This window comes from Amycolatopsis ponsaeliensis (assembly GCF_030182635.1).
Lineage (GTDB): Bacteria > Actinomycetota > Actinomycetes > Mycobacteriales > Pseudonocardiaceae > Amycolatopsis > Amycolatopsis ponsaeliensis.
Map to the genome: position 1 here is coordinate 55,251 of NZ_JAPZLD010000043.1, position 41,112 is coordinate 96,362.

Below are 41,112 nucleotides of genomic sequence, written 5' to 3' on the forward strand. Positions count from 1 at the left end.
GGGGATGAGACCGATCGCGGCGGTCGCGGCGGAGATGAGCACCAGCAACGCGGCCAGCAGTGACTTCCGGCCCAGCCGGTCGCCGAGGTACCCGCAGATGATGCTGCCGAACGGGCGGGCGATGAAGCTGACGAGGAAGCCGACGTTGGTGAGGAAGAGGCCGCCGGCGCCGGCCTCTCCCATGATGTTGATCGCCAGGTAGGTCCCCAGCAGGCCGTAGATCCCGTAGTCGTACCACTCGACGAAGGAGCCGATCGAGCCGGCGATCGTGGCTTTCCGGACGACCGGGCCGCTCGGGGTGGCGACGTCGACCGCGGGCGGGTCGAGCTGATCTGACGTGGTCATGAGTTCACTTTCGGTGTCGCGGACCCCGGGGAACGGTGTCCTGCCATGGTGCGCTGAACCGCGGTGACTGCCAGTCGGCGTCCCGGTGAGGACTGCGACCCGCATCGCAGATGAGAGTAGATTCTCATTTTGGGACGGTCAAGGCTCAGTGTTCAACGCCAGGTCAAGTTCGGTTAGGGTCTTGTTTCCGGCGGATGACGGAGGCACAATCGCCACACGAAATGAGAATGTGTTCGCACTTCTAGATTGGACGGGATGGACCCAGTGACCCAGGACAACGTGCGCGTGGGCAGGACGTGGGAGCGCGTCGACGGAGCCGTGCTCGAGCGGTTCCGCGAGCACTCCGTGGCCAACCTCGGGGACGCCCTCGACCGCCTCAACATCGTCGACGGCGGCATCGCGCCGATCTGGAACGGGGCGAAGGCCGTCGGCACCGCGCTGCCCGTGCTCACCGTCGCCGGCGACAACAAGGCCGTGATCGCCGCACTCGACCACATCCGCCCCGGTGACCTCGTCGTGATCAACGCCTTCGGCTACGAAGGCCGCGCGATCATCGGCGACAACCTCGCCCAGCGGTTCGCCGTGTTCGGGGCCACCGGCGCCGTCGTCGACGGCTACGTGCGTGACGGCGCGATCATCGGGACCCTCGGCGTGCCGGTCTTCGCCCGCGGGCTCACGCCGGCCGGTCCGTTCAAGAACGGCCCCGGCACGATCGGCGAACCGGTCGCGATCGGGGGCGTGGTCGTCAACCCCGGCGACATCGTCGTGGCCGACGGCGACGGCGTGATCGTCATCCCGCCGCGCCGCGCGGAGGAAGCGCTCGCAGCGGTCGAGGAGATCGTCGCCCGGGAGGCTCGGCTCGACGCCGAGGTGGACGCGCTGCGGAAGCAGCCGGTCTGATGGAAGCTCACCTCAGGGTCGCGGTCGCCGCCCCGCTGTCCGAAGCGGACTGTGCCCGCATCGTGGAGCTGGAGCCTCGGATCGATCTCGTGGTCGACCACGAGCTCCTCCCGCCGATGCGCTGGCCCGCCGACTTCGCCGGCGACCCGTCCTGGCGGCGGACACCAGAGCGGCAACGCGCCTACGAGGCGGCCATCGACTCGGCCGACGCGCTCTACGGCATCCCCGACGTCGACCCCGCGGCGCTGGCCCGGGCGGTCCGCGCCAACGACCGGCTGCGCTGGGTGCACGCGATGGCCGCCGGCGGCGGCGGGCAGGTCAAGGCCGCCGGGCTCACCGCCGGCGAGCTGGACCGCGTCGTCTTCACCACCTCCGCCGGCGTGCACGGGGGCCCGCTCGCCGAGTTCGCCGTCTTCGGCGTGCTCGCCGGAGCGAAGAACCTGCCCCGGTTGAGCCGTCAGCAGCGCGACCGCCACTGGAGCGGCCGCTGGACGATGCGGCAGGTCAGCTCCCAGACGGTGCTCGTGCTCGGCCTCGGCGGGATCGGCCGGATTGTCGCCCGGAAGCTCCACGCGCTCGGCGCGACGGTGGTCGGCACGAGCCGTCGCGACGTCGTCGTCGAAGGGGTGGCCCGGGTTGTGCATCCCGACCACCTGGCCGAGGTGGCGCCGGAGGTCGATGCGGTGGTGAACACGCTGCCCGGCACGTCGGCGACCGAACACCTCCTCGGCAGCCGGTTCTTCGGTGCTCTCCGGCCGGGCGCCACCCTGGTGAACGTCGGCCGCGGCACCGTCGTCGACGAAGCCGCCTTGATCGACGCGCTCGAATCCGGCCAGGTCGGCTTCGCCGCGTTGGACGTCTTCGAAGCCGAGCCGCTGCCCGCTGACAGTCCACTCTGGACACACGAGAACGTCTTGGTGAGTCCGCACACCGCCGCGCTCGACGCCGCAGAGGACCGCCGCATCGCCGAGCTGTTCGCCGCCAACGCCACGCGCCTGCTCGACGGCGAAAACTTGCTCAACCGCGTGAACACCGTCGAGTTCTACTGATCGGGAAGAACCAGATGACTTCAGCCTTCGACCTCACCGGCCGCGTCGCCCTGATCACCGGTTCGAGCCGCGGGATCGGGCTCGCCATCGCCGAAGGACTCGCCGACGCCGGGGCCACGATCGTGCTCAACGGCCTCGACCCGGACCGTCTGGAAGACACCCGGGCGAAGCTCGCCGCGCGGTTCGGCGACGACCGGGTCGCGGCCCGCGCGTTCGACATCGTCGACGAAACCGCCGTGGCCTCGGCCGTCGAGTCCATCGAGACCGACGTCGGCGCCGTCGACGTCCTCGTCAACAACGCCGGCATCCAGCACCGCGAACCCTTGCTCGACGTCAGCCTCGCGGACTGGCGGCGCGTGCTCGACATCGACCTCACCGGCGCCTTCGTCGTCGGCCGCACCGTCGCCGGCCGGATGGTGCCGCGCCGGGCCGGGAAGATCGTCAACATCTGCTCGGTCCAGACCGATCTCGCCCGCCCGACCATCGGTCCCTACACGGCGGCGAAGGGCGCGCTGCGCAACTTGACGCGGGCCATGACGGCGGAATGGGCCGCCGACGGGCTGCAGATCAACGCGATCGCCCCCGGGTACATCCACACCGAGATGACGCAGAACCTCGTGGACGACGAGGCGTTCAACGGCTGGATCCTCGGCCGGACCCCGGCCCGCCGTTGGGGGACGGTGGCGGACTTGGCCGGCCCGGTCGTCTGGCTGTCCTCCCCCGCGTCGGATTACGTCAACGGTCAGGTCATCTTCGTCGACGGCGGCATGACCGTCGTCGTCTGAGAACGGAGCACGTGCATGACAACCACCACAGCTGTGGTCGCCCACGCCGCCGGCGACGTGCGCGTCGAGCGGATCGCCGTCCGCGAGCCCGGATCGGGGGAGGCCGTGGTCGCCGTGGCCTACGGCGGCATCTGCGGGTCGGACCTCCACTACTGGCGCCACGGCGCCGTCGGCGAATCGGTCCTGCGGGCCCCGATGGTGCTCGGCCACGAAGTGGTCGGCACCGTCACGAGCGCCGCGGCCGACGGGACCGGACCGGCCGCCGGCACGGCGGTCGCCGTCCACCCGGCCACCCGGGAGCCGACCGACGTCCGGTTTCCTGCCGGCAGCCCCAACCTCTCGCCAGGAGTGCGCTACCTCGGCTCGGCCGCACGGTTTCCCCATACCGAGGGAGCCTTCGCCGCCGATGTCGTGCTTCCGGCGACGATGCTGCGTGTCCTGCCCGCCGGGCTCGACCTCCGTGTCGCGGCGCTCGCCGAACCTGCCGGTGTTGCCTGGCACGCGGTTTCGCAGGCTGGAGACGTGCGCGGCAAGCGCGTGCTCGTGGTCGGGAGCGGCCCCATCGGTGCCCTGGCCGTTGCGGTCGCCCATCGCGGCGGCGCTGGGGAAATCGTGGCGGTGGACGTGCACGACAAGCCGCTCGAGATCGCGGCCGCGGTGGGAGCGACGCAGACGCTCAAGGCCACCGACGCCGCGGCGATCGCCGCGGTCGACGCGGACGTGGTGATCGAGTCCTCCGGCAACCACCGTGGACTGGCTTCCGCCATCGCCGGTGCGACGCGCGGTGGCACGGTGGTCATGGTCGGCCTGCTGCCGCTGGGCGACCAGCCGGTCCCGGTGGCTTCGGCCATCACGCGGGAACTGCGGCTCGTCGGCTCGTTCCGGTTCAACGACGAGGTCGACGAGGTCATCGCCGCACTCGCCGACGGATCCCTGAAGATCGAGCCGATCGTCACGCACGTATTCCCGGCCGGAGACGCACTGGCAGCGTTCGCGACCGCGCTTGACGCTTCGGTTTCGGGCAAGGTGCTCCTCGCGTTCTGACCAGGCGCCGGGAGCACACACCGCTTCGTCACCCGGCCAGAAGGTGCTCGACGATCGTGTCCGCAGCCGCGGACACGTCTCTGCGTTGGGTGACATGGCGGAACGCGGGGCTGGTGGTCCGAAGGATTTCCTTCGGCAACTGGTTGCCGAACTGGCCCTGCGCGAATCCAGCCCGATCAGCAGCAGATTCACGTTCTCACCCGGCGGCCGCGGTGAGCCCGCATTCAGCGAGCCTGACGTGCTCAACCCGTCCACCAGTTTGTGCGGCCTCGTCGAGGCAACTCCCAGTCCGACCGGCACCAGCGGCGACACGGCCCCCACCGCCACCCGGCCCGACGATCAGCCCCGGACGTCGTTGACGCGCAGACGTCGTCACCAGAACGGTCGGAACGGTCCGCGCCTGCAAAGCCGACGATGACCGGCCCGGGCGGGGACGCCCGCCGCAGGCGGCGTCGGACGGTGGCCCGGGCAGTTCCGATCCTGCTCGCGATCCACGTCGACCGGCATTTCCCGATGTCTACCGCCCCACAGGTTTCGCGCAGCAGCGTTCACCGCCTGACGTATCACCCGCTTTGCCATTGCCGGAAGGAGGTTGTGAGGTCGATCGGCATTGCCGGCCGACCGACGGGTCCCTCGAGGACTGTCCCGTATGGACTGTGTGAGGACAGCGTCGCGCTCTCAGCGTTTGCCAGCCGCCGATGGCTACCTTCATGGCGTGGTGGAGCAGAGAAGCGCGCCCGCCGTGCCTACCAGGGCCCGAGGCGAGGTCACCGCCGGACCTGCTACCGCTGGTGGAAGCTGCCCCACTGTCGGTCCCGTGAGGTGACGTTCTCACGGATCCGTTCACCGTGCGCGGTCACGTTGCGTACCAATCCGTCGGTCTGGCGCTCCACGGCGACGCATGGGGGACATCCCAGTTACGAACGGGGTTGCGGGCGGCGCCGATGCCGCTGATGACCCTGTCGTCGATGCGCACCGCCAGCTCGCCACCGGCCCGGATGTCAAACGCGGGGCTCACGGGTCGCGCCGGTATCCGCCCGTTTCCAGTAGCCAGCGAACAAACGGGCCACTCGGTCGGCACCGACGTCGGGTTGCGCGACCAGCGCCAGAACCGGTTGTAGACAGTCTTCCACGGCCCATACCGCTCCGGCAGATCCCGCTACGCCACCCCAGTCTTGGTCTTGAACAGCATTCCGTTGATCACCCGCCGGTCATCCACCCGCGGACGTTCTTTCGTGGCCGATGCCGGCAGCAACGGCTCGATCACCTGCCACTGCTCATCGGTCAGCGCATGCCTGCGCGCGACGGTCCAAGATCAAAGCAGGTCACGGCAACTACTTTGAGGACAGGCCCTGGCCGGGCGAGTGCCTGCTTCCTTCCGCACTGGGAGAAGCGTCCGGCTCGAGCCGCGCCAGACGTTCGCCAGAGTTGGCACCCGCGAGCGAGTCGAGGTAGTCGACGTGTGCCTCGAGCGCTGCCACGGCATCGACGGGACGCTGGTCGCGAATGGCTTCGAAGATCGCCGAGTGTTGCGACCACACCGTGTCCCGGTCGAGCGCGACGCGCAGGGGCAGGTTGGTCCGCGGCCGGACGGCGTGGACCGCCGTCATCGCCAGCTCGAGGATGCGGTTCTTCGCTGCGGCGGCGATGGCGGTGTGGAAGGCGACGTCGGCGGCCAGCCACTCATCGGTGTCGATGTCCGGATCCGCGCGCACCCGCTCAACGGGCGCAGCGATGGCGGCGAGGTCGTCGTCGGTGCGGTGTTGCGCGGCGAGGCGGACGCATTCACGCTCGAGGATCCGGCGTGCGTGGTACACCTCGGCGGGCGTCAGCTCGCCCGCGCGCAGGTGCAGCACGATGTAGTCGCCGATCTGGTCGGCGATCTCCTCCGCGCGAGGTGCGATGACGAAGGTTCCTCCACTCGCCCCGCGGGTCGAGCGGATCAGGCTGCGTGAGGTGAGGATGCGCAGCGCTTCGCGCACGGTTCCCCTGCTCACCCCGTAGCCCTCGGCCAGCTGCCACTCGGCGGGGAGCCGGTCGCCAGGATGCCACCGACCGGCGGCGATCTCCTCGCGCAGCTCGCCGGCGATCTGCTCGGCGGCGCCCCGCGTGTCGATCCGGCGTGGCACGAAGGGGAACGGCGCTGACTCACTCATCGACGCCAGGATCCTGCATAAGACCACCGAAGCGCAAATCACCAAACTTCAAAGGCTTGACCTTTGAAGTTTGGTGAGGTTACCGTCACCCGGACCAAGCACCACGAGGAGTTCATCAATGGAGATCAACGGGCTGGCGCTCGAACACAGCACCATCGGCGACTTGGTGGCCGCGCAGGTGGCCGGGCAGACGACCGCCCGGCAGCTCGTCCAGGCCTACCTCGACCGCATCGCAGGTCTCGACCAGACCGGGCCCGCCCTCAACGCTGTCGTCACCATCGCTGACGGTGCGCTGCGGCGGGCTGGTGAGCTCGACCGGGCACTGGCCGTGTCCGGGCCGGTCGGCCCGCTGCACGGAGTTCCGGTGGTCGTGAAGGACAATCTCGAGACCGCGGACATGCCGACGTCGTTCGGGTCCGAGCTGTTCGCCGATTACCAGGCGGACCGCGACGCCAGTGCGGTGGCTGCGCTGCGCTCCGCCGGCGCGATCGTCATCGCGAAGACCAGCTTGCCGGACTGGGCGACCTCGTGGTTCGGTCACTCCTCGCGGACGGGGGTGACACGCAACCCGTTCGACCTGGAGCGCGACCCGGGAGGCTCCAGCGCGGGAACCGCGGCCGCCGTCGCCGCTGCCTACGCCGCCGCGGGCCTGGGAACGGATTGCGGTGGCTCGGTCAGGTTGCCGTCCTCCCTGTGCAACCTCGTCGGCGTCCGCCCCACCCCCGGCCTCACCAGCCGCGCCGGCAGCAGCCCGTTGGTCGGCGCACAGGACACGGTCGGCCCTATGACGCGGACGGTCGAAGATGCCGCCCGGCTCCTCGACGTCATCGCCGGCTTCGACGCGGCGGACCCGCTCACCGCCACCTACTCGACCACTCACCACCTGAGGCCTGGGAGCTTCCGCGGTTGCCTCGTCCCGGACGCACTCGTCGGACGGCGACTCGGCGTGCTGCGCTCGGCCTTTGGCAGCGACAGCGACATCGAGGCCGCGCCGGTCAACGAAGTCATGCGCGGAGCGCTGCGACAGCTCGTCGCGGGCGGGGCCGAGCTCATCGACGTGACGATCGACGACCTGCGCGGCTGGATCGAGCGCACCTCCATGTACACGCTCGCGTCGAAGCGCGACCTGAACGCTTGGCTGGCGCAGCGGCCCAAAGGCCCGGCCGGCTCCGTCGCCGAGATCATCGGATCCGGGCGCTACGACTCCCGGCTGGATCTGCTGGAAGCAATCGCCGCCGGCCCGGAGGACCCCCTTTCGGAGCGGGTCTACATCGAGGCGTACCTCGCGCGCGAAGCGTTCTCACGCCTGCTCGTCGGCATGATGGAAGTCCAGGGTCTCAGCGGGCTGGTGTATCCGACCTGCCAGGTGCTCGCTCCGCGGCGTTCCGACATCGAGGCCGGGAAGTGGACCACGTTGAACTTCCCGACGAACACGGTGATCGGGTCGCAGAGCTGGCTGCCCTCGATCACCGTGCCGGCCGGCCTGGCCGCGGGACAAGTGCCGGTCGGCCTGGAGATCCTGACGCGCCCGCACGCGGAGCACACCATGTTCGGCCTCGCCTACGCGTTCGAGCGGGTGCGCGTCCACCGGACGCTGCCCTCCGTCGCAGCATGACGGGCGCCGGAGCGCCGCGGATCGATGTCAACTGTGACATCGGCGAGGGTTACGGGCGCTGGCAGATGCCCCACGACGCCGCACTCATCCGCACCGTCACCTCGGTCAGTGTCGCGGCAGGATTCCACGCCGGCGATCCCGGCACGATCCGCGCCACGGTCCGCGACGCGGTCGAGAACGGGCTCGACGTGGGCGTGCACGTGGCTCTCCCGGACATGCTGGGCTTCGGCCGACGGGAGATGGCTGTCAGCGCGTGCGAGGTCCGTGATTACTGCACCTACCAGATCGGGGCGGTCCAGGCTTTCGTGGCCGCGTGCGGGAGCCGGCTGACCCACGTCAAGCCGCACGGAGCGCTGTATGCAATGACGTCGCGCGATGTGCACCTGGCCGGTGCGATCGCGACAGCGGCCGCAGACGCAGGCGTGCCCCGCCTGTTCCTGCTCGACGACCGGTTCGCCGGTGTCGCCGATGAGCACGGTGTCGAGGTCGTCACGGAGGGATTCCCCGAACTCGGTTACGCCGACGACGGCACCCTGGTCCTCGAGCGAGACAAGAAACCGTGGGAGCCGGCCGAAGTCGGAGCGCGAGCGGTGCGCATGGTGACCGGGCAGCGGGTGCGGTCGCGGTCGGGCCGGGAGCTGAAGGTGAGCCCTCGCACGTTGTGCGTGCACAGCGACGCCGACAATGCCGATCGGGTTGCCCGCCGCGTACTTGCCGACCTGCGAAGCGCCGACGTAAGGGTCTGCTCGCTCTCGGCACCCTGAGGAGCGAAGTCTTGGAAGTTGTGGCATCGGCGCGCTGAACAGTCGGAGAGCAAGGGGACGGGGTGCGCCGGTTTCTCGGCGTCGAAAAGAAGAGGTGAGTGCATCCTGAGAAACCTGCGAAGTTCGTTGGGGCGGCGGTTTCGCGTTCGGGTTGCTGCTGGCTGAGGCCAGCTCGGCTTCCGCTGCGACTACGCTCGCAGTCGATCGGGCAACCGGCTTGATCGATGGGCAAGCGGCGTCCGCTACGGCTGTCGGATTCACGGCCAACGAGGCCGGTCACCATCCTGGAGCGTGTCAACAGCTAGACCGAGGTGGCCTGTGACGTGGTGAACCAGGCGGCCGCCACAACCGACACCGGCACCGCGGCTACCGAGAGTACCGACGGGCGTAACCGCCGGGCCGCACATTCGCGGGCGGCGTTGTACGCGGCGGCCGTGCGGCTCGTATCCGTCCGCGGAAGCCCGAGTGTCCCTCCTGGGCAAACGACGGTTACCGTCCGCGGCACGAGGGGACCCGCCGTGCTGCTGGGTGTATTCCCTCGGCCTGGACCGGCGGATGTGGGACCCGGTCCTCGACCGGCTCGCCGAGGGGCGCCGGGTGTTCGCCTACGACGTGCGCGGCTACGGGACGGCTGCAGATGCACCGAAGCCGTTCACCATGACCGCCACCGCCGCCGATCTCGTGGCCGTGCTGGACGCGCTCGAGCTGAAATCCGCGCACGTCGCCGGGTTGTCGCTGGGCGGGGCGATCGCGCGGGCCGCCGCCGTCGCCGCACCCGAGCGGTTCGCGTCCCTGACGCTGACGGCCGCGCCCGACCGGCCCGTACCGGAGGCATTCGAGCAGCGGGCCCGGCTCGCCGAGACCGAGGGCATGGCCGCGGTGGTCGAGCCGACCTTGGAACGCTGGTTCACCGCGTCCGCGCTCGCCGTCGGGACCGACGGCCTGCGGTACGACCGTGACCGCGTCCCTTCGTTCGATCCGGCCGCCTGGGCCTCGATCTGGCGCGGCTACCGCGGCCTCGACGTCTACGACCGGCTTCGCGCCTTTTCCGGCGCCTGCGCTGGCCCTCGCCGGGGTGCGGACGCGTCGATCCCGATCGCGGGCATGGCTGCCATCGCCGCCCGGATCGGGAGTGGGGCGCGGTTCGAGGTGCTGCCCGGCGCGCCGCACATCCAGCCGCTCGAATGTCCCGAAGCGTTGGCCGACGCCCTGGGCGGGTTCCTGCCCGAGGAGATCGACATCCCGCAACTTCGGCGTGCGGCGGATGTCGCTATCGCCGCGCGTCCGACGCGTGCGGCTTCGTGAGCGCGTCGATGACTTCGTCGTGTAGTAGTGCATGGCGGGGCGCCGGTGAGGTGCAGCAGGGTGATGCCGGGGGAGTGTGCGACGACGTCATGTACTTCGCGTGAGATGCGCTGGCGTTCGGTGAGGATTGCCTGTTCTCGTTCGGATGCCCAGCGCGCGGTTGTTCCAGTGGAGCATGTAGCCGCCGGAGCGTCCGAGCGGTACTGCGGCCAGGTATACGGCTGATCCGGTCAGGCCGGGTCCTGTCGCGGCCCAGGCATGTACGGCGAGGTTGAGTCCCAGGACGGGGAGTGCGAGTGCTAGCCGGGCGATCGCGGCGGTTTCAGCGGCCAGGACGATCCGTGCGAAGCTGGGTAGGCGTGGTTCGCTCAGCAGGATTGGTACCACGACGGCTACGGGGCGCTTTGATCATCACTGGGACGATTCGGCCAGCGAGCAGGCAGATCATGCTGGTCGTAGCGGAGGCAGCCCGAGCAGAAGTTGCGGCATGTGCCCGGCTCGCTGGCCGATGGCGCAGACCGCGACCCATCATGGCAGCGCGATCGGAAACCGGGTGAGGCTGGTCTCCAGTTGTTCCCGCATCTGCACTGCTTCACATTAGGGGATCTGCGGGTGTGTCCGCATCTTCCGAGGGCTGGTTTCGGATCCCGTTTCGGCCACGCATCAGCAGGTCCAGGCTTTCAACGCGATGTCATCGGCCGTACGTGGGTCGATCAGCGCAGTGTGGTTGCTACGGACAGGGGGGCGTGGCGAGGAGTTACTAGCCGGATTCTCGGACGATCACGCGCGCCGGTTCGACGGCACTGTCGATCGATGGTAGGCCGAGTGCTTTGCGTGCGGCGATTCGGCCGATGGCCTCCGCGTCGATACGCACAGTGGTCAGCGCGGGTGAGAACAGAGCGCCGTGGAGCGTGTCGTCGAAGCCGACGACGGCGAGGTCAGCCGGAGCCTGCAATCCGAGGCGCCGCATCGCGGCGAGCAGCAGGAGCGCCAGGTCGTCGTTGTAGGCGGCGATGGCAGTCACTTCCGGATGTTCAGTGCGGAAGGACCTGAGCCGCTCCTCAGCGACGTCGAGGCTGACAGGAAGGGTGAACGTCGCGCACCTGGCCAAGCCTGCGGCATGACTGGCATGTTGCATGAGTCGTCCGCGCAGACCGGCGAGAGCCTGGAGTTCCGCTACCTCCGGCAGCGCCGCGGCTATATGCCGGTGATCTTTGCCGACAAGGTACTGGACTGGTACATCGGCTTGTGCGAAGAACGAATCGAGGGAGGTTCTGGTGTCGGCGGTGGCGTCTGCGTTGCCGGCGTCTGCCAGGTCGATCACGGCGCGGGGGGAGACGGTCTGGGCCACGTCGGATAGCGTCTGCGAGGACAGGTGGCCGTGAACCACCAGAAGTACGTGGTCGTGGACTGTGAGCTCGGCGTCGAGGCCGCGGATATAGCTGCCGAGGCTGTTGCTGGCCGGGATTCCTTCGACGTTGAGCAGGACGATGCGGGAAGAACCCTTGCGTAACGCTTGCGCTGAGCCGTTGGGAACGTAGCCGAGCGCACGTGCGGCCTGCCTTACCCGCTCCCTCGTCTCTAGCGAGACGTGTCCGGACGCACCGTTGAGAACGAAGCTCACCGTGGTTGGCGACACGCCACTGGCTTGGGCGACGTCCTTGACGGTGGGGCGCGCGGACTTGCTCACTCACACTCCTCGGGCAGCGGGCCAGGGGACAAGTTTCCAGTCGCGGGCTTGTGCGGCTGCGGTGCGCTGGCTACCGTACCGCACGTACTGGTAAATCGTTGTACCTAGGAGCGGTCGACGGCCGATCCGCCTCCGCTTGCCTGCGGGCGGGTGCCGGCAAGATCTCCGTCGGCGAGCGCGGGGCCAGCTACGACTGCAGGATTCGAGGAGATGGCGATGAAACTCAACAGGGTCGATCCGGAGCTGCGTTCCACCGTCGCGCGGATCCCCTCGCTGCCGATCGGGCGAAAGTGGGGGAGGCGCGTTGTGCGCGCGCTCGTCCGCCGACGCGGGCCAGGCAAGCCAATCGATGGCGTCGACGTCCGCACGCTCAACCAGGGGCAGGGCCTGCGCCTGTACACACCAGCCGGTGGTGGTTCGGGCGCGGCGCTGCTGTGGATGCACGGCGGTGGATACATCATCGGTGACATCTGCCAGGACGACACTTTTTGCTCCGCGACGGCGCACGAACTGGGAATTGTCGTCGTCTCCGCAGAGTACCGCCTTGCCCCGGAACACCCCTTTCCCGCTGCGCTCGATGACGCTTTCGCGGCTTGGCAATGGTTACAGCAGTCGGCGGGCTCACTCGGGGTCTCAGCAGACCGAATCGCCGTAGGAGGATCCAGTGCCGGCGCTGGCCTGGCCGCCTGTCTGGCGCAGCGCATCCACGATGCCGGTGGTACCCAGCCGGCAGGGCAATGGTTGTTTTCTCCGATGCTCGACGACCGTACTGCCGCACGTCACGAACTTGACCAGCTACGACACCGGGTATGGTCCAACTCCGCAAACCGTATCGGATGGGGCGCGTATCTCGGGGTCGATGTAAGTGGACCGCGTCGCCCCGACTATTCGGTCGCGGCGCGTCGCGCTGACCTTCGCGGTTTACCGCCGACGTGGATCAGCGTGGGCGACATCGACCTGTTCGCCGACGAGTGCCGTGAGTATGCCGAGCGCATGAGAACGGCAGGCGTGGACTGCTCCCTGGATCTTGTACCCGGCGCGCCGCACGGATTCGAGGCATGGGCGCCGGAGACGAGCATTGCCCTGGGCCTGCTGGCACGCAGCCGTTCATGGCTAGGTGCGCGGTTGACCGGATCGATCTCATCGCTCCGCGGCGAAGGTTAGACGCTCACGCGGTGCAAGCCGCCGACGTTCTCGGTCTGCGCTGCTGATCAATATGCTGAATCGCCATTTCGCCGGTGCCGGCTGGCCCGTCAACACCGAAGCCCTCATGAGCCGACCAGATCCAGCGAGTTTCACGCTGAATGTCACTTCGCCGGGACGCATTCGGCCCCGCGACCGACCGAGGAGAATGACATGACTCCCTCAGGCGACTCTGCTTTCCCCCGTATCGACGAGGCGAGTGCCAGTGACGGCTTCGGCCTTACGGCGTTCTCCGACGCGACGGCAAGGATTGGCAACGGATCGTCCCTGGATCATGAGACGGACGTCCTCTTGGGTGCGATGAGCGCTGATGAGATATTGGGTCTGCTCGACGGGGATGCCGAGTTCTGGCCCGGGATGGCCGAGATGAGCCGCCGCTACAACGAAACGCCTGTAGTCATGGGGCAAGTGGCGAGGCTCGGCCTGCCTGGCATACGGTTCAGTGACGGCCCCCGCGGAGTGGTCATCGGCCAGTCGACTGCCTTCCCCGTCTCGATGGCGCGTGGTGCAACATGGGACGTCGACCTTGAGGAGCGGGTCGGCCGAGCTATTGGCGCTGAAATGCGAGCACAGGGTGGCAATACGTTCGGCGGTGTCTGCATCAACCTGCCGCGTCACCCAGCGTGGGGCCGCGCGCAGGAGACCTACGGTGAGGATCCTTACCTTCTCGGCGAATTTGGTGCGGCTTTGGTGCGCGGCGTGAGACGACACGGAATGGCCGTCGCGAAGCATTATGCACTCAATTCAATGGAGAACGCCCGCTTCAAGGTAGACGTCGAAGCCGACGACGCCACTCTTCACGAGGTGTATCTTCCCCATTTTCGTCGCGTGGTGGAAGAAGGCGTAGACGGCATCATGACGTCGTACAACAGTGTGAACGGCGAGTGGGTAGGACAGAATGCGGAACTCTTGGAAGGCATCCTCCGCGGCCGATGGGGGTTCGACGGTGTCACGATCTCGGACTTCATTTTTGGTCTCCGTGATGCTGGTGCGTCGGTGCGGGCCGGGCTCGACATCGAGGCCCCGTTTCGTCAGCAGCGAGCACAGCATTTGCAGCAGGAACTTGCAGATGGGCGTGTGACGTGGGGCGATGTGCGCCGAGCGGCGCGCCGTGTCATCAGAGCACAACTTCGGTATGCGACGTCGCCTCTGGAGCCCGAACCCGACGTCTCTGTCGTCTTCTGTGACGAGCACCGTCGGCTCGCGCGTGACGTCGCCACGACCTCCATGGTGCTGCTCAAGAACGAGTCAATCGCCGGGACTGCGTTGCTTCCCCTGGATTCCAGTGCGATTACGTCTCTCGCCGTGATCGGGCGCCTCGCGGATATCCCCAACACGGGCGACAACGGCTCATCCAAGGTCCATTGTCCCGAAGTGGTGACACCGCTCGAGGGCCTCAGAAGCGCCCTTGCTGCTGTCGACGTCGTCCACGTCGATGGTGACGACCAGATGACGGCCGCCGCGGTCGCGGCACAGGTCGACGTGGCCGTTGTCGTAGTCGGCTACACAGCCGAGGATGAAGGCGAGTTTCTCGGCGACACGATGCTGACCACTCCCGGACTGATGGATGTGTTCCCGCCGCTTCCCGCTGGGATCAACATGCCGTCTTCAGAAGACCGCAACTCCCATTTGATGGGCACTGCTGCAGGTGGAGATCGTGTTTTCCTGCGCCTCCGTCCGGCCGACGCTGAACTGATCCACGCTGTGGCTGCCGCCAATCGTCGCACTGTGGTCACCGTGGTCACCGCCGGGGCTGTGATCATCGAGGAATGGAAGGACGTCGTTCCGGCCATTCTGGTGAGCTGGTACGCAGGGAGCGAGGGGGGACATGCTCTCGCCGACGTGCTCTTGGGCAAGTCCGGGGCGAGCGGGCGCCTGCCGTATTCGGTCCCGGCCGACGAATCACACCTGCCTTTTTTCGATATGGAAGCGGAGGCAATCGTCTACGACCGCTGGCACGGGCAACGGTTGCTCGATCGCGACAGTCGGCAGGCTGCGTATCCGTTCGGGTTCGGTCTTTCCTATACTGAGTTCACGATCCACGCCCTCAATGTCCATGCCGCAAAGGAAGAGCAGGTGTTTACGTCAGTTAACGTCAAGAATCGAGGACGGCGCGGTGGGCGGCATGTCGTTCAACTGTACGGACGTCTTGAGGTTGACGACTTCCCGAAACGGGTGTTGATCGGCTTTGCTCCCGTCTACCTGGAACCAGGACAGGAGGCGCAGGTAGCCATCACGGGGTCAACTCGCCCTCTTCAGCGTTGGGTCAACGGCTCGTTCGTTTTCGCATCGTCGACGGTCCATCTCGAAGCTTCGTCGTTTTCGGGGGACCCGGCCGCGGCAGTCGCAATCTGGAACGTAAGGTAAACGAATATTCTCTGTTCAAAGTTGTGAGTAGGTGCGTGTATTTAGATGGGTTCTTATTTTCCGGGATTATATAGTCAACTTCTGGGTTGCGCGCCGGCGTACCGGTGTGCAGTGGGGACGATAAATTCGTTTTCGCTCCGGAAACTGTAACCGTCAGGAGGGCTAGTGAAACGTATTTCTTTCAATGAAGACTGGCAGGTGCGTTCGAAGGTAAACCCATTCGCCGAATTGTCCGGCAATGCGGTTCCGTATAAGCCGGTCACGTTGCCGCATGACGCCATGATCGGGCAGAATAGAATAGACTCACGCGTTGAGGAAGGTGCTGCGGGCGCGTACTTCCGAGGCGGGGTCTTTGAGTATCGCAAGATCTTCTTCGTGCCGGAATCGTATCGAGGCAAGCGGATATTCTTCGAATTCGAAGGTGTTTACCGTGACGCGACCGTGCATCTAAACGGTGACTACGCAGGGCAACGCCCCTATGGGTATTCAAATTTCTTCATTGACGCCGACCGATACCTGCGCTTTGGACAGGACAATGAGATCCGGGTCGATGCACGAGCGCACCAAGACTCGCGCTGGTATACCGGGGCAGGCATCTACCGCGACTGCTGGCTGCTCATCGGCGGACTGATCCGGATCGGGGCACAAGGCGTCCGTGTCACTACCCCGGACATCGACACCGAGCAGGCAGTGGTGGAGGTGGCGACGACCGTGGTCAACGACTCGCTCGCGATCCGAACTCCTCAGTTGGTTACTGAGATTCGCGATGCCGCCAAATCCGTGGTCGCAGCCGACACCACGACAATCACAGTGTTGCCCGGAGAATCTGCTACCGCTCGCCAACGCTTCTACATCCACAGCCCGTCGCTGTGGAGCCCATATTCACCGTCGCTCTACACGGCCGAGGTGGCGTTGACCGACGCCGACGCCAAGACCGACAGTGAGAGCGTCCCGTTCGGCGTCCGTTCATTGCGGCTGGACCCCGGGCATGGGCTGCGGATCAACGGAGAGACGGTCAAGCTGCGCGGCGCTTGTCTCCATCACGACAACGGGCCCTTGGGGGCAGCCACATTCGCTCGTGCGGAGGAGCGCCGTGTCCGGCTTCTCAAGGACGCCGGATTCAACGCGATTCGCATGTCCCATCACCCGATGAGCAAAGCCATGCTGGACGCGTGTGATCGTCTGGGCGTCCTGGTGATCGACGAGATGTTCGACATGTGGACCTCGAGTAAGAGTGGGTTTGACTACAGTCTGAGCTTCCCGGAGTGGTGGGAACGCGACATCGAAGCAATGGTTGCCAAGGACGTCAATCATCCCAGTGTTGTCCTCTATTCGATCGGAAACGAGATTCCCGAGGTTGGCTCGGCCGTGGGTGCCGTGTGGGGACGCAAACTAGCGGAAAAGGTCCGATCATTGGACGATACTCGCTACGTCACCAATGCGGTAAACAATATGCTGGCCGTTTTTTCCGAACTGAATGCCATGCGACAGCAAGTGGCCGAAGGTGCCGGCATCAACACGGCCATGGCCGACGTGGGAGCCATGATGAATTCGATCGCCGCGTCCTCTGTGGTGACTGGGCGGACGGCCGAGTCTTATGCGTTGCTCGATGTCGCTGGCATGAACTACTCTGAGGGCCGCTACGCCATGGACTCAGATCTGTTTCCGAATCGAATCATCGCTGGCACTGAGAGCTTTTCGGTTCACATCGACGAGATCTGGCGCCTGGTTAACCAGTACAGTCACGTCATCGGGGACTTTGCGTGGACGGGCTGGGACTATCTCGGCGAAGTTGGTCTGGGCCGCCCACAATACTCCACGCCGGACAGTTCGCAACCTTCCCACGTCGCACCGTTCCCGTATCTTCTGGCCGGCTGTGGTGACATCGACATCACAGGCTATCGGCGCCCAGCCTCCTACTACCGCGAGATTGTCTTCGGTCTGAGCGCTCAGCCCTACATTGCCGTCCAACGGCCACAGCACCACGGCAAGATTTTCGTTGGGAGCCCCTGGGCGTGGAGCAATACCATCTCTAGTTGGACCTGGCCCGGTTTTGAAGGCGCACCCATCATCGTCGAGGTCTATAGTGACGCCGACGAAGTCGAGCTGCTTGTGAATGGGTGCTCTGTCGGACGTAAGCCTGTGGGAGCCGACCACCGCTTCCGCGCTCAATTCGAAACTGTCTACGAGCCCGGCGAGCTGCTCACGATCAGTTATCGTGGCGGCGTTGAAGCCGGCCGTGAGGTCGTGCGATCCGCCGCTGGGCCGGTACAGCTCCGCGTCGAAGCAGACCGGCAGGTCATCACGGCCCGCCACGGTGATCTCGCCTATATCACTCTCGTCCTGGCGGACGCTGACGGAACCATCTACACCTCGGCTGACCGGCCCGTCCGTGTGAAGGCCTCCGGCGATGGCACCTTGCTCGGCTTCGGCAGTGCTGACCCGTCGACAACAGAGGGATTCGGTGCGACCGAGCGGCGCACCTACGACGGCCGAGCCCTCGCGGTGCTCCGGCCTTCCCGTCCCGGCCACATTCGACTTCACGCGTCAGCTCCGGACTGTGAGCCGGTCGAGGTAGTGATCACCGTGGAGTCATGAAGACCACCGCACTGTCACGTAGGGGTTCGCGAACGTGAGAACCGCGTGAGGTGCTTTTGTTATGAGGATGGACCCATCTTGATCATGGTCTGGTCCCTGATATGGGACCACTGCCCGGATGTGTCTGTGTGCCGTTCCAGCTTCCGGCCTTCTGCTGTATTTGCTGGTCGAGCACGAGCGATTGCTCGGGTTCGACCGTGGCCCCTGTAGCCCGTCGACACGGATCTACTCGAGGCCGCTTGGGTGCAGCCTCACCAGCGCTCGGGCGTGACGACCATGTCGTCTACGCCCGCGCTTCGTCGTCCTGCGCGAATACCGGCGGGCACGCGGCAGCACTGGTCCGGCTATCCGACGAGAACGGGCCTGGCCCGACTCGATGAGCTTGAACGTCATCGCGAACCCTGTCGCCTGAGGCCCGGCCGTTGGTGGCCTTCATGCGGCGGTGTACCAGGGCGAGGATCAACTCGATCGGGGTTGGTCGTGCGCAGGTGGATCCAGTGCTCGGCCGGGTAGTCGTAGAACACCAACGGTTGCCCGCCGATCTGGAACTCGTTCGCATCGCCGGGCTCGCGCAGGATCTGTGGCCGCCGGGGTTTGCCTCCGGGCCGACGGACGCAACAAGGGACCGAGGCTGCTCGGGCGGGTCAGGCACCTGGCTTGAGGGCGGCAGGGCTGTCCAGGTCGACGAACGCGGCGGCGTAGCGCTCGGCGAGCGCCAGTGAGACCTCTTCACGCTGCCAGGCGCCACCGGTGAGGGTGGCAAGCCACAGGATGAGCCCGTACATGACCGAGGCCCGGTAGCCGTTCCAGATCTGCTCGGAGGTGGGGCGTTCGGCGTCTGGGACGTCGAGCGATGTCCGGTAGATCCTCCGTGAAAAACCCGGATGCCTCTGTCCCAGTCGGCCGCGGAGCGCTTGTCCGCCCCGACTTCTGCTGCCGCCTCAGCCCGGCTCATGCCGCCCTGACGCAACCGCAAGAACCGTTCGCGCCGCGGGTTGACCTGCCTCGCCTCGCTGGTGAAGATCGCCGCCTCGTGTGCCCACTTGTAGCACGTCACCCGGGTGAACCCAAGCTCGCGGGCGACCGCTGACACGTTGTTCCGCTGAGCCAGCAACCGGAAGAACGCCGCCTTCTCCTCCTCCGAATACACCCTCGGGCTGGCGCGCCGCATCGACATTCCTGCCTGCCGCAGCCACGTGTACGCAGCCTCAGGATGCACGCCCGCGGCCGTGGCCGCCGCCCTGACCGTGCCCCCACGATCCAGCAAGTCAAAGAACTTTTCTTTCTGCTCCTTGCCGTACTTCCGCCCTGTCATCAACCCCACCACTACGTCGGTGTTGCGACGACCAGTGGAATCCAAGCAATTCCGGTCGCGGAAGTTCGTGAACACGCTACACCGCAACGGTTTACGTGGATCGATGGGACGGGTCGGGGCGTGTGATGACAACGCCGCGATGGAGTCTTTCTTCGCGCTGCTGCAGAAGAACGTCCTGGACCGGCGACGCTGGCAGACCCGGGAAGAGCTGCGCTTGGCGATGGTGACCTGGATCGAACGCACCTACCACCGTCGGCGTCGGCAGGCCCGTCTGGGCAAGCTCACGCCGATCGAGTTTGAGACAATCAACAGGCACGCAACCGCGGCCTGATCCACTCAACCCGCGAGTCAACCAAAATTGGGGCAGTCCCTTTGGTCAGGGTGTCGATGTATCGCTCCCGCATGGCGATCAGGTCCTGCACGGTGTGGGCGCGGACCTCGGGATCGATGCGGTCACCGCCCATCTCGAACGCATGAGGGATGACCGTTTCCATGATCTCGCCTATCCCCGGCCACTGGGTGTACGGCACGACGAAGTCGAGCGTAGGTTCCCCAATCAGGCGCTCGCCCCAGAACTGGCTGTGCAACCGGGCCAACGCCTGGAGGCCCGCTGCGGCCTGGGCTGGGCTGAGCGGATGTGTCGAGTCGCGCGGCTCGGCTCGGTCGAGCAGATCCTCCATCACATGATGAAGTTCTGCCCATTGACGTCGATCACGATGTGGAACACCTTCGGATGGTCGACGGGCAGGTGAACGCCGCTGTTGAACAGCCGGGGTTCGTCGAAAAGGCCGCTGGTGGCTGCGATCAGTTCGACGTGGGCGGGTCGACGGCCTTGACGAATACCATGGACGGACCCTGACCGGCCGAGTAGGTCAGCCCGAGTCGGTTTGTGCCGTCGTCACGGACCAGGAGTTCGACGCAGGGACCACGGCCCCCGGATGGTCGGCGGCTAGAGCAGCCGTCATCCATTTCGGGATTACCAGGTTCAGATCTGCCGGAATTGCCAGAGCGTGCTCGTCCATGTGTCCTCCTCGACAACGACTGACCCGCCGCTGAAACAGACGCACGAGTCCGAATAATAGGCGAACCGGAAGTGAGCGTCCAAATAGATCGAGGGAGGATTGAGAGTCTGGACTCCGTGCCATCATCGAGCCCCCGCGCCAGTCGCAGCGACGAGTTGCGGAACCGTCAGGCGCTCATCGCTGCAGCTGCTCGATCCGGGGCACGACCTGGGCAGGAGTGGCGGTGGGCTGGTGGTGCGGGACTCTGGGCTGGTCGAGCAGGCCGTTCTCGCCGTGGCGGCGGTAGCGGTTGACCCACTTGGATGCGCATTGGCGGGAAATGCCCATCTCGGCGGCGACGTGGGCGATCGGTCGGGTCTGGCATCGCGCGACGAGCCGGCGGCGGCCCTCGACAGACAGCGGGGCATTACGGTCGGACACGGACGGGTCTTTTCTCTTCGGTGGGATGAGTGGGTCGTACTTCTCATCCTGCCGCTGAAAGACCCGTCCTCTCGTCTCAGGCGCCGTCAACCGTCACCAACGTCATGACCCGCAACAGCTAGCGGTGGTCTGCGGGGTTGGCGGCGACCATTGGCCCTCCGGGCACTACGGCGCTTAACCTGCGGCGGTAGGTTGCTCGTGTACGCTCGGCATTTGCAGACGCGCCCGATTCTCCCGACTCTCGTCCCGCCCGGCGCCAGCTGACGATCAAGGTCAGCTGTGCCCTAGTTTAAGCGGCTTTGCACGCGGGCCGTTGGGCCCCGCCATCGGGGAACGCCGTGGGCTCCTACCAGCCGAATTTCTGAGCGCTCCTCGGCGGACAGAACTCTCGTCGTATGAAGCTGGCGGCTCTTACCACCTCATCGCAGCTCGGTTCGCTAGGCGGAGCAGATCGGCGGTGATGTCAAGTGCCGTTTCGTCGCCTTCGACCTGCTGCATTTGGCTTGCGACTCCGCTCTAGGACGAGCGCCGTGTCCAGTTGGTCGTGCGCCTATGCCTGACTCGTACCGGCCGTCGATGATGCGCGCGTTCACCTCTGCCGAGCTGTGGGCTGATCGCCGCGTTCTGGCGATCAGCATGGGACATGCTGCCTCTTTCGGGCTTGGGGGCTTGAGGACGGCATCTACTGGTGCTGTGCTACGGGTAGGACGATGGCCGAGGGATGGTTGGGATCGTGGTGTACTTCCTGCTCGGCGGCACGGAGTCGTGTAGCGGATGCGTGCGGTTCCCCGGTGCCGGGATTGCGTGCGTAACGGGGGAATGCCCCGGAGGAAACCTGTACCCTGATGCGGTGGCCGCGCCGGAACTGGTAAGCGGTCGGCCACAATCGTACCGTTGCGCGGGCTAGTTCGTCGGCGTTGGTGAGAGTAGTCAGGCCGTCGCAGACGTTCACGGAGCGTCCAGAGCCGTCCACATCGCAGAGCCGCACGAACACGTCGGCAAACGGCAGGCTGGACCGGAACCAAATTTCGGCGCTTACCTCGCCGACGACCTCAACGTCCTGATCAAGGACGGTGGTGGTGTAGGTGAGCACGTCCGAGCGAGCCTCAAGTTTGGTGTTGTCTTTGCGGCCGCCGCCGTTTGCGCGCACCCCACCCACGGCCGGGGTGGGATTGTTCGGGTCGTAGCGGTAGCGATCGGGCTCCGACTCGTCTGGCAGATCGACGGACAGGGCACCACCTGGTCGGAGGTGGAAGCGCTGCGGCGCATAGCCGGAGGGGGGCCAGGTTTCGAATTCGCGCCAGGCTTCTTGGCCCATTACGTACAGGTGCACCGAGGCGCGCTCCGGTGGGCGCTGACCGCGAGCGAGGGCGAGACCGAAGGTGAGTGCCTCGCGGATCGGCGTCGCGTCCGAGGTGACGTGTGTCCACGGCCCGATTGTCAGCCGCGGGTGCGGGCTGGATGCTTGCAGGGCCCGGAAGTCTCGGAGCTGTCCGGGCAGAAAGAGGTCGAACCAACCACCGACTGAGCTGACCGGCACGGTCACATTCGGAACCCGGTGGCTATGGTCGAGTCCATCCCAGCGCGGTGAGTCTGCTTCGTGCCTGAGGATATCTTGGATGTACCCGACGGATTGACCGGTGGCGGCGATGTCGGCGCGGTTCAGCGGCAAGGTCTCCAGTGCACGCTGCTTCTTCCGGATCCCGGCGAGCCCTCCTATCATCCCGGCCGGCTTCTCGACGGCATTGGTCACACCCCAGATGAAAGGAGTTTCGAGGGAGAAACCATCGGGGCGTAGGAATTCGAGAGTCAGCGCGGACTCGGTGTTGTTCGGGATCATCGCCTTGACCTCGGGCGGCAGCTGATCTGCCACGGCCCACTGCACGTAGCCGAGGTAGCTGGCACCGACCAGCACTATGGATTCCCCGAACCACGGTTGCTTGATCACCCACTCCAGGGTGGCCAGGCCGTCGTCACGTTCCTGGCGCATGGGGTCGAACATTCCGCCTGAACCGTGGGTTCCCCGAGTGCTCTGGATCAGAGTCTGGAAACCGCGCTCCGCCAGCACCCGGCCCTGCACGGCGCCGATCAGCCCTCGGCGGCCGTAAGGGGAACGCAGCAGCGCAACCGGTAACCCGTCACCGCCGGACCGCCGCACCCATCGGTCTGTCAGCAACACCGTGCCGTCGGGCATGGGTATTCGCAGATCGCGCTGGTGGATCACGCTCCGCGTGAGCGGGGGATCGAGGTGTAAGACGCGCTGAATCAAGTGGCTGAGTGGTTTCATACGAAATTCTCTCCCCGTGTGCCTGCGTGAGGGCCGATGGTCGTCGACGAGTCCAGACGGTGATGAACACCGCGCGACTTACGCCAAGTCCGGTGGCAGTCCTCTGCGGTGATCGGCGAGACTGTTCGTCGGCCGCCGGTCCCGGGCAGCTCGATGTTGGCTCAGCAAGACCTTCCCCGGTGTGACTCGATGGACTTGCCGGCCGCGACATGCCCCGGACGGAGCTCCCGATCGTGTGCCCCGTGTCCCAGTCCGGGGCCTGCCTTCAGGAGGACCTGCTTGCCCAGAAACGGCAGTGGTGGTCGTCGTCGAAGCTGGTGGATGTGGCCGTGGTGTCGGCGTTCAGGAGTTGGATCCGACCGCCGGTCGCGGTGTAGCTCGGCCAGTTGAGATCGGCGGTGGAGGGGTTGCCGGTGCGGGCGAACGTCGTCCAGGCGTCGATCATCCGGTTCGAGAGTCGTTGCTGGCTCGCCGTCAGTGTGCCGGCATCGAAAAGATAGCCAACCTCGGCGCCGTGTGTCGCGCCCATCGGCATCCAGGGGTTGTCAGGGCTGAAGGGGCTCGGGTTGTCGGTCTGCGTGAATTCGTAGGCGTAGACAGGGGGCCAGTGCTTGGCGGCGATCGCTGTGGCAGCGCCAGACATCCCGCAAGCGAAGTAGCCGTCCCCCAGTGCCGTCGCCGCAGCCAGGTCCGGGGTGGGGTAGTCCGCCAACGGGTACTCTTCCTGTACCTCGGTCCAATTTATCCCAAAAGTCTCCTGCAGGAAGCTGACGTAGTCGGCCGGGCTGAGCGGGCCTTGCTTCGGCAACTCCTTGAGGAGGAAGACGAATAATCGCCCCTCGTCGCGATTGGTTCCAATGAGCAGCGGGACACGTTGGAACAGGCCGGATCGGAATGCCACCTCGGGCTGTGCTGGGACCGTGACGCCATCCACGGTCGGCTTCCAGGGGACGTCCAATGAGTACCCGCCAGCCAGCGGTGAATTCAGCAGCGTCGACGTGGGTAGTGCGCGCATGCACGCGGCCCTGGTCGCCGGGTCGGTACAGCCAAGTGATGCGGCATACTTCACAGCCGCGGCTTCGGCCTGGGCCTTGGGAGCCGGTGAGATCCCCGACTCGCCGCTACAGGCGCCGCTCTCACTGATCGCCCGGTCGAACAGTCCGACCGCACCTGGGGACTGGAGCTGCTCGCAGACGCTGTTGCCACCTGCGGATTCACCGAAGAGTGTCACGTTGGAGGGATTGCCACCGAATGCTGCTGCGTTCTGTCGCACCCACCGCAGTCCGGCCTGCTGGTCCAGCAGTCCGTAGTTGCCGACGGCGCCTGATCCGGTGGCCAACTCCGGCAGTGCCAAGAAGCCCAGCGGACCGACCCGGTAGTTGACCTCGACGACGATCGCTTTACCGCGTTCGACGATCGGCGTCGGGTTCAGCAGAGATGTCGAGCCGACCTGGTAGGCACCTCCGTAGAACCACACCATGACCGGCAAGTGCTGTCCGGCGGTGGTCGGAGGAGTGTAGACGTCGACGGTGAGGCAGTCCTCCGTGCTCGCGGAGGCCTGGATCTGGGCGCAGGTCGGCGCGGTTTTCGTGGCGTCCCGGATGCCCGTCCACGACGGCGGTCGAACTGGTGCTGCCCACCGGTTCGAGCCGATGGTGGAGGCACCGTATGGAATATCGAGAAAGGTGCGATGCCCGCCGTTCACGGTACCGCGGACCGCGCCTGTACTCACCGTGACAACATCGTCGGACGTATGAGCCACAGCAGTGGGACCCACGACGGCGGCCGCTCCGGTCAGCGCGGCCAACAGGGCGGCGGCCGCGACTGTCCGCGCGCGCGTTCGGGTGAATGTCATGGCACATCCTTCGGGCAGGAATGTGGGGTATGGGAAGCGCCGACCTCAGCCTGGCTGTTCATCTGAAACGAGCGAACTGTCGATGTCGGCGGTTACCGCAAGTTACAGTAGGCGTTTGTGATCCAATTGGCAAGTATCAATTGATGATAGTCGACAAGTGCTGAACGTCGGTCTTCATGTCGTCAACGGACGCCGGATTCGGGTCGCGGTCAATTGGGATGGCATGGGCCGGTGGATCTGACGTCGATGCGGTGTCCGCGAATCTCGCGGTCACTCGGACGGGGCCGCAAACGTCACTGCAAGCCCGGAGCCATTGTCGCAGGGGCATAGCTCGTCATCGATGGATCCTCGGATTCGCGTGCTTCTTGGCGGGGAAGGTGCTCCCCAAGCTGTCGACGCACGAGGTGCGCCGAAGGTGTGTGGAAGTCCTTGCCGCTCTGGAGGCCGCCGTCAGGCTTCACTGCGAGGTTAGTGACCCCGCGACCTGGGCAATGCCCTGGCCAGCCAACACATCGGGAAACTCGTGTTCCAGGACTTGTGACTGTGGTCTGAGTTCCGGCATGCGCGTCACGTAGGCGACATCAGATATTGATACTTGGCGATAAAAACTCGGGAGATCTTGTGAAAAAATGCGCAGTCCCTTGACGGCGAGGAAGTTCTGCTCGTACCGTCACGACTCGTCCGTTTGGAGTAAAGGTGGGATGCTGTCGGGCGAGCAAGAGTGGTTGTCGTGACCCTGGTTGCGCTACGGAAATCTGACGGATTGTCAGTCATCCTGTTTGTTCGAGTGCTGGTTGTGGCCGCGGGTTGAGATGCCGTCAATTGGTCTCTTAGGGCTCCATCACCGCTGGCTAATGCGGCATGTGGCCGTGTGCATGTTGCGGGCGCTAACGCGCGGCGCACCTGTGGATGTCTTTCCTTTGGTGGCATCTTGTGGCGTGAAGGGAGTATGTCTTGCCTGGTGGCTTTGGAAGTGCTGGTCAGATGAATGTTCGTCGGACCGTGCTGAGTCTGGTCCTTGTTGCAGCGGTATTCGTGTCTGATAGTGGTTGTGGCGTTTTCGGATCCTATGATTCGAATTTGTTGGAGGAGGGCGGCCTTGAGAAGTCGACCATAAAGGTATCGATTCAGCAAATAACGGACCTCGGCCCGTTCTGGCTGGCCCAGGAGGACGGCTACTTCAGGGCTGAAGGTCTCGACGTAAAATCGGTTATGGCAGATAGTGGCCAAGCTTCGATCGGTAATGTCATTTCGGGTCGGGCGGACATTGCTTTTTCAAGTTACGCTTCATTCTTCGTTGCGAAGAGTGTTGGTGCCGACCTGTGGTTGGTTGCCGATGGCACGTCGGTCAGCCCGAGGAGCAACGCGATCGTCGCCGCGCCGAACTCGCCGGTGAGGACCGTCAATGATCTAGCGGGCAAGAAGATCGCTATCACGGCGAAGAATACGGCATCCGACATTCTCGCCAAGTCGGTAATGAGGGACCGTCGCGTCTCCTATGGTGCCGTGAACTGGGTCGAGATGCCGTTCCTCAACGTCGCGGCAGCGCTGCAACAAGGCCAGATCGACGCGGCATACGTCGCCGAACCCTACGTCACCATCGCAGCTAGGGTCGCCGGAGCGATCCCGGTGGTCGACATCAATACAGGCTCCACCCAGGACTTCCCGCTGGCCGGCTTCGGCTCGATGAAAACGTGGGCGCAAGAGAACCCGAAAACCCTCGCAGCCTTTCAGCGTGCGATGAAGAAGGCCACCCTGGAGGTCGTCAACGACCGCTCGAAGGTTGAGCCGCTGCTGGCGAAGTACGCGAAAATCGACGAAGGCGCCTCGAAGCTGCTCACACTGCCCGGTTTCGGCTCGACACTGGATGCTCATCGACTCCAGCGTGTGCCCGACCTGATGATGCTGATGGGCGTCATCACGTCGCCTGTCGACGCGATGTCCATGATCGCACCACAACTAACGAGAGCTGAAGGCTAATCGAGAGGTTGTTGTCGGCGAGAGCGGGAAAGATAGGGAAGTACCTCCTGCTCAAGGTCCAATGCCTTGTCTTTTGCCCGTGAGTGTGGACGAGGGGCAAATTCTGAGGTAGGAGCAGGTGTCTGAGAATCCTCAGTCGCGTCGGTGGTGATGAAGTAGCCGTCATTGGCGCCGACGATCCGTGACCCGTTGTCGGTTGTTCCTCCGGGCCTGTTTCCGCTTAGTCATCGGGTTGCTGTGTGCCCATGGCGCCATGGCAGTTGCTCGTCCGAACGTTGGCATTGGACTCCTCGACAGCCGCCGGCGGTGGCTAAGCCGTCCGCGAAACGGCGCCACCGCGAAGCATCCTTATCAGCGCCAAGTTCGGGGGCAATGTACCGGCGAGTCATGCGCGGCCCGATGACCAATTGCTCAGCTGCGCCTGGCGGCAGGGCTACGGGGACGGTGTTGTGGCCTGTCGATGAGCCCACGCTGCTGCGCTATCCGCCGATCCGGCATCACGCCGCCCGGCGTGGGCGGAGTGATGCCGGTAACTTGTCCGATTCGTGCTATCCGGCGCCGATCGGCGCCAGATAGCATGGTCAGCCGAGAAGGGGGCGGCAGTTACTGCCAGCCCGCCTTTCGGGATCGACGTGCCCAGTCAGGACGCGAGGTTTCCGATACTGTGGATGATCTGCTTACGCAACGACTGCGGTAGCAGCGTCCACAACAGCCACCTGACACGCAGCACCCGAACGGTCCACTGCAGTGGACCTGCCAGGATCGGGGTACTACCGCCGGGTACTGTCCGGCTCTCACCAGAGGCCTGGATATGACGAGGAGTGCCCCCCGCCCCAGGTTGTCGCCTGGGACCCGGGACTCCTTCGTCGTTTCTGTTGTCGTTTACCCGGCGCGCCTCGTGATCGACGCTCCACCGGACCCGCCATCCGAGTCTCCCTTCCCCGCTCTGCGGGAGCCCGCAGCGACAGCCCGACACCACACGGCTCCTGCTCGGCACCCGGCACTCCACTGACGGCAGCGGCCTACCCAAATATCGGCGAACTCCGAGCCACTACGCGGTAGCAGGTGGTGGGCCAGCAATGTGTCGCGGGGACCGCCCCAGGACGGATGGTTGACATGGCGTTCACCGGGTGATTGGATTTCGGCGAATCCTGGAATCGTTTCCAGACGCTACGAGGTACGGGAGAACCTGGTGCGGCTGCTCACGAACGCGCCGTCGGCGCGCCGGGTGCAGGTACGCATCTACCACCCGGCCACCCGATTGCACGACGACGCAGCGCTCGCGAACCTGTCCCGCGCCATCGTCGCGGCTCGGGCCGTGTGTCTGCCGCCGCCTGCCCTCGTCGATGGAGCAGATCGCTGATGGCATCCACGGGAACATCTGGGCTGTCCGCACGACGGCTACAGCGACTGCACGACGTGATGTCCAGACACATCGAGCGTGGCGCCTTGCCCGGCGCTATCACTCTCGTCAGTCGGCACGGCGAGGTGCACGTGGATGTCCTGGGCACCATGGATCTGGGCGGTGACCGGCCGATGCGCCGGGACGCGATCTTCCGGATCGCGTCGATGACCAAGCCGGTCGTCGCGGTGGCAGCGCTGATTCTCGTCGAGGAGTGCAGACTGCGGCTGGATGACCCGGTCGACCCGCTGCTGCCGGAGTTGGCCAACCGGCGGGTGCTCACCGCGCTCGACGCCCAGCTGACGGACACCGTCCCGGCGCGCCGGCCGATCACACTCCGCGACCTGCTGACGTTCCGAAACGGCTTCGGTACAGCCAACGGAGCCTCCGAGGAATACCCGATCGCCGCCGCGGCGGCCGAGTCCGGACTCGCGGGCGGCCCGCCCGGACCCGCCAAGAGGCCTGCGCCCGACGAGTGGCTACGCCGGCTCGGCGACCTGCCACTGATGGCCCAACCGGGCGAGAAATGGCTCTATAACACAGGTTCCGATATTCTCGGCATTCTCATCGCCCGTGCCACCGGCCAGCCGCTGGAGGAATTCCTACGGGAACGGATTTTCGAGCCGCTCGGCATGCGGGGTACCGGGTTCAGCGTCCCGGATGCCGATATCGGCCGGCTGCCCACCGGTTACCTCGCCGATCCCGGCGCGAGCGACATCTCGCCATTCGACCCGGCGCTCGGCGGACAGTGGAGCAGGCGACCCGCGTTTCAGTCCGGCTCCGCCGGTCTGCTCAGCACCGTCGACGACTACTTCGCGTTCGCCACTATGCTGCTCAGTCTCGGCCGGCATGGACAGGAGCGCATCCTGTCGCGGCCCACGGTTCTGACCATGATCACCGACCAGCTGACCCCGGCTCAGAAAGCCGCTTCCGGCTTCTTCCCCGGCTACTTCGACAACCGCGGCTGGGGTTTCGGCGTTTCAGTCATCACCGGCCGCGACGAGCTATCCGGCAGCCCAGGTCGATTCGGCTGGGACGGTGGCTTTGGCACGTCGTGGTGGTCGGACCCGGCGGAGAACCTGACCGGGATCCTGTTGACGCAACGCGGCGAGTTCCCTGCGGTCTCCGGCCTGCACCGGGACTTCTGGACGTCGGTGTACCAGGCGCTCGACGACTGAACGGTTCGTGGGAACGGTACGCCCCGCACAGGCGCGCTCGTAGCGAGCCGCGGGCACGCCAGGTCGTAGCGCAGTCTAGGTGTGCGGTTACCTGCGCACTGTCAAGCCCCGGGTTTGATGGAGACTGGATTAGCTGGTTTCCAGGGTTGCGGTGACCGGGTGGGTCATCGCGTGAAGTGCCTCGTACTCGGCGGGCGGGACGTGTCCGAGCTCGCCGTGCAGGCGCCGGTTGTTGTACCAGTCGATGTACTCCACGGTCGCGATTTCCAGGTCGTCGAGCCCGCGCCAGGGACCCTTGTTGCGGACGAGTTCGGCCTTATACAACGAGTTGAACGCCTCGGCCATCGCGTTATCGTAGGAATCTCCTTTGCTGCCAACGGATGCGACGGCGCTGGCCTCGGCCAGGCGCTGGGTGTAGCGGATCGCTCGATATTGCACGCCGCGGTCGCTGTGGTGGACCAGCCCGGTCAGGTCGGCGCGGGCGGCCTGGCGGCGCCAGATCGCCATCTGCAGCGCGTCCAGCGCCAGATCCGTGTAGAGGCTGGTGGCGACCTGCCAGCCGACGATCACGCGGGAGAACACATCGAGCACGAACGCCGCGTAGACCCAGCCGGCGGCGGTGCGCACGTAGGTGATGTCCGCGACCCACATCTCGTTCACGCGCGTGGCCGTGAAGTCACGTTTCACCAGGTCAGTCGGCCTTCCGGTCTCCGGTGCCGGCCGTGTCGTGCGCGGGCCCTTGTCGCGGCGCAGGCCACGCAGCCCGCCGGCCGAGGCCGGGTCTCGCCTGGCCTCGACCGCCAGCCGCGTGGCCCGCTCCCGTAACTCCTCGGGGTACTTCCGTGGTGCCGCCATGACCGTGAATCCTCCGGGTGTTCGATGTCTCCATCAAACCCGGGGCGGGACACACCTAGATGTACTGACCCGTGAGGTTGGGGACGCGGGTGGCGGGTGGTTTGCCGCCGAGCGCGGTGTGGCCGCGATGGTGATTGTAGGTGTGCAACCACCCCGGATACGCATCCCGTCGCTCGCGTTCTGGGCGGTAAGGGCGCGCGTAGGCCCACTCCTCGAGCAGGGTGCGGTTGAACCGCTCGACCTTCCCGTTGGTCTGCGGCCGGTAAGGACGCGTGCGTTTGTGGACGATGTCCGCGCCGCGCAGCGTGTCGCGCCAGAGATGAGACGTGTAGCAAGACCCGTTGTCGGTCAAAACCCGCGCGACGGTGACCCCCGCGGCGGTGAAGAACGCCTGCGCCCGGGCCCAGAACGCGACCGCGGTTTCCTTGGTCTCATCCGGCAGGATCTCGCTGTAAGCCAGCCGGGAATGATCGTCCACAGCGTTGTGCAGATAGCTGGACCCGATCTTGGGTGCGCCGTGGCGGGAGCGGGCCGTGGTGGTGGCTCTCTTGTTCCGCAGACCGCTGGCGCGGTCGGTGTCCCGATGCCCTCCGCCGTCGGGGATGTTGCCCAGCTTCTTGATATCGACATGCACCAGATCACCCGGGGCGTCGTGCTCGTAGCGGCGGACCGGCCGGCCGGTGGCCCGGTCGAGATGAGCCAGCCGGGAACATCGGTAGCGGGTCAGGACCCGGTGCACCGTGGACGGGCTCAGCCCCAGCAGATAGGCGATGCGGGCCGGTCCCCACCGGCGCAGGACCCGGACTTTGATGATCCGCCGCTCGAGCCGGGTGGGTGTCCGGTGCGGGCAGGTCCGCGGCCGCGAGGAGCGGTCGGTCATGCCGGCGGCACCGTCGGCGCGGTAGCGATCGGCCCAGCGTTTCGCCGTAGTGACCGCGACCTGGAACCGCTCCGCGGCCCGTCGCAGCGGCCATTGCTCGTCCACGACACACCGGGCCAGACGGAGCCTGCCGGTCTCGGACAGCGGGGCATTACGGTGGGACACGAGGGCCTCCTGGTAGCCGGTGCAGATGTCGCAATCCACACCGAACCCGGAGGCCCTCCCTTATTCCAAGATCATCCGATCACGTGTCGCCCGTACCCAACCTCCGTGGTCAGTACACCTAGACTGGCGTGTATTGGTGCACTCGCTGCCACCGGGCACAGCAGGCGCAGGATCCGCATCCTGAGTGCCACAGAGCATCCGACCACCTCCTGGGGGGTCTGGACCGCGACGAACCTCGTCGCGAATCTCGACGACGTGGGCATCTCCGCACGTCTCGGAGTTGACGGCGAAGTGGAGTTCGTGGCGGCAATGGCGTTGCGTCGGCGGAGACATCCGGCGATGGCTCCTTCGGTGGCCAGTGTGTCCAGGGCCGGGTGCTCATCGCGAGCCTTCCTGCCGACTGGGGCCGTCAGGGTGGTGGGGTGCCCCGGCAAACGACCAGGAGATGAACATGAGGTGAATGCGACGTGTCGGCGGTGCAGAGTGTTCCGCTATGCGAGAGTTGTCGGCATGGATGGCGGGAACTCTCGCGCGCCGCTCGTGGTGGCGTCGGTCGCCGAGCTGGCCGGGTTGCCGGAGTGGAGTGTGTCCGGCTCGCGAGGGTGGTGGGCCACGGCCGAGCGGATCGTCCATGCGGGTGGCAGGCGCTGGACGATCGGCCTGACTCCGACGGCCGGTGGTGCGATCGCGCTGATGCTGTGGCGGGATGACGAGGTCGTCGTCCATCGCCGTGGGGACGAGGCGGCACTGTGCGCTGTCGCGGTGCGCTGGGTGGGCAATCTGCTGGCGGGGCACTCCTGGGACGCCGCCGAGCGCTGAAATGTCCGGACCGGCCCTGGCCTGCCGAAGCGGGCGAGGTGGGGCGATAATCTCTTGATGATCATTGCCGCCACCCGCGAAATGCAGGAGTGGGCCGCGGAAATCCAGGGTGACGAGGTCACCTTCCGGTTCAGCCCGCCGACCGAGGACCTGACCGCGGCCAGTGAACTGCCGCGCGTGTGGCCGGGCCGGGGGCTGGGCGTGCTCGACACGTCCTTGCCGGGTCTGCGGGCGGCGCTGGGTGAGGTGATGAAGGCGCCGGCGTACTGGCATGGGCGAGCGGCGAGCCGGCCGGGACCTGGCTGGGCGCCACCGCACCGCGACGGCGAGGACGGCTTCGTCTACTTCACCGGTCCGGCCGGGCAGGCCGCTCCGACGGCGGGGTATCGCGCGGTCCTGTGCTTCACGGTCGCGGTGGTGGACGTCCGTGACCTGCGGATCCGGGTGACCGGCTACCTGGCGGCGCAGTCTCCCCGCTGACCCTCCCGCCCGCCGGCGGTTCAGCGCTGCACGACGTCGTCGGCGTAAAGGACGAGGTCGGCTTCGGGGAGCGCGTCCCGCGCCGCGCCTTCCTGGGCCTTCGGGACGCCGTGGAGCTCAACTCGGATCGGGCCCAGGCGCCGCAGCCGGACCAGGTCGCCGACCGGCTCGGTCGTGGTGAGCGCCAGGCGGCGTAGGGTCGGCAGCGCGGCCAGCTCGCTGACCTCTTCGACGCTCGGGATGCCGGCCATCGAGACCGCTTCGACTTCGGCGAGCCGGGTGATGCCGCGCAGGTTGCGCTGGTCCGCGCGCACAGCGACCTCCAGCTCGCCGACCCGCAGCCCCTCCGGGAGCACGTCCAGGCCCTGCGAGAGCTTGCGGTGGCGCAAGGACAGCCGGGGCAGCAGGGTGCCGTCGAGCGTGCGCAGCGCCGTGATGGCTTCGAGGGATCCTGCGTGCAGCCGCAGGTCCGTGACGCCCATGCGGGCCAGTGCCGACAGGTCGTTGAGCGCGCTGCTGAACCCGGAGATCCACAACGACCGCAGGCCGGTGCAGTCGACGAGCTCGTCCAGGTCGTCCACCACGTCGTTGGACTTGAGCTCGAGGTGGCGCAGCGCGTGCAGCCGGGGGAGCGGGTGGATGCCGCGCGCCCGGTCGTCGAGGGGGACGTCGCCGACCAGCTGGATCGCCTTCAGGGTCCGCAGGTGGTGCAGCCGCCGCAGGACGTCCCAGCGGTGCACCTCCAGCAGGTAGTCGCCGAACTCGACGTTGGCCAGCGACGTCGCCGCGTATTCCTCGGAGTATTCGTTGTATCGCCAGGCGCGCAGCAGCTCGTTGATGACCGACCGGCGGTGGGTGCCGCTGAACATCCGGATCTTTTCCCAGGACTCTTCGCCGCCGATCAGGGCGAGCGCGCGGATGACGTACGCGGCGATCCGGTCGGGGCGGTCGTCGGTGCGCGCAGCCAGCTCGTCGATCTCGCCGGGCCCGGGCAGCAGGTCGATCACGAACGAGCCGGCTTTGGCGAGCATCTCGGCCTCGTCGAACCCGGCCGGCGGGATCAGGCCGCGCACGGCGGCGAGCACGTCGGTGCGGACCTGCTCGGGCTCGATGACGTCGACGTGCCCCAGCGCCGCGGCCGCCAGCAGGACCAGCCGGTCGGCGACCTCGCGGTCGCGGCGGGTGCCGCGCCGGCCCGCCCGGTCCAGCAGGCGGGCGAGCAGGTCGCCGGCTTCGGCGGCCCGGGCCTGCGCCGCGACCATGAACACGACTTCGTTGAGCGCGTCGTCGTGGGCGTGCTCGACGACGTAGCCGATTTCGCCCGCCTTGACGAACTCGCCCGCGGCGAGGAAGTCGCGGAAGGTCCGGTGCACGAACGCGATCCGGTGGTCGGCCTCGTTCTCCCGCAGGACGCCGCTGCGCTCGAGCAGGTGCCGGAGCACCAGTTCGGGCGCGACGCCCTGGGATCGCAGGCCGGACATCGCACGGCCGAAGCGTTTCGTCGCGTCGTCGCGGTGCACCAGCAGCTCCGCGTTGCGGACCATCGGGGCGGCGAACCGCTCCAGGAGGATGATCTTCTCCTTGTCCGACATCCGCAGCTCGTCCTCGACCTGGACGCCGCGCCGGGTGTCCCATTCGCCCAGCAGCAGCTGCAACGCCCGGTCCAGCAGGTCCTTGCGGCTCTGCGGCAGGTACATGTTCTCCCGGCGGTAGAGCGCGCACAGCAGGGAGCAGAGCAGCGGGCTCGACACCAGGCCTCGCACGTCCGGCCGGGCCGTGAGCGCTTCGCCGAGCCGTTCCTCGCAGCCGGTCAGCCAGCCCCGCTGGACGTCGTCGGTCTCCAGCGCCCGCGCCGCGGCGTACCAGTGCGCGACGAGCTCGCGCATGCCCCGGCCGCTCAGCGGCAGCAGCTCGTGACGGGGGAGCGGAGCACCGGCCGACGGCCAGTTTTCGTCGATCGCCGAGGGCCGGGTGCTGATCACATAGCGGGCCTCGGGGTACCCCCGCAGCAGGCCTTCCAGCCAGCGGCGCACGACCTCGCGGCGGGGCTGGAGGACTTCGTCGACCCCGTCGACGAGCACCATGGCCCGGCCGGAGCGCAGCAGCGCGCTGACCCAGCCCGCGGGCTTCTCGCCGGCGAGCGCGGGCGCGCTCACCCGGACGAGGTCCTCGGGCTCCGGCAGCTCCCGGTCGGCGAACTGTCGCAACGGGACGAAGAACGGCACGACGTCGCCCCACGGGTCGTCGCCCTCGCCCTCGCCCTCGGTCTCGGTGCCGAGGGCGGCGGTCGCGGCCGTGTGGGCCAGCCACTGCAGGAGCGTGGTCTTCCCGGCACCGGCGCCGCCGACGAGCAGGACGTGCCGGTCGGCGGCCAGCGCGTGCGCCGCGTCGGTGCCGGTACCGGTCAGGGCGGTGTCGTCGGGCGAGAGGGAGCGGCGGGCCACCGAGGGCACGGAGTAGAACTCGGCGAACGAGTGCCGGGCGGGGGCGCGGCCGGGGCCGACCTGGAACAGCTCGAAGGTCGCGTACGAGCCGGCCAAGTAGGACTGATAGTGCCGTTCGAACGCGTCCGCGGCGGACCGGGCCCGGCGGTCGGGCTGGTTTCCGAGGCTCTCCACTTGACGCCGCAGTTGGGTGATTTCCCCGGCCATCGTGGCCTGGACCGCGTGCATCACCTCGTCGACCGCACGGGCGCGCCGCGCGATCCGCCGGCAGCACTCGGTCAGCAGCCGGTCGAACGCCTCGACGCCGTCCGGCCCCAATGCGGCGGAGGAGAGCGCAGGCCGACCCGCGGCGGCGGTGCGCGACTTCAGCCGGGTTTCGTCGGTGAGCACGGCGGGATCGCCGCGCACGAGACCGCCGACGTCGGCGGCGACCAGGGCGGCGGCCACGGCGTCGAGCGCGGCCTGCCAGTCGCCGTCGGACAGCGCTGCGAACTCGACCCGCCGGAGATCGGCCAGATCCTCTTCGGCGGCGAGCAGCTGGCGGGCCGGGTCGCCCAGGGCACGGAGCTTGCGCTGTTCGCCGAGCCGGTCGGCACCGCGTTCGACGGCCCACTGGTGCAGCGCGGCGAACGTGGCCCCAAGGGCAGTGACCAAGGCGGACGACAACGGATCGACGGTGACACCCCCACGATGACGAACCCGATGATCGCAGTGTATCGAACACGAACACACTTCGCGGTCACGTCGATCGCTCGCGGTGGAGCCGTCGCGGTCCAGGTGTGGCCGCTGAGCAGGTTCGTGGCCCGCGGAGGGTGATCCTCACGAGAAGGCGGGCTGGAGCGCTGACATGACGCCCGAGCCCGGCCTGCCGCTGTCAATGGCGATACAGGACGCGGTCGACATCGGTTGATCGACCCGTTCTCGGCAGTACCGGAACAGCAGCGGCGCAAGCGGATGTCCGGCCGCGAACAGGCCTGGAGGGCAGGGGTGGCCGGGTCCTGATGGACCCGGCCACGGTGGTCACGTCCCAACGGCGGCCAGCTTGACGAGCGCGGCCACCGCCCCCCGGCCGCGGCATTCCGGCTGTGCTCTCTCGCGCTACGTCCGTCAGGCCGAGATCTACCACTTCACCGTCAGCTGCTCGGGTTCCGGACTCGCGGTTCCGATCCTCGAGGCAGCCTCGCGCTCACGAACTCCACGCGGCCAGCGGCGACGCCCAGACGTTCTGCACGTTCACCGGCACTCCCCAGCCCCACCACGACGCGCACGCGATCCCGTGGGGGCCCGGGAACAGGTAGGTTTCGCCGCCGGCCCGACCGACCAGGTGCGCGGCCCCCGAGCCGTTGCCGACGTTCTGGACACAGATCGTCGTCGGCCCGAACAGCCAGGTGGGCACGTCCGCGTTGGAGCCCTGGTAGGGCAACGAGAACGGTCCCGCCTCCACCTGTTCCGTGGAGTCGGCCCCCGTCGTGCTTGCCTGAGCCGCCGTCGTGGTGGCGGCGAGGCCGCCCGTCACGGCGAGGGCCAGGCCGGCGACCGTCACGAGGGATCGCTTCAAGACTGAACTCGGCATCGTATTCTCCTGATTTTCAGAAATCGTGGGAATTGGTCGTCACCGACGATCGGAACAATCGCTCGAGCGAAGGAAAGCCGATGTTTCGTTCGGCGTCCGGTCCATGCCGGCGAAGCTCGATCTCGTGCGGTGACGAGGACAAGAGTGGCGCCTGCGGTGTCCCGTCGTCAGGGGAGTTGAGTCCCGACTTCGTGCGGGAAAAGGAGGGGACAATCCGTCCCTCGTTCCGGCACATGGCGGTCCCTGCCACCAGGGGACCCGGTATGCTCGTCGCGGGGCGGGAGTGGAAGATGTTTTTGGCGCGGGAAAATCGTCGGAAGATGCGGCCTTTCGGTCGGCCGGGCAGGATGAACACACAGCTGGTGTGGTTTGTTTTCTTGCTCTCGGCCGGACTGGCTGTCGGGACGTTCCTCCTCGATGTGGCCACTCGGCCGGACCGGAGCGTCGCCGCGTGGGCGGGACACTACGCCTACACCCTGCTCGGGCTCCCGATCTCGCTGGTCGGCGCCTTGATCACCGTCCGGCGTCCTGGCAACCGCATCGGGATGCTGATGCTCCTCAGCGGGTTGTCGATCACCGGCGACGAGTTCGCGTTCAACTACGTCCACTACGGCTCGACGCACCCCGCGCCTGCCCTGCACGTCATCGGCTGGCTCGGAAACTGGATCTGGACGATTCCGCTGGCGACCCTGCTCTTCACGGTGCTGCTGTTTCCGGACGGTCAGTTGCCGGACCAGCGGTGGCGGCCGGTGGCCTGGGCGACCGGCTGGTGGTGGCTGCTGCTGACGTGCCTGGCTTCGCTCGGCGGGGGGATGTACAACGGCCCTCCCGTCGATGGCGCTGCAGCGCTGAACGGCTGGTTCGGGCAGATGTCGGGTGCGGCCCTGCCGGTGGTCTTCGAGCTCTTTCCCCTCTTTTTGCTCGCTGTAACGATCTCCGCCGTTTTGCGCTACAGACGTGCGAGGGGCGACGAGCGGTCACAGCTCACCTGGCTGGCATACGCGAGCTCTCTGGTCGCGCTCGCCTGGCTGGTTCCCGCTGTGCACCAGGTGGACACGTGGGAGCGCGCCGCGGCGAACGTCCTGCTGTGGTTCCTGCCGGGCGCGATCGGCATGGCGGTGCTGCGCTACCGGCTGTACGACATCGATCGGCTGGTGAACAGGTCCATCGTCTATGCGGCCCTGACAGCCTGCGTCGGCGCGACGTACGTGCTGACCGTGACCTTGATGGGAGCCGTCTTCGAACAGGCGTCAGGACTTGCGGTGTCGTTCGTGGCCTCGGCACTCGTGGCGGCGTTCTTCGCGCCGGTGCGCAGCCGTCTGCAGCGAGCGGTGGACCGAATGCTGTACGGCCAGCGCGGAGAGCCGTTCGAGGTGGTGTCACGACTGGGGAGCCGACTGGAAGCCGTGATGCCGACGGACGACGTGCTGCCCACGATCGTCGACACGGTCGGTCAAGCCCTCAAGCTGCCCTACGTTTCGATCGAGCTCCGGCGCGACGGGAGGTGGGAACCGGCGTGCGTCCGAGGTGAGCTGCGGGGAGAACCGGCCGAGTTCGCGCTGACCTATCGGGGCCGCCCGCTCGGACGTCTGCTCGTGGGGCCACGCGCGCTCGGCGAGGTGTTCTCGCCTGCGGATCTGCGACTGCTGCGGGACTTGGCCAGGCACGCGGGCATCGCCGTGCACGCAGTCCGGCTCACTGGCGATCTCCAGCGGTCGCGCGAGCGGCTGGTCGCGGCCAGGGAAGAGGAACGGCGCCGGCTCCGCCGGGATCTCCACGACGGTCTCGGGCCGACGTTGGCCGGCGTGGCGTTCAAGGTCGAGGCGGCCGGTGAACTGCTGCTGGACCGGCCGCGGCAGGCTCGGCCTGTTCTCGACGAACTGAAGACGGACGTCAAGCGCGCTATCGTCGAGGTGCGCCGGGTTGTCGACGGGTTGCGTCCACCGGCACTCGATGAGGTCGGGTTGGTGCAGGCGATTCGTCAGCATGTCGCCCGGTTCGGCGAGGGTGAGGGGACAGGTACGTCGGCGACGAGCGCGGTGGCGGTCGAAGTCAGGGCCGCGGTCGAACTGCCGCAGTTGCCCGCGGCCGTCGAGGTTGCGGCGTACCGGATCGCGACGGAAGCCATCACGAATGTGCTGCGGCACGCCGAAGCACGGTACTGCACGGTGGAGATCTCGTTCGGCGACGGGCTGGAGCTGGAGGTAGCCGACGACGGTGTCGGGGTGGAGGGGATCGCCCCGGATGGCGTCGGCCTGAGTTCGATGCGTGAGCGCGCCGCCGAGCTGGGCGGGACGTGTGCAATCGAATCTTCCGTCGACGTCGGCACCCGGGTCCGGGTGCGCTTGCCGGTAGGCGGGGGAGGATGACGATGGAGCGGGTTCGGGTTCTGGTCGCGGACGACCATCCCGTGTTTCGCGAAGGGCTGTGTGCCCTGCTCGATGCCTTCGATGGGATCGAGGTGGTGGGTCAAGCCGCCACGGGCGTCGCGGCCGTGGAAATGGCGAGCCGGTTGTCCCCGGACGTCGTCGTGATGGACCTGGCGATGCCGGGGTGCAACGGCGTGGACGCCACGCGCTCGATAGCGGAGGCCAATCCGGATGTGGCGGTCGTGGTGCTGTCGATGTCTTCCGACGAGGACGCCGTGTTCGAAGCGATGCAGGCGGGCGCTCGCGGTTATCTCTTGAAAGAAGCTGAAGCGGCCGACGTCCTGCGGGCCATCCGAGCAGTCGCAGATGGTGACACGGTGTTCGGGTCCGGTGTGGCGCAACGGCTGATCCGGTTCTTTGCGAGCCACGCCCCACGTCTGCCGTCGCACGTGTTCCCGGAACTGACGGACGGCGAACGGGCGGTGCTGGATCTCGTCGCGGGTGGTCGCAGCAAGCCGCAGATCGCACAGCAATTGATGTTGAGTGACAAGACCATCCGAAATCGGGTTTCCAGTATCTTCAGCAAGCTCCACTGCACTGGTAGGGCAGAAGTCATCGTCAAAGCTCGCGAAGCCGGCCTCGGTCGACGATGACATTCCTCAGACTGCTGACGCGGTCCGGCGTCGGCGCCGCATTGCTGGGCGGGCTGCCGGTCGCGCTGGGCGCCGTGGTCATCGCCTGCCTGCTCGCCGACTTCTACTTCGTGTCTCCACGGCACACCTTCGCCGTCGCGGGCGTCGTCGACGTGCTCGAGCTGGCCAGCTTCGTCGGGATCGGGCTGGTGGTCGCGGTCCTGCTGGAGTCGACGGCGGTGATGCGGCGGCGCGCCGCGGACACCAGTGCCGAGGCGGCCGTGCTGGCCGTGCTGGTCGCCAGTGTGGTGCGGCACCTCGGCAGTCCCGCGTACCACGCGCGGAACCGGTGGATGGTGGATCGCAGCGAACTGGTGATCGGCTTTCCGCGCGGCACGAATCAGGCCCAAGGCACCTGGTATACGCTTAATTAAGCAGCTGAACAGGGCAAACCGCGTTTGGTCGTTCCGCTTTGACCTCGTCGAATGGTGTACTGAATACCGTGGCTACAGGCAGGCAGACCGGGGCGCGCATTCTGCGCCGGCTGCGCGTTTCGCGTGGCTGGTCGTAGGCCGACCTGGCGCGTGCGCTGCAGGAATCGGCGCGTCAGCTGGGTATGGCGTCCCTGGCTGCCAGCCAGCGTTCAAGCATCCGGCGTGCCGTTGCCCGGCGGGAGAGCGTTGACGACGGAACCAACCCGGGCGAGCGCTACCGGGTCGTCCTGGCGCACGTCTACGCCTGCACCCCGGCGGGGCAGGTCCAGCTGGGGACGGGGTCGGACTTCGGGCTCCTCCTGCAGGCGTTCCGGTATGTCGACGTGGCGTCGTCGCGGATTCAGGAGATCGTAGAGGTAATCGCCACCTGCGTCGGGGCCGAGGGTTCCGACTTGGCGATGCTGCTGCAGCCCGCTGCTCGCGTGAGCGTGGCGGGTAACGAACGGGGGCGATCGAATCTCGACGAGGTGATTCCGAGCCTGCGCGACGCAGTTGTTTCAGTCGACCGACAGGTGGGCGCGCAGCCGTTCGTCAGGTTGCAGCTTCAGCTCGCCCCCGTTGTCGATGCGTGTCGGCTGCTCGGCTCGCAGTCCGGTGGGCGCTCTGTAGAATTGCCGACGCCGGCGGCTGCGGCGTTCACGCTCGCTGCCCGCTTGGCTTTCGAGACGCGTGACGACGAGACGGCGATGGGCTTCTATGCGGAGGTGACTCAGGCTGCCAGTGGCGTGATGGATCGGAGCCTCCGCGATGATCCGGACGAGCCACACCATGGTGACGCTCTATGCCACGGGAGACCATCGACTGGCACGGGAGATCGTCCGGGCGGCGACGGTCGACGCTCATCGGGGTTCGAGCTGCGCCGTCCGTGCGCGGGCTCACGCAGTCCATGCCGAGATCAACGCTCGAGCAGGCCAATCGAGGGAGGCGGCCGAGGCAATCGGCCGAGCGTGAATGACCGTCGAGTAGCTCTCCGTGGACGACCCGCATCAGGGGTTCGACGGCGAGCGGCTTAGGGCCTGTATCGAAGTCGGTTAGAGCCATTCGTTGATCGCGGCGATCTGGACAGTGGCCTCGTACCGAACCGCGAGTTTGTCGTATCGGGTGGCCACCCCACGGTGGCG

Annotated in this window: 31 protein-coding genes and 5 pseudogenes (1 of these 36 cut by a window edge); 19 read left to right on the forward strand and 17 right to left on the reverse strand. The window is 66.7% G+C overall.

Annotated elements, in window-relative coordinates; genetic code table 11:
- Positions 1 to 345: the start of an MFS transporter gene (locus QQ657_RS43510; protein ID WP_284748235.1), read on the reverse strand. Its footprint begins 993 nt before the window's first position; 345 of the gene's 1,338 nt are visible here — the first part of the coding sequence; it begins with the start codon at positions 343 to 345; the stop codon falls past the left edge of the window.
- Between the two features lie 255 nt (positions 346 to 600).
- Between QQ657_RS43510 and QQ657_RS43515 the strand changes: the two genes are divergently transcribed.
- The 4 genes from QQ657_RS43515 to QQ657_RS43530 are packed head-to-tail and all read left to right on the forward strand — an operon-like array spanning position 601 to position 4,123.
- On the forward strand, positions 601 to 1,245 hold the full coding sequence (locus QQ657_RS43515) for an RraA family protein (protein ID WP_284748236.1): 645 nt from the start codon (positions 601 to 603) through the stop codon (positions 1,243 to 1,245).
- Complete coding sequence (locus QQ657_RS43520; RefSeq protein WP_284748237.1) at positions 1,245 to 2,294, forward strand: D-2-hydroxyacid dehydrogenase; 1,050 nt, start codon at positions 1,245 to 1,247, stop codon at positions 2,292 to 2,294. Before QQ657_RS43515 ends, QQ657_RS43520 begins: the two co-directional genes overlap by 1 nt.
- 14 nt (positions 2,295 to 2,308) lie before the next feature.
- On the forward strand, positions 2,309 to 3,079 hold the full coding sequence (locus tag QQ657_RS43525) for an SDR family oxidoreductase (RefSeq protein ID WP_284748238.1): 771 nt from the start codon (positions 2,309 to 2,311) through the stop codon (positions 3,077 to 3,079).
- Positions 3,080 to 3,094: 15 nt separating this feature from the next.
- Positions 3,095 to 4,123, forward strand: a complete 1,029-nt coding sequence (locus tag QQ657_RS43530) for an L-idonate 5-dehydrogenase (protein ID WP_284748239.1) — start codon at positions 3,095 to 3,097, stop codon at positions 4,121 to 4,123.
- A 1,084-nt stretch (positions 4,124 to 5,207) separates the two neighbouring features.
- Here the strand turns inward: QQ657_RS43530 and QQ657_RS43535 are convergent.
- Together QQ657_RS43535 and QQ657_RS43540 are read right to left on the reverse strand one after the other, a co-directional pair.
- Positions 5,208 to 5,411 (reverse strand): annotated as a pseudogene (locus tag QQ657_RS43535) (transposase); the annotation flags it as partial.
- Between the two features lie 46 nt (positions 5,412 to 5,457).
- The gene (locus QQ657_RS43540) at positions 5,458 to 6,279 is read right to left on the reverse strand and encodes a FadR/GntR family transcriptional regulator (protein ID WP_284748240.1); all 822 of its coding nucleotides are present in this window, start codon (positions 6,277 to 6,279) and stop codon (positions 5,458 to 5,460) included.
- 118 nt (positions 6,280 to 6,397) lie between these two features.
- On the opposite strand from QQ657_RS43540, the gene QQ657_RS43545 reads away from it, so the two are divergent.
- From QQ657_RS43545 to QQ657_RS43555, 3 genes are all read left to right on the forward strand, one after another.
- Complete coding sequence (locus QQ657_RS43545) at positions 6,398 to 7,894, forward strand: amidase (RefSeq protein WP_284748241.1); 1,497 nt, start codon at positions 6,398 to 6,400, stop codon at positions 7,892 to 7,894.
- Complete coding sequence (pxpA, locus tag QQ657_RS43550; protein WP_284748242.1) at positions 7,891 to 8,658, forward strand: 5-oxoprolinase subunit PxpA; 768 nt, start codon at positions 7,891 to 7,893, stop codon at positions 8,656 to 8,658. The genes QQ657_RS43545 and pxpA overlap by 4 nt, the downstream gene beginning before the upstream one ends.
- A gap of 555 nt (positions 8,659 to 9,213) precedes the next feature.
- A complete protein-coding gene (locus QQ657_RS43555; RefSeq protein ID WP_284748243.1) occupies positions 9,214 to 9,963 on the forward strand; it encodes an alpha/beta fold hydrolase in 750 nt (249 codons plus the stop codon).
- Between the two features lie 29 nt (positions 9,964 to 9,992).
- Here QQ657_RS43555 and QQ657_RS57020 read toward each other — a convergent pair.
- Positions 9,993 to 10,091: pseudogene (locus QQ657_RS57020) on the reverse strand (histidine kinase); the annotation flags it as partial.
- A 632-nt stretch (positions 10,092 to 10,723) separates the two neighbouring features.
- Complete coding sequence (locus QQ657_RS43560) at positions 10,724 to 11,653, reverse strand: LacI family DNA-binding transcriptional regulator (RefSeq protein ID WP_284748244.1); 930 nt, start codon at positions 11,651 to 11,653, stop codon at positions 10,724 to 10,726.
- Between the two features lie 216 nt (positions 11,654 to 11,869).
- Between QQ657_RS43560 and QQ657_RS43565 the strand changes: the two genes are divergently transcribed.
- The 3 genes from QQ657_RS43565 to QQ657_RS43575 all read left to right on the forward strand — a co-directional run bounded on the left by QQ657_RS43565 (position 11,870) and on the right by QQ657_RS43575 (position 17,821).
- A complete protein-coding gene (locus tag QQ657_RS43565) occupies positions 11,870 to 12,817 on the forward strand; it encodes an alpha/beta hydrolase (protein WP_284748245.1) in 948 nt (315 codons plus the stop codon).
- Positions 12,818 to 13,009: 192 nt separating this feature from the next.
- Positions 13,010 to 15,223, forward strand: a complete 2,214-nt coding sequence (locus QQ657_RS43570; RefSeq protein ID WP_284748246.1) for a glycoside hydrolase family 3 protein — start codon at positions 13,010 to 13,012, stop codon at positions 15,221 to 15,223.
- Positions 15,224 to 15,388: 165 nt separating this feature from the next.
- Entirely contained in the window at positions 15,389 to 17,821 is a 2,433-nt protein-coding gene (locus QQ657_RS43575; protein WP_284748247.1) for a glycoside hydrolase family 2 TIM barrel-domain containing protein, read from the forward strand.
- 644 nt (positions 17,822 to 18,465) lie between these two features.
- On the opposite strand, the gene QQ657_RS43585 is transcribed toward QQ657_RS43575, so the two are convergent.
- Entirely contained in the window at positions 18,466 to 18,606 is a 141-nt protein-coding gene (locus tag QQ657_RS43585) for a hypothetical protein (RefSeq protein ID WP_284748248.1), read from the reverse strand.
- A gap of 410 nt (positions 18,607 to 19,016) precedes the next feature.
- Positions 19,017 to 19,136 (reverse strand): annotated as a pseudogene (locus QQ657_RS56855) (hypothetical protein); the annotation flags it as partial.
- 46 nt (positions 19,137 to 19,182) lie between these two features.
- Between QQ657_RS56855 and QQ657_RS43590 the strand changes: the two are divergent.
- A pseudogene (locus tag QQ657_RS43590) lies at positions 19,183 to 19,467 on the forward strand (integrase core domain-containing protein); the annotation flags it as partial.
- Here the strand turns inward: QQ657_RS43590 and QQ657_RS43595 are convergent.
- The 5 genes and pseudogenes from QQ657_RS43595 to QQ657_RS43615 form a co-directional block, all read right to left on the reverse strand.
- Entirely contained in the window at positions 19,442 to 19,816 is a 375-nt protein-coding gene (locus tag QQ657_RS43595) for a hypothetical protein (protein WP_284748249.1), read from the reverse strand. The pseudogene QQ657_RS43590 and the gene QQ657_RS43595 sit on opposite strands and share 26 nt — an antisense overlap.
- A 192-nt stretch (positions 19,817 to 20,008) precedes the next feature.
- Complete coding sequence (locus QQ657_RS43600; RefSeq protein WP_284748250.1) at positions 20,009 to 20,158, reverse strand: hypothetical protein; 150 nt, start codon at positions 20,156 to 20,158, stop codon at positions 20,009 to 20,011.
- A 177-nt stretch (positions 20,159 to 20,335) separates the two neighbouring features.
- Positions 20,336 to 20,578: pseudogene (locus tag QQ657_RS43605) on the reverse strand (helix-turn-helix domain-containing protein); the annotation flags it as partial.
- 682 nt (positions 20,579 to 21,260) lie between these two features.
- Positions 21,261 to 22,865: a CocE/NonD family hydrolase gene (locus QQ657_RS43610; protein ID WP_284748251.1), complete on the reverse strand. Its 1,605-nt coding sequence runs from the start codon at positions 22,863 to 22,865 to the stop codon at positions 21,261 to 21,263.
- Positions 22,866 to 23,130: 265 nt separating this feature from the next.
- Positions 23,131 to 24,720 (reverse strand): carboxylesterase/lipase family protein, encoded by a 1,590-nt coding sequence (locus QQ657_RS43615; RefSeq protein ID WP_284748252.1) that lies wholly within the window; start codon positions 24,718 to 24,720, stop codon positions 23,131 to 23,133.
- 984 nt (positions 24,721 to 25,704) lie between these two features.
- Between QQ657_RS43615 and QQ657_RS43620 the strand changes: the two genes are divergently transcribed.
- The 3 genes from QQ657_RS43620 to QQ657_RS43630 all read left to right on the forward strand — a co-directional run bounded on the left by QQ657_RS43620 (position 25,705) and on the right by QQ657_RS43630 (position 29,280).
- Complete coding sequence (locus tag QQ657_RS43620; protein WP_434056838.1) at positions 25,705 to 26,700, forward strand: ABC transporter substrate-binding protein; 996 nt, start codon at positions 25,705 to 25,707, stop codon at positions 26,698 to 26,700.
- Positions 26,701 to 27,892: 1,192 nt separating this feature from the next.
- The gene (locus QQ657_RS43625) at positions 27,893 to 28,063 is read left to right on the forward strand and encodes a hypothetical protein (protein WP_284748253.1); all 171 of its coding nucleotides are present in this window, start codon (positions 27,893 to 27,895) and stop codon (positions 28,061 to 28,063) included.
- 59 nt (positions 28,064 to 28,122) lie between these two features.
- Positions 28,123 to 29,280, forward strand: coding sequence for a serine hydrolase domain-containing protein (locus QQ657_RS43630; RefSeq protein WP_284748254.1), 1,158 nt, complete (start codon positions 28,123 to 28,125; stop codon positions 29,278 to 29,280).
- A gap of 129 nt (positions 29,281 to 29,409) precedes the next feature.
- On the opposite strand, the gene QQ657_RS43635 is transcribed toward QQ657_RS43630, so the two are convergent.
- Both QQ657_RS43635 and QQ657_RS43640 read right to left on the reverse strand, forming a co-directional pair.
- A complete protein-coding gene (locus QQ657_RS43635) occupies positions 29,410 to 30,135 on the reverse strand; it encodes an IS3 family transposase (protein WP_284748255.1) in 726 nt (241 codons plus the stop codon).
- A 55-nt stretch (positions 30,136 to 30,190) separates the two neighbouring features.
- Positions 30,191 to 31,180, reverse strand: a complete 990-nt coding sequence (locus QQ657_RS43640) for an IS481 family transposase (protein ID WP_284748264.1) — start codon at positions 31,178 to 31,180, stop codon at positions 30,191 to 30,193.
- A gap of 510 nt (positions 31,181 to 31,690) precedes the next feature.
- Here QQ657_RS43640 and QQ657_RS43645 point away from each other — a divergent pair.
- Both QQ657_RS43645 and QQ657_RS43650 read left to right on the forward strand, forming a co-directional pair.
- Complete coding sequence (locus QQ657_RS43645; protein WP_284748256.1) at positions 31,691 to 31,999, forward strand: hypothetical protein; 309 nt, start codon at positions 31,691 to 31,693, stop codon at positions 31,997 to 31,999.
- Positions 32,000 to 32,056: 57 nt separating this feature from the next.
- The gene (locus QQ657_RS43650; protein ID WP_284748257.1) at positions 32,057 to 32,479 is read left to right on the forward strand and encodes a hypothetical protein; all 423 of its coding nucleotides are present in this window, start codon (positions 32,057 to 32,059) and stop codon (positions 32,477 to 32,479) included.
- Positions 32,480 to 32,499: 20 nt separating this feature from the next.
- Here the strand turns inward: QQ657_RS43650 and QQ657_RS43655 are convergent, their stop codons facing one another.
- Both QQ657_RS43655 and QQ657_RS43660 read right to left on the reverse strand, forming a co-directional pair.
- Complete coding sequence (locus tag QQ657_RS43655) at positions 32,500 to 35,589, reverse strand: NACHT domain-containing protein (RefSeq protein WP_284748258.1); 3,090 nt, start codon at positions 35,587 to 35,589, stop codon at positions 32,500 to 32,502.
- Positions 35,590 to 36,109: 520 nt separating this feature from the next.
- The gene (locus tag QQ657_RS43660; RefSeq protein ID WP_284748259.1) at positions 36,110 to 36,496 is read right to left on the reverse strand and encodes a hypothetical protein; all 387 of its coding nucleotides are present in this window, start codon (positions 36,494 to 36,496) and stop codon (positions 36,110 to 36,112) included.
- Between the two features lie 263 nt (positions 36,497 to 36,759).
- Between QQ657_RS43660 and QQ657_RS43665 the strand changes: the two genes are divergently transcribed.
- From QQ657_RS43665 to QQ657_RS43675, 3 genes are read left to right on the forward strand one after another with little or no spacing between them, the layout of a single operon-like run.
- On the forward strand, positions 36,760 to 38,865 hold the full coding sequence (locus QQ657_RS43665; RefSeq protein ID WP_284748260.1) for a sensor histidine kinase: 2,106 nt from the start codon (positions 36,760 to 36,762) through the stop codon (positions 38,863 to 38,865).
- Positions 38,862 to 39,518: a response regulator transcription factor gene (locus QQ657_RS43670; RefSeq protein WP_434056839.1), complete on the forward strand. Its 657-nt coding sequence runs from the start codon at positions 38,862 to 38,864 to the stop codon at positions 39,516 to 39,518. Before QQ657_RS43665 ends, QQ657_RS43670 begins: the two co-directional genes overlap by 4 nt.
- The gene (locus QQ657_RS43675) at positions 39,515 to 39,931 is read left to right on the forward strand and encodes a DUF4118 domain-containing protein (RefSeq protein WP_284748261.1); all 417 of its coding nucleotides are present in this window, start codon (positions 39,515 to 39,517) and stop codon (positions 39,929 to 39,931) included. Before QQ657_RS43670 ends, QQ657_RS43675 begins: the two co-directional genes overlap by 4 nt.
- Positions 39,932 to 40,488: 557 nt before the next feature.
- Here QQ657_RS43675 and QQ657_RS43680 read toward each other — a convergent pair.
- Positions 40,489 to 40,761 carry a hypothetical protein gene (locus tag QQ657_RS43680; RefSeq protein ID WP_284748262.1) on the reverse strand — a complete coding sequence of 91 codons (273 nt, stop codon included), beginning with the start codon at positions 40,759 to 40,761 and terminating at the stop codon, positions 40,489 to 40,491.
- Positions 40,762 to 41,112 lie beyond the last annotated feature (351 nt).

Bases quoted from the DNA above. Each gene is read 5' to 3' on its own strand.
- QQ657_RS43515 (WP_284748236.1), top strand. From the start codon at position 601: ATGGACCCAGTGACCCAGGACAACGTGCGCGTGGGCAGGACGTGGGAG.
- QQ657_RS43520 (WP_284748237.1), top strand. From the start codon at position 1,245: ATGGAAGCTCACCTCAGGGTCGCGGTCGCCGCCCCGCTGTCCGAAGCG.
- QQ657_RS43525 (WP_284748238.1), top strand. From the start codon at position 2,309: ATGACTTCAGCCTTCGACCTCACCGGCCGCGTCGCCCTGATCACCGGT.
- QQ657_RS43530 (WP_284748239.1), top strand. From the start codon at position 3,095: ATGACAACCACCACAGCTGTGGTCGCCCACGCCGCCGGCGACGTGCGC.
- QQ657_RS43540 (WP_284748240.1), bottom strand. From the start codon at position 6,279: ATGAGTGAGTCAGCGCCGTTCCCCTTCGTGCCACGCCGGATCGACACG.
- QQ657_RS43545 (WP_284748241.1), top strand. From the start codon at position 6,398: ATGGAGATCAACGGGCTGGCGCTCGAACACAGCACCATCGGCGACTTG.
- pxpA (WP_284748242.1), top strand. From the start codon at position 7,891: ATGACGGGCGCCGGAGCGCCGCGGATCGATGTCAACTGTGACATCGGC.
- QQ657_RS43555 (WP_284748243.1), top strand. From the start codon at position 9,214: ATGTGGGACCCGGTCCTCGACCGGCTCGCCGAGGGGCGCCGGGTGTTC.
- QQ657_RS43565 (WP_284748245.1), top strand. From the start codon at position 11,870: ATGAAACTCAACAGGGTCGATCCGGAGCTGCGTTCCACCGTCGCGCGG.
- QQ657_RS43570 (WP_284748246.1), top strand. From the start codon at position 13,010: ATGACTCCCTCAGGCGACTCTGCTTTCCCCCGTATCGACGAGGCGAGT.
- QQ657_RS43585 (WP_284748248.1), bottom strand. From the start codon at position 18,606: ATGTACGGGCTCATCCTGTGGCTTGCCACCCTCACCGGTGGCGCCTGG.
- QQ657_RS43595 (WP_284748249.1), bottom strand. From the start codon at position 19,816: ATGGAGGATCTGCTCGACCGAGCCGAGCCGCGCGACTCGACACATCCG.
- QQ657_RS43600 (WP_284748250.1), bottom strand. From the start codon at position 20,158: ATGGACGAGCACGCTCTGGCAATTCCGGCAGATCTGAACCTGGTAATC.
- QQ657_RS43610 (WP_284748251.1), bottom strand. From the start codon at position 22,865: ATGAAACCACTCAGCCACTTGATTCAGCGCGTCTTACACCTCGATCCC.
- QQ657_RS43615 (WP_284748252.1), bottom strand. From the start codon at position 24,720: ATGACATTCACCCGAACGCGCGCGCGGACAGTCGCGGCCGCCGCCCTG.
- QQ657_RS43620 (WP_434056838.1), top strand. From the start codon at position 25,705: ATGAATGTTCGTCGGACCGTGCTGAGTCTGGTCCTTGTTGCAGCGGTA.
- QQ657_RS43630 (WP_284748254.1), top strand. From the start codon at position 28,123: ATGTCCAGACACATCGAGCGTGGCGCCTTGCCCGGCGCTATCACTCTC.
- QQ657_RS43635 (WP_284748255.1), bottom strand. From the start codon at position 30,135: ATGGCGGCACCACGGAAGTACCCCGAGGAGTTACGGGAGCGGGCCACG.
- QQ657_RS43645 (WP_284748256.1), top strand. From the start codon at position 31,691: ATGGATGGCGGGAACTCTCGCGCGCCGCTCGTGGTGGCGTCGGTCGCC.
- QQ657_RS43650 (WP_284748257.1), top strand. From the start codon at position 32,057: ATGATCATTGCCGCCACCCGCGAAATGCAGGAGTGGGCCGCGGAAATC.
- QQ657_RS43660 (WP_284748259.1), bottom strand. From the start codon at position 36,496: ATGCCGAGTTCAGTCTTGAAGCGATCCCTCGTGACGGTCGCCGGCCTG.
- QQ657_RS43665 (WP_284748260.1), top strand. From the start codon at position 36,760: ATGCTCGTCGCGGGGCGGGAGTGGAAGATGTTTTTGGCGCGGGAAAAT.
- QQ657_RS43670 (WP_434056839.1), top strand. From the start codon at position 38,862: ATGACGATGGAGCGGGTTCGGGTTCTGGTCGCGGACGACCATCCCGTG.
- QQ657_RS43675 (WP_284748261.1), top strand. From the start codon at position 39,515: ATGACATTCCTCAGACTGCTGACGCGGTCCGGCGTCGGCGCCGCATTG.
- QQ657_RS43680 (WP_284748262.1), bottom strand. From the start codon at position 40,761: ATGGTGTGGCTCGTCCGGATCATCGCGGAGGCTCCGATCCATCACGCC.